Source organism: Nocardia sp. NPDC051911 (assembly GCF_040681035.1).
Taxonomy (GTDB): Bacteria; Actinomycetota; Actinomycetes; order Mycobacteriales; family Mycobacteriaceae; genus Nocardia; species Nocardia sichangensis.
Genome location: NZ_JBFAXY010000036.1, coordinates 1 through 57671 on the forward strand (window position 1 = coordinate 1; position 57671 = coordinate 57671).

The window sequence follows — 57671 nt, forward strand, 5'->3', positions numbered from 1 at the left end:
CTCCACTTCTACAATCACCACCGAGCCCACTCCGCCATCGGCGGTCGCCCACCGGTCACCCGACTGACCAACCTCCCCGGACATCACAGCTAGTCGAGTAGTATGGCACTAATAACATGTCAGCCGGGGCCAGGTGAGCGACCTCCTCCCTGCGGAGTCCGGGCACCCGCCGCACGGTCTGCTGTTGGGGTAGGTGTGCCTGGGCCGGGATCAGTTCCGCGCGGCGCGCTTTGAGGAAGGCGCCCAGCTCGCTCAATCGTGGGGCGGCGTGGCAGGTACAGGCGTCGACCGGCGGTCGGGCGGCGGGAGATGACTCGGCCCGGTTTCGGAGGCGGTCATGGGCGTGTTCCTTCCTCGGGCTCGGAGCTCGGTGTCCCGGACCCCGAGCCCGGTCGGCGCTCAGGACAGGACGACTGCGCGGGCGCCGTTCTCGTCTGCGCAGTATTCGACCGCTTTGCCGATGTCGCCGAAGTCGAAGGTCTCGGTGACCAACTGGTCCAGTAAGAGCGCGCCCCGCTGGTAGAGCTCGACGAGCTGGGGGATGTCGCGTTTGACGTGCGCCGAGCCGTACAGGCAGCCCTTGACGGTCTTGCCGGACATGACGACGTTGTTGAAGACCTCGCTGACAGCGACGCCCGGTCCGGCGCCGACGAGGACGGCGGTGCCGCCGCGGCGGGCCAGGGCGACGGCTTGATCGACGGTTTCCTGCCGGCCCGCTACTTCGATCACGACGTCGGCGCCGCGGCGCCCGGTGAGCTGCTGCACCTTCTTGACCACGTCGGGTCCTGCGGTGAGGGTGTGGGTGGCGCCGAGTTCGGTGGCCAGTGCGAGCCGGTCGGTGTGGACGTCGATGGCGATGATGGTGGTGGCGCCGGCGATCCGGGCGCCTTGGACGGCGTTGAGTCCGACGCCGCCGCAGCCGATGACCGCGACCGCGTCGCCCACCCGGACGCCGCCGGTCTTCACCGCGGCACCGAATCCGGTGAGCACACCGCAGCCGAGCAGTGCCGCCGAAGCGATGGGTACCCGGTCGGAGATCCGGATGGCCGCCCCGGCGGGGACGACGGTGCGCTGGGAGAAGGTGCCCAGTCCACAGAACTGGCGCACCGGTGTGCCGTCGAGGCTCATCCTGGTGCTGCCGTCGGGCAGGATGTGGGCGCCGAGCATGGTGCGCGGCCGACCGCACAGGTGCTGTTCGGCACGCTGGCAGTAGTAGCAGGTGCCGCAGCTCGCCAGCCACGACAGCACCACATGGTCGCCGACCGAGAGCTCATCGACACCGTCACCGACGGCGGTGACGACGCCTGCGCCCTCGTGCCCGAGCACCAGCGGCAGCGGGGCGGGGAGTTTGCCGGAGAAGACTCCCACATCGGAATGACAGACGCCGGTCGCCTTCACATCGACGGCGACCTCACCGGGACCGGGGTCGGCGATGTCGAGGTCGGCGAGCCGTAGTGGCGCGCCTGCCTGTTCGAACAGTGCTGCTCGTGTCATGGGTTCGTCTCCGTGGTTGTGGTCTGTCCGTAGGTGTCGCGCAGAACGTTCTTGAGGACCTTGCCGTTGGCGTTGCGGGGCAACTCGTCGACGAAGTAGAAGTGTTTGGGGACTTTGTATTTGGCCAGGTGTTCGCCCAGCCAGGACCGGAGCTCCGCCACGTCGATGGCGCTGCCCTGCGCTGCGACGATCAGCGCCGCGCCGACCTCGACGTAGCGTTCGTCCGCGACCCCGATGACCGCGGCGTCGGCGATGTCGGCATGTCCGGTGAGCACCATCTCGATCTCGGCGGGGTAGACGTTCTCCCCACCGCTGCGGTACATGTCCTTGGCTCGTCCGGCGATGGTGAGGAAGCCGTCGGCGTCGACGCGGCCGAGGTCGCCGGAGTGGCACCAGCCGTCGACGAAGGTGGCGCGGTTGTCCTCGGGGCGGTTCCAATAGCCGATGCTCACCCCGCCGCTGCGGACGCAGATCTCGCCGACCTCGTCGAGGTCGGTGGGTGAGCCGTCGGGGCGGATGACCTTGATCTCGGTCATCGCCTGGGGCGTGCCGATGCTGCTCTCGTGGCCGCGGGCGACATCGAATTCCAGGCTGGTGCTCACCGCGCCGCCTTCGGTGAGGCTATAGGACTGGACGAGTTCGACGCCGGGTAGCCGGTTGTCGAGTTCGTCGTAGACCCAGGGCATGACGATGTCACCGCCGGTGACGATGCGCCGTAGGGTCTGCGGCACCAGGTGGGTGATGTCTTCGCCGCTGCGTAGCAGGTCGAACAGCATGAACGGGTAGAGCAACATGTCGGTGGCGTTGTGCCGGTCGCCGACGCGGAGGAAGTTCTCGAGGGTGAAACTGCCCGACGGGAAGGCGATGGCGGTGCCGTGGGTGAGCAGGGCGGGAAGCAACAGGACCTCGAATCCGCCGGCGTGGAACAGCGGTCCGCTGGTCTGAGACACGGTGGAGCTGTCGATCCGCCAGCGCTGGGCCTGGATCGAGCCGATCCACAGGGCGTTGCCGTGCGAGAACAGGGCGCCCTTGGGGCGTCCGGTGGTCCCCGACGAATACATCAGCGACACCGGGTCTTCGGGGGAGACGACGGGAAAGCCGGTCGCGTCCGATTCCTCGGCGGTGAAGACCGACAGTGACGTTGCTCCGTCGAGTGCTCCGGGCTCGCCGCGCACGACGTAGGTACCGACGGTGACGCCGTCGCGGATGGCCGCCACGAGGGCGGCGAACTCGGCGTCGAGCACGAGCACCCCGGGGTCGGAGTCGTTGAGCGCGAACTGCAGTTCCGGTGCGGTGAGCCGCCAGTTGAGGCGTACCGCGATCGCGCCGACGCGCCCGATCGCCAGGTAGAGCGCGACGTAGTCGGTGGAGTTGCGCAGCAGCAGTCCGACCCGGTCGCCCTTGCGCACTCCGGCCTGCTGCAGGGCCCGTGCGTAGCGTAGTTCGGTGGCGCGCAGGTCGAGCCAGCTCAGTGCGGCTTCTCCGCCGAGTGCGACAGCGGGGCGGTGGGGGTCGACCGCGGGCATCTGGGCGGCGATCGCGTCGGTGATGAAGTTCAGGCTCAGCGCCATGGGGTGCTCCGGTGAGTGAGGCGGCAGTGACTCATTCGGTGTGTTCCTTGTCTGTCAGAGGATCGCTCCAGTGGCGCGAAGAGCATCGATGTCCGGTGGGTCGAAGCCCCAGTCGATGAGTGCGCGTGAGGTATTCGCTCCGGCGGGGACCGCGGGGCCCTGCACGGCACCGGGTGTCCGGCTGAATCGCGGTGCGGGGGCAGGCTGGAGGACCCCGTCCACCGGGACGAAACTGTTTCGTGCCCTGGCGTGTTCGTGTCGCAGGGCTTCGTCCAGGTCGAGGACCGGGGTGGTGCAGGCTTCGCGTCCGGCGAAGGCGGCTTCCCACTCCATGCGGGTTCGGGTGCCGAAGACGGCCGCGAGCCTGATACGCAACCGTGGCCATTGCGTGCGGTCCCATTGGATGTCGGCGAGTTCTGGTTCGAGCCCGAGCACATCGAGGAGTTCGGCGAAGAAGGCGGCCTCGATCGCGCCGACTGCCATCCAGCCGCCGTCTGCGGTCTCGTACACGGTGTAGAACGGGGCGCCACCGTCGAGCATGTTGGTTCCGCGCTCGAGTCCGTGCATCCCCACTTGTCGCTGTCCGTAGAAGACACCGCCCAGCAGGGCGATCCCGTCCACCATGGCGGCGTCGACCACCTGACCGCGGCCGCTGCCGCGCGCTTCCCACAGCGCCGACAGCAAACCCATCGCCAGCATGAGTCCACCACCGGCGTAGTCGCCGAGCAGATTCAGCGGGATCGCCGGGGGGCCGCCCGCCGGACCCATGGCCGCCAGCAGACCGGACAGCGACAGGTAGTTCAGATCGTGGCCGGCGGTTCGGCTCAGTGGTCCGTCCTGTCCCCAACCCGTCGCTCGGCCATAGACCAAGCGAGGGTTGCGGGCCAGGCAGTCCTCGGGTCCGACGCCGAGGCGCTCGGTGACCCGGGCCGGTTGCCCTCCAGGAGCGCATCTGCCCGTTCGACCAGACGCAGCATGGTGTCCACGCCGTCGGGATGTTTGAGATCCACGGCGACCGAGCGCCGCCCGCGATCGTTGACGAAGGCCGGTTGCCGTCCGTTGCTCGCGCCGAGGTCGGTGCGCAGAGCGCCCACGGCGCTGGGCCGGTCGATCCGCAGGACTTCGGCGCCGAGGTCGCTGAGCAGCATTCCGCACCACGGCCCCGGGCCGAGCCCGGCCAATTCGATGATCTTGAGGCCGTGTAGGGGGCCCTGCCGGGCTGCGGGCTCGGCATCGGTGGACGGTGTCATCGGGTCGCGGGTCACGGGTTCACGCCCCGATGAGGATCTGCTTGAGTTCGGTGAATCCCAGAATTCCCTCTGGTCCCGATTCGCGGCCCCAGCCGGAGGCGCCGACGCCGCCGAACGGCGCGCTCATCACGGGGCCGAAGGAGTTGACCGCGACGGCGCCGGAGCGGATGCGACCCGCCACCTCGACACCGAGGGCGGTGTCGGCGGTGAACACCGCGCCCGACAGGCCGAAGGTTGTCGCGTTGGCCAGACGCACTGCATCGTCGAGATCGCGGTAGACCTGCACGGCCGTGACCGGCCCGAACACTTCTCGCTGCACGAGGTCGGAGTGTTCGCCGACACCGGTGAACAAGGTCGGTTCGTGGAACCATCCGCAGCTCAGATGGTCGGGCCGGCGACCGCCGGTGACCAGCCGCGCGCCATCGGCTTCGGCCGCGGCGACGAAATTCTCGGTGCGCCGCAGCGCCGCCTCGTTGATCAGCGGACCCAGATGGGTCTTCGGGTCGAGCGGGTCGCCGATGGTCAACCGCTCCCAGCCGGAGCGGAGACTATCGATCACCTCGTCGTGGCGGCGCTCGGAGACGAGGATCCGCGACAGCGAGGCGCAGACCTGACCGGTGCCGTTGGTGGCGCCGGGCACGAGGGCCCGCAGTGTCCGGTCGAGGGGAGCGTCGTCGAGAATCAGCGCCGGCGACTTGCCGCCGAGTTCGAGCTGGGTTCGCGCGTAGCGTCCGTGGGTCGCGGCAAGGACGTCCTGCGCGGCGACGTGCCCGCCGGTGAGCGAGACCAGATCGACCCGAGGATCACGTGTCAGGGCCTGACCGACCTCGACCGGGCCGCACACGATGTTGACCACACCGGCGGGAAAGCCCGCCCGCAGTGCGCAGTCGGCGACCAGGGCCATCGTGAGATGGGATTCCGGCGCTGCCTTGATCACCACCGGACAGCCCGCCAGCAGCGCGGGAACGACCTTGGACGCGATCGTGACGACGGGGCCGTTGTAGGGCAGGATCGCCACCACCACCCCGACCGGTTCCCGCCGTAGCAGCACATCGCCCAGTTCGGACGAACGGCGGTCCTCGCGCAATATCGCCTCGGCATTGCCGACTGCCGAGCGCCACGCGGCGGTCGTGCCGAACCGGTGTAAAGCGCGGCCGTGCCGCAGCGGCATTCCTGCCTCGACTGCCCACACCACCTCCAGTTGCGGGGCGCGGGCGTCGAGGAGATCGAACCAGCGCGCGGTCGCCGCGATCCGCTCGGCGAGGTCGGTGCGTGCCCAGGTCTCGCGGGCCGCGTCGGCGGCATCGATGGCCGCGATACCGTCAGCAACCGACGGGTGCCGCACGACGGTGACCGGCAGGCCGGTGGAGGGCGACACGATGGTGTAGCGATCCCCGGTGGCGGGCCGCAAGGTTCCTCCGATCAGCACGTCGTCGGGGTGCGCGACGTCCGCGCTGGAAATTTCCACGATTCCACCTTCTGCCGGTGTGACGGTCGGCGGAGAGCCGCGAACAGCTCTCTTCGACTAACCAGAAATTCTATAGGGCAGTAGATTATATATTATGCTGGACGGTGGCAAGCTGCCGCAGTGTAAGGTTCGGTGGAATCGCCGCAGTGTGGGGATCGCCTCGACAGCGTGGGCGTACCCGGTCGGACAGGGAGGTTTGCTGTTGAGCGCGCCGCACGTAGGTACCGAGCGCATCGGTGCTGGCGAGCCCCGGACCAGGGCCATGCGCAAACGTGCCGAACGCGTCCGGCTGATCGAGCACACCGCGGCGCGGCTGTTCGCCGAAGGCGGCTATGAGGCAACCAACTTCGAGGCCATCGGTGCCGTCCTCGACATGCGTGGCTCCAGCCTCTACTACTACTTCCCCTCCAAAGAGGAACTCTTCCTCCGCTGCATGGAGCACGCGGCCGCCGAAGTGTTTCCCCGCTTGCGGGTCATCGCGGAATCGGCAGGCCCACCGCTCGACCGGCTCCGGCGGATGTTCCGCGAAGAAGCCGTCATCACCCTGGCCGAGTATCCGGAATTCGTTCCGCTCTTCCTCAAGGTCCAGGTGCCGATCCAGGCGCTCGAGCAGCGGCGCGACGAACTCCGACGAGAGCAGACGTCGATCTTTCGTGCCGTGGTCGACGAACTCGCCACCGCGCCGGAGGTCATCTCCGCCGACCGCTTGCACATCACCCTGAACCTCGCCCTGGGTGGGTTGGCCCTCATCGGCGAATGGTTCGACGCCAGTAGCGGTCTCGGTGTCGAGGAATTCGCCGAGGAGGTGTCCGGGGCCCTGGTCGGTATGTTCACCGCCGGATCCTGAGCGAGGTCGCGAGGGCGGCGGCGATTCAGGAATCCGCCGCAGCCGGGGAAGCTCCCGGCACCGGCACCCCCACCGCGGCGTCGCCGACGCGGCGGACGCGCGACAGTGCCACCGCCGTGACCGCCGCGATGATCAACGGGACGATGACCGCGAGGTACATCGTGCGCGGGGTCAGCACACTCAGCGCATACCCCGCGACGATCGGCGATAGAATCGCCCCGGCGCGTCCGACGCCCATCATCGCCCCGTATCCCTTGGCTCGTGCGAGTACGGGGTAGACCGCTGTGGAGGTCGCGGTGTAGCCGGTCAGCGCGGCGTAGATCGCCGCGCCGAGCACGGTCGCCGTCGTCAGCGCGAGCGGCCCGCGCAGGGTCACCGCGAACACCGCGATCGCGACGGCCGCCACCAGCGAGGTCACCGCAGCTATGCGAGCGCCGGCGAACCTCAGTCCGACCGCGCCGAAAGCCGTACCGCCGATCACCGCACCGAGTCCGATCATGATGCCGGCCAGCGCGCCGCTGCCCGCGTCACCGCTGGCGTTCTTGATCAGCTGCGGTGTCCAGGTCCCCACGAAGTAGTAGGCGGCGGTCAGCATCGAATATCCTCCGGCCAGCAGCACCGTGCGTGTGCGCAGCGCGTGCCCGAGAAGCGAATTCGCGCGCGGGAGTACGATTTCGCGCTCTCGCGGCGCGGCAGCCCGGCGAGCGAGGAAGTCGGGGGACTCACGCAGGAAGACGGCAGTCACTACCAGCGACAACGCGCCGAGCACGGCGCCGACCCAGAACATGCCCTGCCAGGCGCCACCGACCCAGGTGATGAGTCCCGCGCCGGCGAAGCCCGCCAGCATCGTGCCGACCGGATAGCCGATCATCACGATGCCGAGTGCGATGCTGCGGCGGTTTTCTGGGGCGCTCTCCTGGCCGAGCACGACGATCACGACACTGATCATGCCGATGGCGATGCCGGTGACGAACCGTGTCACCAGCAAGGACTCGAAGTTCGTGGACAGCGCCGAGGCCGCGAGCCCGACGGTGTTGACCGCGAGGCCGACCAGCAGGACCCGTCGACGGCCGTAGATGTCGGCGAACCGGGCAAGCCCTATCGCGCCGACCGCCATCCCTGCGAGCGCGGCGCTGACGAGGTAACCCTTCTGCGCGTTCGAGGCGAAACCGTCCGGCAGGTGGGGCATCGCGAAGCCCATCACCAGCACGTCGTATCCGTCCAGCATGTTCAGGAACGCGCAGAACAGCACGACCGCGAATTGGCTACGTCGGTCGCGACCGGCGGTGACGGGGGTTGGGTGTGAACTCATCGGGTCTTCCTTGCTTTGCGGAGAATGCCGCGCGCTCCAGGTGAAGGCGGCGGGGCTGCCATGGGGAGGGGAGTGGCGGTTCGGAACGGGATGCCGGATCGACGAGAGTTCGGACCAGAGGCTGTGCCCGACAGCAGCTTAGGAGATTGTGCACGAAATATTATCAATTTCGGCGAGAAGCTAGCGGCGACCCTCTCGACTGGGTCCGGCGTGGGGCTCTCGGCAGTGAGTGTCTGCGCCGGTCGGCAGAGCGTGCTAGTCGCCCATATTCTTGCAGGTAGAGGCAAAATCAACTCATCTGTTGAAAATCGATGAGCGCGAAGATAGTATGCGTGTCAGCCTGTGACCCAGGACACAAGCGTGGTGGCATGCTGTGAATCGGTGCGATCGAAAATGCACAATACATAATGCCTAGCGGTCCTTTCGGGTCGCCCGGGCACCCTCGGCAAGACATTGGAGTCCCCATGGCAACACCGAAGCCCGTCCGCCGCGTGTGGGCACTGGACGCACCGCAACTCACTGTCGACTGCGGCATTCTGATGCTCGGGTCCGGCGGTGTGCAGGAAACCATCCCGGCTCCGACGTTTCTCATAGAACACGACGAGGGACTGCTGATCTTCGACGCCGGTCTGGCCACCGTGGGCGCCGGTGACCCGGCCGTCGCTTACGGCGAGCTCGCCGCGGCGTTCCGGATCGACTTTCCCGAGGAGTACCGGCTCGACCGCCAGATCGAAGCCATCGGCTACACCACCCGCGATGTCCGCCGGGTCGTGTTGTCGCATATGCACTTCGACCACACCGGCGGACTCGATCTCTTCCCGCACGCGCAGGGCTTCATCGGCGCCGGTGAACTGCGTTACGCCAAGACGCCCTCGAACCTCGACGCGGCCTTCTTCCGGGAGGACGACATCGCGGCGGCGCAGAAGATTGCCTGGAACGAGGTTCCCGCAGGCTACGACCACGACCTCTTCGGTGACGGCAGCATCACCCTGCTCTCGCTGCACGGGCACACCCCCGGCACGCTCGGTCTGAAACTGCGCATGCCCGACGACAGCACGCTCGTGCTCACCAGCGACGCGGCGCACAAGTGGGACAACGTCGACCTGACCATCGGCATGCCGTTCGATGTCGACCGGCCGAACAAGCACAGCTCCTTGCAGAAGATCAAACTACTGGCCACCCAGCCCGGAACAACCGTCTGGATCAGCCACGATCCGACCGACTGGGCCGAGCTGCGCGCGGGCGGTGCGGAGATCACCAGCGCCACTTCGCTGCGCGGTCCCGCCGAACACGTGGTGACGGCGTGAAAACGCCGGCAGCAGTGATCGATGCGGGAAGCACCGAGCTCGAGCTGCGCGAGCTGGAGGTCGAGTTGGTCGCCGGTGACTCAGCTGCGGTAAAGGGCCCGCCGCCAGAAACCAAGATCCCTCATCCGATGCCTCACATCCACGAGCACCCGTGACCGTACCGAACAAGGTGGCATGGGCATGGGGCGGTCCAAGGCAGCTGCTCATCGATGGTGCGTGGGTTTCTGCTGTCGAGCACGGTGACTTCGAGGTCATTGATCCCGGCACCGAGCAGGTGATCACTCGGGTAGCCGAGGCCGCGGCGACAGACGTGGACGACGCCGTGCGAGCCGCACGGCGGGCATTCGACGACGAGCGTTGGATCCGCCTTTCCGGTGCCGAACGCGGCATGATCCTCTGGCGGACAGCGGATCTGATGGCTGAGCGCGCTAACGAACTGGCAGCTGTCGAAAGTCGCGACGTCGGGATGCCAATGTCACAAGCACTGCTGATGGTCACCGAGGCCGCCAACCAGTTCCGCTATTACGCGGGCTGGGCCGACAAGATCTACGGCAGCACGACCGACATCGGCCCGTCCGACCGCCGAATGCACGGCGCCACCTACAAAGAACCGGTCGGTGTGGTCGCGATGATCGTGCCGTGGAACGCGCCCCTGATCGCGATGTCGATGAAACTGGCACCCGCTCTGGCGGCTGGGTGCACATGCGTGCTGAAGCCATCGGAAGAAGCACCGCTGTCCGCACTCGTGCTGGGAGGGATACTGCTCGACGCCGGGGTCCCGCCCGGAGTGGTCAACGTTGTCACCGGCTTCGCGGCAACTGGTGCGGCGCTGGCCGAACACCGAGACGTCGACAAGATCAGCTTCACCGGCTCGACCGCGGTCGGCCGCAAGATCGTTGTTGCGGCCACCGGCAACCTCAAAAAGGTCTCGCTTGAACTCGGCGGCAAATCACCAGTGATCGTCGCGCCTGACGCCGACATCGCTGCGGCGGCAGCAGGCATTGCGCTGGGGGCCTTCTGGAACTCCGGACAAATATGTACATCCGGCACACGGCTCCTCGTCCACAGGTCGATCTACTCGGAACTCACCGACGTGATCGCCGAGCTGGCTGCGGACATGAAGGTCGGCTACGGCAACGACCCCGACACGGTGCTCGGGCCCCTGGTGTCCCGCCGACACCTCGACCGTGTCGCCGGGTTCGTCGACCGCAGCGCCGCTGACGGCGCCCGTGTCGTCACTGGCGGCAAACGGATCGGAGATCGAGGCTTCTACTACGAACCCACCCTGGTCGCCGATGCGACCCCTTCCATGGAGATCGTCCGCGACGAAGTTTTCGGACCGGTACTCGCGGCGATGCCCTACACCGACCTCGAAACCGCCATAGCTGTCGCCAACGACACCCAGTACGGACTCGCCGGCAGTGTCTGGACCCGTGATGTCGCCCTCGCCCATCGAGTCGCCCGTCGGCTCCGCGCCGGACGCATCGGCATCAACGTCCATCGGGCCGGCGGAGTGCAGATGCCGATCGGTGGCTACAAGCAGTCCGGATGGGGACGTGAAAACGGGCCGAACGCAATCGAGGAGTATCTCGAAACCAAGTCTGTGGTTACCCTCCTCGACCGGTAATTGTGGTCGGCATCAGGGAAGGCCAAGTGCCACAACCCCATCATTCCTTGGAGGATCTCGCGGCGTCCGGGAATTGTGTCCGGCCAGCTGGCAGTCGAGGCGGATTTCCCGCCGGGTCGAGGCGAGATACGTCGTTCGGTGAATCGGCCGGTTCAAGACCGTGATCGAGGTCGAGTTCGCCCTCATGGAATGGTGCGACTGGTACAACAACGCACGCCTACATTCCCGGCTGGACTACCTGACCCCGGCCGAGTACGAAGCCGCGTACTACGCTCAAAACCTGCCACGCCGACCGGCGCTGGTCTGAAACCGAAGCCGGCTCTTTACCCGTCGACGGTTCACGCGGTATCGGGCGTGCCAGGTGCCGGTGAGCCGCCAAATGGGATCACAGAGTCCGTGAGATCAGTTCTTTCATGATTTCGTTGGTGCCACCGTAGATCTTCTGGACGCGCGCAGCGGCATACATCTGGGCGATCGGGTATTCCGTGATGTAGCCGTAGCCGCCGAAGACTTGCAGGCAGCGGTCGACGATCTCGCACTGCTTGTCGGTACCCCACAGCTTCGCCATCGACGCGGTGGTCGCATCGAGTGTGCCGTCGATGTGGCGCTGGATGCAGTGGTCCATCAGTGTTTTGCCGGCCAGCACTTCTGTCTTGCACTCGGCCAGAAGGAATTTCGTGTTCTGAAAGTTGAAGACCGACTGTCCGAAGGCATGGCGTTCCTTGGCGTATCGGATCGTCTCGGCGACGGCGGCCTCGGCCATCGCGACACCGGCGATGCCGATGATCAGCCGTTCGCGTTGCAGTTGATTCATCAGTTGGACGAAACCCTGCCCTTCGACTTCGCCGAGGAGGTTGGCCGCGGGTACACGCATATCGACGAAAGACAGTTCGCGCGTGTCCTGTCCATGCTGGCCTATCTTGTGCAACACGCGGCCACGCTCGAACCCGGGCAGATCCTGTGTCTCCGCGACGAGCAGCGAAAGGCCCTTGGCGCCTTGGGACGGGTCGGTCTTGACGACGATGACCAGCAGGTCGCAATGCGAGGCGTTGGAGATGAACGTCTTCGACCCGTTGACCACGTAGTCGTCGCCGTCGCGCACCGCGGTGGTGCGCACCGACTGCAGGTCCGAGCCCGTGCCGGGCTCGGTCATGGCGATGGCGAGGACATTATCCCCGCTCGCGCACTTCGGCAGCCAGCGCTGCTTCTGTTCTTCGGTGGCGTAGGTCGCGATGTAGTGCGCGACGATCGTCGAGTGCACGGAGAACGCGAACGCGGTGTCGTGCGCGTAGACGAGTTCCTGCTGGACGATTGCTTCGTGCCCGAAGTTTCCGCCGCCTCCGCCGTACTCTTCGGGCAGGTCGAGGCACAGTAGACCCGCCGCGCCGGCTTTCGTCCAGAACTCGCGGTCGACCTGGTGTTGCGCTGCCCATCGCTCCTGGTTGGGTGTGGCTTCCTTGCGGAAGAACTCGGCGGCGTGTGCTCGCAGCAATGCCTGGTCGTCGGTCTCCCAGGGAGATCGGTACGTGGGAAACAGTTCACTCATGGCGGATCTACTTTCCGGTGAATTCAGGTGCGCGCTTGGCGAGAAATGCCGCTTGTCCTTCGCGGCTGTCAGCGGAATGGATGGCGACGTGGAAGTTGCGCTTCTCGTGTTCGAGACCTTGCGCCAACGAGGTTTCGAGGGCCTGCACCGCGGCGTCCTTGACCAGCGCCACAGCGAGCGGCGAATTCGCTGCGATCCGGGTGGCCATCGCTGTGGCGACGGCAAGCGCGTCGCCGTCGGGAACGATCTCGGCGATGATGCCCGCGTGGTATGCCCACTCGGCGGAGCGGAGCTCGCCCGTGAGCAGCATCGCCATCGCCTTGGGCTTGCCCGCGGCGTGGATGAGCCGCTGCGTGCCGCCACCTCCGGGTATCACGCCGAGCTTGACTTCCGGAACGCCGAACTTCGCGGACTCACCCGCTATGACGAAATCACAGGCCAGCGCCAACTCGCACCCACCGCCGAGAGCCAGCCCCTCGACCGCGGCGATCACCGGTTTCGGGAACCGGCCGAGCTCGGCCCAGATGGCGCCACCGGTGGCGGCGCGGTTCCCGAGCAGGCCATCATTTCTGATGGCGTCGAAGGCGGTGATGTCGGCACCCGCGCAGAACGTTCCCTGCGCACCTGTGAGGATGACGGCACGGACCGAGTCGTCGTGGCGTATCGCATGGAGTTCGGAATTCAGCGCGGTGAGCACGGCTTCGTTCAGGCTGTTGCGGGCAGCGGGCCGGTTGATCTCGAGAACGACGACGTGACCGTCGCGGCTCGAACGCAGGGGTGCCTGGGCGGTGGTCATCGCGACGCTCCGTAGAGGGAGCTGTGCGCGGCCCGCATGGTCTTCTTGTCCAGTTTTCCGACGCTGGTGCGGGGCAGGCTGTCTAGATAGAGGACTGTGTCGGGCAGTTGCCACCTCGCGAACGCGCTCGCGAGCAGGTCGTGGATCTCGGCGAGGGGGAGCTCCTGCCCGTCGGCGGTCACGACAAGGGCGACGGGGCGTTCTTGCCACTTCGGGTGTGGCACACCGATGACGGCAGCTTCGGCGATCTTCGGATGCGCCAGCAGGGCGTTTTCCATGTCGATGGAGGAGATCCATTCGCCGCCGCTTTTGATGACATCTTTGAGGCGGTCGGTGAGTTTGAGGTAGCCCCGTTCGTCGATGGTGCCGACGTCGCCGCTTCGCCACCACCCGTCGATGAACCGATCGGCATCGTCGTCGAGCTTGAAGTAGCGCTCGATGATCCACGGTCCGCGAAACAGAATCTCGCCCGCCGAGTGGCCGTCGTGCGGCAAGTCATTGCCTTCGTCGTCGACGATCCTGACGTCGATCCCGGTGACCGGCAAGCCCTGGCAGCGCTTGAGATCCCACTTCTGCTCGTCGGTGAGGGTGTCACCCAGCGTGGGTTTGGTCCCCGCGTTGACGGTAACAAGCGGGGTCGTCTCGGTAGCGCCGTAGGCGTGGATGATGTCGGCGCCGGTGAGATCGTGGAACCCACGCATCAGCGACAACGCAGGCTCGGTCGCCCCGGAAAGCAGCCGGGCGCGGCGGAAGTCGGGCTTGGTGTCGAGAGTCTTGATGTAGTCGAGCATGGGCTGGAAGATCGCTGGAGCGCCGTTGGCCACCGTGACCTGCTCAGCGATCATCGCGTCGACGAGGACTGAGGTGTCTTCGGCGACATACCGGCCGGGGAGCACGACCTTGGCAGCGGCATAGACCGCGCCTTGCGGTAGACCCCAGGACTGCCCATGAAACATCGGCGTGATCAGCATCGCCGCGTCGTCGGCGCTCAATGCCAGCCTGGCGGCCATCGCCATGCTGTGCAAGTAGATCCCGCGATGCGAGTAGTACACCCCTTTGGGACGACCCGTCGTGCCGGTCGTGTAACACGCGCTGTAGGCCGAGTTCTCGTCGACCATCGGCCACTCGATGTCGAATTCCGCGGTGGCCATCAAGCTTTCGAAATGGCGGACATTCGGCAGCGACGTCGAGATCTCGTCGAGCGGGCGATCTGACATCACCACCCAGGTGCGGACATCGGATGCGTGCTCCGCGATCGCTTCGGCGACGTGGAGCAAGCTCTCGTCGACCAGGACGACCGACGCGTTGCTGTGCGCGGTGACATAGCCGAGGTCGTCGGCTCCCAGTCGCAGGTTCATCTGCAGCATCACGGCCGCGAGGCCAGGAATTGCCCAGTACAGCTCGAAGTGCCGCTTGCTGTTCCAATCGAGAATTCCGACCACGTCCGCGGGCCCGACACCGAGCTTGCGCAAGACGTTTGCGGCCTGCCCGATGCGGCGGTACGCGTCGAGGTAGCTGTATCGGTCCCACCCTCCGGCTGAGGTACGGAACACGATCTCCTGTTCGGGATAGGTGCGCGCCGCGTGCCGGATGAGGGTTGTGGTGTTGAGCTGGTAATGGTCACCGTGCGTGGATGGCAGTCCGCTGACGATCTCGTAGGTCATGGCTTCCTCAGATGCGTTCGATGATGGTGGTATTCGCGGTTCCGGTGGCTTCGCAGATCGTCTGAAGGCCGAGCCGCTTGCCTGTTCGTTCGAGTTCGGTCAGCAAGTCGGTGAGCATTCGGGCGCCGGTCGAACCCAGCGGGTGGCCGATGGCGATCGAGCCGCCGTTGACGTTGAGCTTGTGGTCGGGAACTCCGAACTCCCGCTGGAACATCAGTGGCACACCGGCGAAGGCCTCGTTGACTTCGAACAGGTCGATGTCCGCCACGGCCAGACCGCTGCGGTGCAGCGCTCGGTGGGTGGCGTCGAGGACGGCGCTGAACTGCAGGACGGGGTCTGCCGCGGCCACCGAGAGCGCGCGGAATCGGGCGCGCGGGGTGAGACCGTGGCGCTCGGCGTACTCGCGGTCGGCGATCAGCAGGGCTGCGGCTCCATCGCTCAGCTGTGACGAGTTCGCGGCGGTGGTCCGTCCGTCGGCGCAGAACACCGGCGGCAACCCCGCCATCTTGTCGAGGTCGACGTGTGCCCGAATACCTTCGTCCGCCTCGATGGTCGGACCGTTCGGGTCGGTGGGGTCGGCAGCGATCGAAATCATCTGGTCCCGAAACTTCCCGGCTGCCGTCGCGGCCAGCGCTCGGGTGTGGCTTCGGGCACTGTACGCGTCCAGCGCTTCACGGCTGAGATCGAACTTCTCGTTCATCAGTTCCGACGACGGTCCCTGCGCCATCAGGCGGCCCTCGTAGCGGTCGAGTTCCCGCGGGCTGTACTGCGGGCCCAACGGGGCGCCGGGTTGGAACGATGCGGGCATCGGCACCCGCGACATGGACTCGACACCGCATGCGATCACCAGGTCGTGCGAACCCGCCATCACCGCCTGGGCGGCGAAGCTCACGGCCTGTTGTCCAGAACCGCATTGCCGGTCGATCGTCACGGCGGGCACGGACTCGGGAAACCCCGCCGCGAGTACTGCGTGCCGTCCGAGATTGCCCGACTGTGCGTCGTGTTGAAAAACGCAGCCGGTGATGACGTCCTCGATTGCCGACGGATCGACGCCGGACCTGGCGACCAACTCTCGCAGCGTGTGCCCCAGGAGATCCACGGGGTGCCACCGGCTGAGCTTGCCGCCGCGGCGGCCGACCGGTGTGCGTACCGCGCCGACGATGACGGCTTCCCTACTGCTCATTTCTGTCTCCTTGCGCTTGATGGCGGATTCCGGCCAGGGGGATGTCGAGGTGAGCCGCGAGCTGTTCCCACTCGCGGGTGGGGCGGGTCAGAAAGACCTCGGCCAGTTCGTGTTCGGTTCCGCCCACGCCGAACGCCGCGCGAGCGCGCGACCAGAAATGCGGTTCCAGCGCGGCCAGGGCGACGTGTCCGTCGGAGCTGGCGTAGATCCCGTAGCCGGGGTGTGCCCCGCCGAGCGGCGCGCCCGCGCCCATGAGCCCATGTCGCACCGCCGCGCCCGCATCGGCGGCAGCCCTTTCCAGGACCACGTGCTCGTGGTGTCCCGCACCCGACTCGGCAGCCAGTCGCAGCGCGATCAACGCCGCCGAAACGGCACGCTCGGCCCCGAGCAGGTCGACAACGGGAACGGTCGGCATCGCCGGCGGCTGGAGAGTGCCGAATGCGGCCTGGTAAGTCAGGTCGTGGCCGGGCCGCTCTGCGTCGGTCCCGATGTGACCGACGATCTCCACATGGGAGAGGTGGGGGTGTCTGGCGGTCGAGTCATCGAGTTCGAGTGTGGCCAGCGCGGACGGGCGCATCGCGGTGAGTAGGAGATCGGAGTCCGCGAAGACGCGCTCCGCCGCCGCTCGGTCCTCGGGGTCTTTGAGGTCGAGCGGCAGTACTTCCTGTCCGGCGCTGAGCTCGTCGTACCAGCGGGGGGCGACCGTGCGTAGTGGGTCGCCGGCCGGGGGCTCGATCTTGGTGACCGTCGCGCCCATGGCCTGCAATCGCGCTGCGGCGATCGGCCCCGGCAGGTTGACGGCGAGGGACACCAGACGCACCCCGTGCAGCGCCTTGTGCTGTGGCATACACAACTCCTCTCTCGCTATACGACTGTATGGCATCCGGTGTGAATGTAAAGTCTTTTGGGTGAAGTGTATGCTTCCTGGCGACAGGAGGAGATAACCGTGATCGACCCCCGCGCCAGTGACGAGGACCTCACCGCGAAGGCCCGAATCCGCAACGCCGCGCTCGACCTGTATGCCGAACACGGTGAGGACCGGGTCTCGATGCGCGGCGTCGCCACAGCGGCCGGGGTGACGGTGGGGCTGGTGCAACACCACTTCAAAACCAAGGACGGGCTGCGCGCGGCCGTGGAGCAACTGGTTGTCGACTATTACGCTCTGGCGATCGCGGCAGTTCCCGACGTGGGTACACCTGCCGAGGTCGCCGCGCGCCGTGACGAATCGGTGCGGCGGATGCTCGAGACGCACCCGTCGGTGGTGAACTACATCCGGCGGACGGTGCTGGATCCACGAGGCTCGGGCCGGTTGCTCGAGCGGCTCACCGAGCTGAGCCGCAGCGAGGTGGTCAAATTGCGCGAGTCGGGTCTCGCGTCGACGAACCGCCCGGAATCGACCCAGATCATCGGACTGATGGTGCGCCAGTTCGGAACGCTGTTGCTACAGCCGATGATCGACGAAATGTGGGGATACCTCACCCGAGAGGACGCCTCGCCGCATGGTAAACCGACACTGTCGGTCACTGTAGGTTAGAGATCGCTCTGTGCGCGCGGGCATGATTGCGCTGCCCCTCTCACTCGCCCGAATCGTGGCGGGCGCGTATGGACGCAGGTTCAATGCCTCGGCGGGGCACATCGAAGATGGGAACGCACGCGAACTGGGGATTTGCTCACCTGGGGTTTTCTTCGTTCCTCAGCGTCTCGTTGTGATGTAAAGACCCTGACCTGCGCAAATAAGGCGCAGGCTGGCGTCCCCGGGGAGAGCGCCACCTTCGTCGCTGTCATGCCCGGCCTGGCGGCGAATTCTCCCGGAATGTACTCAGCATCATATATTGTGCGTTATTGTGAGCCGGATCGCACGACCGCCTGAGAGGTATCAGGAGTTTCCGGTCGCTGCGCGGTTGCGGTGTGGTCCCGAACCAACGTCGCGCATTTCCCCGAGGAGGACGGCATGAGCCGTACTGTCCGGCACCCACGCAGTGGTCTGATCGTGGTGTTGCTCTGTTTCCTGACCATCGTGGCCGACGGCTACGATCTGATCGTCTACGGCGCGACCGTGCCCAGTCTGCTCGAGGAGCCCGGCTGGGGGATGACGACCGCGACCGCCGGCCTGATCGGCAGCTGGACGCTGTTCGGCCTCATGGTCGGCTTCCTGGTCGCCGGTCCGCTCACCGACCGAATCGGGCGGCGGCGGATCATGATGATCGGCGTGGCGTGGTTCTCGCTGGGCTGTGCGATCTGCGCGCTGGCCACCTCACCCGAATTCCTCGGCGCCGCACGGTTCATCACCGGCATCGGGCTCGGCGGCGTCGTCCCCTCGGCGGTCGCGCTGACCATGGAGTACGCACCGCGCGACCGCAGGCAGATCTACAACGGCCTGACCTTGACCGGCTACTCGGTCGGCGGCATCGTCGCCGCTCTGGTCGCCATCGCGCTGCTGCCCGACCACGGCTGGCGCGTTCTCTACGGCGTCGGCGCGCTGTGCGTGATCGTGCTGCCGGTCATGTACTTCTGGCTGCCGGAGTCGGTCAACTATCTGCTTGCCCGCGGCCGCGACGACGAGGCTCGCGAGCTGGCCGGCGCCTACGGCCTCGATCTGGGGGCGGCGCGGGCCGACCTGGGCGCCCGCGCGGCCGGACCCGCCGAGCGGCCGGCCGCGGGGTTCCGGGAACTGCTCACCGCCCGCTACCTGCCCGCTCTCGCGCTGTTCGTCCTGGTCTGCTTCTGCGCCCAGCTCATCGGCTACGGCCTCAACACCTGGCTGCCGCATCTGATGCGACAGGCAGGCTACGCGCTGGGCTCCTCGCTGCAGTTCCTGCTGGTGCTGCAGGTCGGCGCGGTGGCGGGCATGCTCGGTGGTTCGCTGCTTGCCGACCGCTTCGGATCCAAGCGAATCCTGGTGCCGTTCTTCCTGATCGGAGCGGTCTCGCTGCTGGTACTGAGCCGCAAGGCCGACACGGCCGTGCTCATGGCGGCCGTGGCCGGTGCGGGCCTCGGCTCCATCGGCAGCAGCTCCCTCACCTACGGATACATCGCCGCCTACTTCCCGGCCACATGCCGCGGCTCAGCCGTCGGCGCGGCGATGGGGCTCGGGCGCACCGGATCCATCCTGGGGCCGATGATGGGCGGCTGGATACTCGGTTCGGCGCTGAGCACCCAGTGGAACTACTACGCCTTCGCGGTCCCGGCGATCCTCGCCGCCGTCATCGTCCTGCTGGTGCCGCAGGCCGGAACCCGGGATTCCGGTGCAACAGCCGCGCCGGCGGTTCCGGCTCCGGGGCAGGCCGGAATCGCGCCGCGAGACGGAGCGACGGAACCGGCGCGCTGATATCCACCAGCTCCTGAACGGATCGCGATCATCGCGACACCGTAATGAGCCCGACCGTACGGCAATCCGAGCCGGTGGATCCCGACAACAGAGGATGCACCGGCCGGGTCCGCACACCGTGCCCGGCCGCGATGTCGCCGCAGCGTGCCCCGCGGAAAAGACGGGACGAGCGCCCGGGGTGCGGTTCAGTTCGGCGATCGGGTCCGGCGGGTTCGTCGAGCGGGAGCCGTACCAGACCGGATCGCTTGCAGCGCCGGAGGATCGACGCCTCCAGTCGGTTGGCCTCGGCAGCGCGACCCGTGTGGCGCAGTGCGGTGAACAGCAGCAGCTCCGCTCGCGGTGAGGCCAGCGGACGCAGCCGGGCATCGAACCGGCGGCCGATGCCCGGGGGACGGCCCACCGCTACCGCACGGGCGGCCTCGTCATCTCCGGCGAGCGCGCGCGGGTCGCGCTGTCGCCGTCGAGCTCGGCGACGAACGCTCGAACAGGGTCGCGTCGCGACCGTAAAAGTCGGCGGCGGGTGTGGCGGGTGACCCGCGCAGCGAGGGTCAGGCGTCGGGCGTTGCGCTGACCGGGAGGTCCGGTCGGCGGGGCCGATAGTTGAGCCAGCGGTAGCGGTTGCGTTCCCGTGGGGTCATCCCGCCCCAGATGCCGTGTGGCTCGTTGGCTTCGACCGCGTAGTCGCGGCAATGGGTCAGAACCGGGCAGCCCTGGCAGATCTGCTTGGCCAGCAGGACTTTGCGTGGTTCGTTGCCGTTGTCGTAGAAGACGTCGACATCGTAGGCGCGGCAGGTGGCGTGGCGCTGCCACGCCCAGGACTCGGCCAGCGGCGGGGGCAGGATCAGGGGGAACTCGCGCACTGTCGTCTCCTGGGGCGCTCTGCAGGGTGTCAGGTACCCGCCAGCTGCCGGGCTCGCCGGCGGGCGGAGTCGGCGAGCTGCCGTTCCAGGGCGCTGTCGGGCCCGCCCGATCCGGCGAGATGGTCGTGCAGACGGGCCTTGGCCGCGTACCACGCGGCCGCGGCCTCCGCACCGGCGTCGCGCGCGGGTCTGGTCAGGCACAGGGCCGTCATCTCGATCAGCACGTTCATGTCCGCGAACCCTTCGCGAGGTCGGCGAGAGAGCGATTGGGCGGCCACCAACTCCATTGTTCGTGGCCATATCAAGCATAATATATCATTTGCGGTCGTGGGTGGCGCCGACCGCTCCGGGAACGGCCTCGTTGCGGCCGCCGCCGCTTCCGGGGTGCGGTGTGGTCATCGGTTCGCCGGTGCCATCTGCTCGGTAATACGTGAGGCATAATGCATAGATCGGCCGAACGGAAAGGATCGAATCCCCATGGAATCGACTGCGCAGGGGCTGCCTCGCCGCATGAACTCCCAGCGTCAGCAGCTTTCCGAGGACGTGGCGACCTACGTGCGCGAACTCATCATCTCCGGTCGGGTCCGCACCGGCGAATTCCTGCGCACCGAACCGATCGCCGAGGCGGTGGGTGTCTCCAACACCCCGGTTCGCGAAGGGTTGTTGCTCCTCAGCGGTGAGGGATTCGTCGAACTGGTGCCCCGGCGCGGATTCATGGTCGCGGCGTTCAGCAGGCAGGACGTGCGCGATCTGTTCTGGGCCCAGGCCACCCTCGCTGGCGAATTGGCCGGGCGCGCGGCCAAATCCATCACCCAGCGTCAGCTCGACCACCTCGCCGAGGTCGTGGCCGAGCAGCAACGCGTCATGGCCGGGGACAACGATCCCGAGCGGATCGTCGCGCTGGGCCACGAATTCCACCGCACCATCAATCTGGCCGCCGATTCGCGCAGGCTGGCCATGTTGCTCGGCTCGATCGTCAAGCAGCTGCCGAACCGCTTCTACGGCAATATCGAGGGCCACGCCAACGAGACCCTGCATTTCCATCCGGCCATCCTCGAGGCGCTGCAGAAGCGGCGCGTGAAGACGGCCGCCACACTCATGCGCGACCACATCATGTCCGGCGCGGACGAACTCATCGCCATGCTGGAGCGGCAGGGCATGTGGTCGGAGGAGCAGAAGAACACCGCCTAGACCGACGGCATGCGGCAGCGGCGGCGCCCACCGGCCCGGTGCGCGCCGCCGTTCGTCGTCGGTGCGGGTCAGCGGGTCAGGACGGCGACCGGTCCGTCCGACATGAACACACCGGTGTCGACCGGGTCGCGACCGGTGTGGGTGAGGGCGCCGTCGGGGCCGATCGTGTACGTGTGCACCCGGGTGGTGATCTGGGCGGTGAGCACGTCCACCAGGTAGAGGTGCCGCCCGTCGGGATCGAGGGCGACCTGACCCGGCATCGTGCCCGCGGGCGCCGGGTACGGCGAGCCTGGCAGCGGGGTCAAGGCGCCGTCGGCGCCGACGGCGAAACCGGCGATCGATGAGCCCACCGCGTTGGGCACGTACATGCGGCTACCGTCCGCGCTCGCCACGGCGCCGTGCGGCACGCCGCCGGTCGGGTACGGGGAGCCAGGGGTCGGGGTGAGGCGGCCGTCGTCGGCGATCGCGTATCCGGACACGTCGAAACCGAATTCGTTGCTGACATACAGGAACCGGCCGTCGGGGGTGTAGCCCGGCGCGACCGGGCCGAACCGCACCGTCTGTGTGCCGAGTGGGGTCAGGGTGGCGCCCGCGCCGACGGCGTAGCTGGACACGGTGTCGCCGATGTAGGTGGCCACGCGCAGGAATCGGCCGCTGGGGTCGACGCCGGCCATGCCCACCGCGCTGAGTCCCTCGACAGCGACCCGCGACGCGCCGGTCGGGGTGAGCGCGCCGGACGGCGCGACTGTGAACGATTCGACATGCCCCGGCGCGCCGCCTACGACGACGAACAGGACCGTGCCGTCGGGGGAGAGGCGGGCCGAAGTGGGCGGCCCGCCGACGGTGACCGCCGCGCCCGGAATGGGGGTCAGGGCGCCGTTGTCGTCGAGCCGGTAGCCCGAGACGCCGAAATCGCCGGCATGCGGTACGTACACCGTGCGACCGTCGGCCGAGGCGACCAGCGACAGCACGCCGAAACCGGTCGGGAACGGACTGCCCGGCACCGGGGTGAGCGTGGTGTCGCGCTCGACCCGCAGCACGCTGATCCCCAGCGACGCGGTGCCCGCGGTGATCAGAAACCGCGGCCGCGCGGGTGCTGCCGAGGCGGGGGCGGCGGGTCCCACTGCGCCTATGGCGCACAGCAGGACGGTGAGCAGAGTTGTCATGGCGCCGCGGTTCCCGCGGAACGGCCTGGGCATCGGCGGATCTCCTCGTCGAGCTCTGGTGTGCCGAGTGCACACCAGGAGGGAGAATCCCATATTAAATATGGCTAATGCTCTGAGCTGTGATCGATCATGATGAACCACACCGAGAATTGGGGCAGTTCAGAGGCTTTTATACTTCTGGGTCCAATTCGGTCCGGAAGCTACCCGCGATGTGACGCATACTATATTGTGCATGTGCCGAGCGATGTTCGTCCGCTCGAAGTACATGGAGGTACTGCCCGAAGATGTTCGTCGACACTGTCACCCCTTCGCGCCGCGTCGTCCTGGCGCTCTCGGCCGCCCTGGCGCTGAGCTGGCTGCCGACTCTCGCCCACGCGGATCCCGCCTCGGAGATGCCGAGGTACCTCCTCGTCGCAGGCACCGGATCATCGAACATCGGCGTTCTGCGTGTGGCGGCCGACGGTGGTCTGAGCCAGGTCCCGGGGGCGCCGTTCGCCAGTGACACCGGATCGCTCACCCTCGAGATCACCCCCGACGGTCGCCGGGTCTACACCGGACACGTGGTGTCGGGCTCGATCATCGGCTACGACCTGGGGGCCGACGGATCGCTGCGCGAGATCGCGGGCAGTCGTAAGGCGTTCGGTGAACCGGTGATCGGTGTGACGATCACGCCCGACGGCAGGCGGCTGTTCGCCACCATCGGCGGCGTCGCCAACGAGGTGCGCTCCTTCGACATCACCGCCGACGGACTGCTGGTACCCACGGGCGCGCCGCCCACCCGGGTGGAAGGGATGAGCGCGCTGAGCCTGCCGGTCCTGACTCCCGACGCGCGCACGCTGTTCGTCAGCAGTTTCGTCGCGGGCACCGTCGCCGCCTTCTCGATCGGGCCCGATGCCTCGCTGTCCCCGCTGGGTGCCCCGCTGGCCACCGGTGAACGTCCCGCGTTGCCCACCGTCACCCCGGATGGGCGCTTTCTCTACATCAGCAACGAAGGCACCGACAATGTCTCCGGCTATGTGATAGCCCGCGACGGCAGGCTTTCACCCGCGCCCGGTTCGCCGTACCCGACCGGCGGCACCCCGCACGGCACCGCGATCACCGCCGACTCGCGACGCATGTATCTGCCCGCCTCCGGTGGGGGAGAGATCGACGGCTTCGGCATCGGCGCCGACGGAGCGCTGCGTGCGCTGCCCGGCTCGCCCTACCCCGCTCCGGCAGGCGCCTTGCCCGGCCGCGTGGTGCTCGGACCGGGCGAACGACAGCTGTACGTGATCGACACGCTCACCGTGCAAGGCAGTGCGCGCGTGCACACCTACGACATCGACGCCGTCGGCGGCGTCACCGCCTCCGGCAGGCCTTCTGCCGACACCGGCGTGATCTTCCACGACGGCCCGTCGGCTTACCTCACTCCCCGATAACCAACGACCGGGGCGGGCCGGGCCTGCTACCGGGTATCTACACCGACCGGCTCTGCGAGCCGCCCTGCACCGAGGAGAACCGCAAGTGCCAACGGCGACACCGGATCCGAGCGCGGACGACCACCGGCCAGAACGCCCCCGTGGTCTGCGTGCGCGCTTCGGTGCCAGTGTGCGGACCCGCGTGCTGGCCATCGCGCTCATCCCGTCCATGGTGCTGTTCGGCACCGGTGTGGTCGCGGTGAGCCTGGTCGCGATCCGTGCCCAGGAGGTCAAGGAGTGGGCGGACTATCGCAGCGGGGTGATCGACCCGCTGCTGCGGTTCGTCACCGCGGTGCAGTCCGAGCGCCTGGCCAGCCTGACCGCCGTCGACCGGTCTCCCGCGAGCGCGGCCGGGTTGCGCGCCGGACGCGACGACACCGATCGCGCCATCCAGGAGACCACTCGCATCGCCGCCACCGCCAAGAACATGGATGCGGACGCAGGCGCGGAATCTGTGCAGGCGCTGGCGGAACTGATCGGGCGGATCACCACGATTCGGGAGTCGGTGGACAGCGGCCGCGCCGCCACCGGCGATATCGACCGCTACTACAGCGATCTCGTCGCCGCGTTGCTCGGCGCGGGCCGCGACGGCGCCCGGAAAAAGTCCTCGGACATGACCACGATGGACGCCGAACTGAACTCGCTGGCGTTGTTGCAGGTGGCCGAGAGTCATGCCCGTGTGGTCGGCCTGGTGTCCGCCGGATTGGCGCGCGGCATGCGAGCGCCGGCCGAGCGGCGCACTCTCGGAGAGGCGATCGGCGTCTACCGTGACCAGTTGACGGCGGTGGATGCGCTGCTCCCGGCGGGAGTGCGGGCGAGCCTGCGCGCCATGACCACCGGGCCCGACTGGCGGGTGGCCGAAGTCGCGGAGAACGAGACGGCCGAACGCGGCGAGATGTCGACACCGGAGGAGGAGTGGTCCGCCGCGGAGAAGGCGGTCGCGACGCGCATGATGGCTGTGGTCCGCGATCAGTTCCGGGTCACCGTCGATCTGACTGCCGCTGCCGCCGACACCATGCTCTGGCGGCTCGGCATCGCCACCGCGATCATGCTGGTCGTCACCCTGGCCGCGCTGAGTGTCTCGCTGGTCCTGGCCCGGCGCCTGGTCCGCCGGTTGCAGGCCCTGCGTTCCGCCGGGCTGGTCCTGGCCCGGGACCGGCTGCCCGCGATCATCGCCCGCATCCACGACGGCGAACAGGTCGACGTCGAGGCCGAGACCGCGGTCGCCGACCGGGGTCACGACGAGATCGGTCAACTGGCCGAGGCGTTCTCGTTGGCCCAGCGCACCGCCATGGCCACTGCCGCCGAGGAGGCGCGGACCCGCGACGGCTTCAACAAGGTCTTCCTCGACATCGCCTTCCGCAGCCAGGCCCTGGTGCGTCGTCAGCTCGACATCCTCGATGTCGCCGAGGCCCGCCAGGACGATCCGGAGAATCTCGAACTGCTCTTCCAGCTCGACCACCTGGCCACCCGCGCGCGTCGCAACGCCGAGAACCTGCTCATCCTGGGCGGCCGCAGGCCGGGCAGGCGCTGGCGCAATCCGGTCGCGCTCGAGGACATCGTGCGCAGTGCGGTCTCGGAGACCGAGGGCTATGCCCGGGTCAACGCGGTGCGGCTGCCCGCGGTGAGCGTCACCGGCACGGCTGTGGCCGACGTCATCCATCTGCTGGCTGAACTGGTCGACAACGCCACCGCCTTCTCCCCGCCGGATTCCGCGGTGTCGGTGCACGGCGCCGCCGTCGGCAAGGGCGTGGTCGTCGAGATCGACGATCAGGGTATCGGCATCGATCTCGAGGAACGGGCGCGGTTCAACGCCCTGCTCGAGCAGCCGCCGCAGTTCCACGAGATGGCGCTGGCCGGACACCGGCACCTGGGCCTGTTCGTGGTCAGTCGGCTGGCCGACCGGCACCGGATCACGGTGACACTGCAGGAGTCGGCTTACGGTGGGGTGCGGGCGATCGTGTTGCTGCCGTGGGCGATGCTCGAACGCGGCGACGAGAACATCACGGCCGCAATGGAACCCGTGGCCGCGCGGCGTCCCGTCCAGCGAGTGCCCGGGGTGTTCGGGGTATCGCGCCCCGACGGCATCGCCGGGGTCGCGCTGCCGGAACCGATCGAATCCGCCCGGGCAATGGCCGAACTCGCGGAGCCACACGCAGTGCACACCGGTCGCAACGGCCATCGGCCGGTATCGGTGGCCGGTCATCCGATCGCCGCCGACACTCGTCCCGCGCTGCCGCGGCGCGACCGGCTCAGTCACCTCTCACCCGAACTACGCGTCGACGCGGACGAATCCGCGATCGATCAGGTCGCGCCCCCGCCGCCGATCCGTGGCCGGGCGCCCGACGCGGTGCGCTCGGCCATGTCCGCACTGCAACGCGGGACCCGCCGCGCCCGCTCCACCCATCCGCACCAGTGAAGAACGGTCCGCACATGAACGACGACATGATGGTTCGCCACGCGCCCGCGGGGGCCCTCGACTGGCTGCTCACCAACCTGGTGAACAGCACCTCCGGCGCGGAATGCGCGGTGGTGCTGTCCGCGGACGGACTGGCGCTGGCCGGCTCGGACGGGATCGATCGCGAGGACGTCGAGCACCTGGCCGCCATGGCGTCGGCGCTGCACAGCCTCGCACGCGGGGTGGGCACGCGATTCGCCAAGGGCGGCCTGCACCAGACCGTCATCGAACTCGAACTCGGCTACCTGCTCGTCACCGAGGCCGGTCACGGCGCCTGTCTGGCGTTGCTTGCCGATATCGACGCCGATCTGGGACTGATCGCCTACGAGATGAATGTGATCGTCGGCCAGGTCCGCGACCAGCTGTCCGCCGCCCCGCGAACGTCGAGAACGCCGCTGCTGTGAACGGCGAACCCGAGGAGGAATGGGGCTACGAGGACGATCCCGGCCCCTTGGTCCGTCCCTTCGCGCTCACCCGCGGCCGAGCCGGCCGAGACGTGGCCGATCTCGACATCCTCACGCTCGTCATCTCGGTGGGCTACGAAGGCGAGGTGAACAGCCTCGACCGCGAGTACGCCGAGATCTTCCGGTTGTGCCGCAACCGGCCGTTGTCGATCGCCGAGATCGCGGCCCATATGAATCTGTTGCTGATCACGGTGAAGGTGCTCGTCGGCGATCTCATCTCGGCCGGATATGTGATCTTCCGGTCGCCACCGAAGGCCGACGTCGGCCCCGATCCCGAACTTCTGCAGGCGGTACTGGATGGCATTCGTAGACTCTGACGGCAACGGCGCCGTCGCCCACACTCAAGAACTGGCGGTGAAGGTACTCGTCGCAGGCGGTTTCGGGGTGGGCAAGACCACGCTGGTCGGCGCGATCAGCGAGATCACGCCGCTGCGCACCGAGGAACAGCTCACCGAGCTGAGCACCTCGGTCGACGACCTGCGCGGGATCGAGGGCAAGCGCACCACCACGGTCGCGCTGGACTTCGGCCGCATCACCATCGATCCCCGGGTGATCCTGTACCTGTTCGGCACGCCCGGCCAGGACCGGTTCTGGTTCCTGTGGCCCGAACTCTCCCGCGGTGCGCTGGGCGCGGTGGTCCTCGTCGACACGCGGCGGCTGGCCGACTGTTTCGCCGCCGTGGACTATTTCGAGTCCCGCCGCATCCCGTTCGTGGTGGCGGTGAACTGCTTCGACGGGGCCGACCGGTACGCGTCCGCGGAGATCGGCGCTGCGTTGTCGTTGCCGCCGCACGTGCCGGTGCTGTTCTGCGACGCCCGCGACCGGCAGTCGTGCAAGGACGTGCTGGTGTGCCTGTTCGAGTACATCGTCGCCGCCCGGCGTGGCAGGCCGAGCCCGGTCGGCTGAGGCGAGAGAAACCGGGCCGTCGCAGCCCACTCATCGGGTCGGGCGGGCTCGCGAAGCTGGCGTGAGAATATTTTATATAGTACACATTGTCGTGGCGTAGCTTGCGTCACAGTGTGAGAGGAACTTTCCATGACGAAGTCGGTCGAGATCGGGGTACTGCCCGCGCACCCGGAGGCGTCCTACATCGGCGGCCGCTGGGTGCCGGTGTCGTCACCGCAGACCTTCGACGTGCTCAACTGCGGTACCGAAGAGCTCGTGACCACCGTCGGCGCCGCGAGCACCGACGACGTCGACGCTGCGGTCGCGGCGGCCCGCCGGGCTTTCGACAACGGGCCGTGGCCGCGGCTCTCGCCCGCCGAACGCGCGGGCTACCTGCGTGCGATCGCCGCCGAGCTGACCCGTCGTGGCGACGACTTCGCCCGGTTGTGGTCGATCGAGTCGGGCATCGTCTACTCGCTGGCCAAGACCCGGCTCCCGCTGTTCCTGTCCGGGGCGTTCAACGCCTACGCCGATCTGGCCGAGACCTTCGCCTTCCGTGAGGAGCACACCCCCATGTCCGGCGGGGCGGGTCTGCTGATCCGCGAACCGGTGGGTGTCGTCGCGGCGATCGTGCCGTGGAACGGTCCCGCCGGGCTCATGGCCTACAAGTGCGCGCCCGCCCTGCTCGCCGGATGCACGGTAGTGCTCAAGCCCCCGCAGGAGGCACCCACCTCGGCCTACCTGTTCGCCGAGATCTGCGACGCGGTCGGGTTGCCGCCGGGGGTGCTCAATGTGGTGACCGCCGATCGCCGGGTGTCGGAGTCGCTGGTGCGCAACCCGGGCGTGGACAAGGTGACCTTCACCGGTTCGACGGCAGCCGGACGGACCATCGGCGCGATCTGCGCCGACCGGATGGCCCGCTGCACTCTCGAACTGGGTGGCAAGTCGCCCGCGCTGGTGCTCGACGACTACGACATCGGCACCGCGGCCAAGGTCCTCGCGGGCGGGATCAGCTATCTCGCCGGGCAGGTCTGTCACAGCCTGACCCGCGTCATCGTCAGCGAGCATCGGCACGACGAACTCGCCGAGGCGCTCGGCGCCGCCATGTCCGCGGTGAAGGTCGGCGACCCGTTCGACGAAACCGTGCAGATGGGCCCACTCGCCTCGGCCCGTCAGCGCGAACGCGTGGAGGACTACATCGCCGCCGGAACCGCGGGCGGCGCCCGGCTCGTCACCGGCGGCGGCCGCCCCGCCGGGCTGGACCGCGGCTTCTTCGTCGAGCCCACCGTCTTCGCGAACGTCGACAACTCCTCGGTGATCGCGACAGAGGAGATCTTCGGCCCGGTGCTGGTCGTCGTCCCGGCCGAGAACGAGGACCACGCGGTGGCCCTGGCCGACGACAGCCCCTACGGGCTCAACGCCGCGGTCTTCACCACAGAGGCCGATCGCGCCTACCGCGTGGCCCGGTCCCTGCGCACCGGCACGGTGGGGCACAACGGCCCGCGCACCGACTTCTCCATCGCCTTCGGCGGTTTCAAGATGTCGGGTATCGGCAGGGAGGGCGGCTCCGAGGGCCTGCGGTCGTTCCTGGAGACCAAGACGCTGGTGCTCGACAGCGCGCCCAGCGACACCGCGGGATTCGGTAACTGATTCCCGCACAGAACTTTTCCATCGCCGAGCAAGACAACAGGAGATAGATCCATGGCTGGAATCGACGGACGCTCGATCATTGTGACGGGCGGCGCGAGCGGTATCGGTGAGGCGGCCGCGCGCCTCTTCGCCGAGAACGGCGCAAAGGTCACCATCGCCGACGTCGCCACCGAAGCGGGGGAGGCGCTGGCGGAGAAGCTGACGGCCGAAGGCTACGCCGCGCAGTTCGTGACCGTCGACATCACCGACGAGGACCAGGTGAAGGCGATGGTCGATGCCGCGGTGTCGGCGTACGGCCGGCTCGACGGCGCCTTCAACAACGCCGGGGTGCCCAACAACGGCAAGAAACTGGTCGACATCAGCCGCGAGGAATTCGAGCGGGTGTTCCGGATCAATGTCACCGGTGCGTTCCTGTGCATGAAGCACGAGATTCCGGCCATGATCGAGACCGGTGGCGGTTCGATCGTCAACACCGCCTCGGTCGGCTCGTTCATCTACATTCCGATGGCCGCCGAATACAGCGCCTCCAAGCACGCACTGGCCGGCCTGACCAAGGCCGCGGCCGCGGAATACGGCGAGGTGGGTATTCGGGTCAACGGCATCGGCCCCTCGACCGCCAAGACCCCGATGTACCTCGAGTACCTCGAGAAGAACCCCTCCTACGCCGACACCGTCGCGGCCACACACGCCCTGCGCCGTGCCAGCGAGCCGGTCGAGCACGCCGAAGCGGCCATGTGGCTGCTGTCGGACGCGGCCTCGTTCGTCACCGGCACGACCATTCCGATCGACGGCGGGTACACGCTGTACTGATCGAATTCCGAAAAGGCTCTTCCGATTTCCGGCCGGGAGGGCCTTTTCTGCTGTCCGGATCCGCTCGCGAACACGGTGCAGCCGAGACTTTTCGGCTGTCCAGATTTCTGGACAGGGAAAGCGCTGAGAGCTGCCTACCGTCACATCTGGAAATAGCGCTGAGGCATTCACGCCCATTTCCGTTCCTGCGCATACCGCGCGCGTTTTATCCGGTCGGGGGCAGCGGTGCTCGCCGGTCAGTTGGAGGTAGTACAGATGTTCCGGACCACACGTCGTTCACGCCGGGCCGCCGCCGGGCTCGCAGCCGCGTTTCTCCTCGCCTCGGCGGGCTGGCTGAATACGCCCGTCTCGGCCGCCGACCCGGGTGTCAGGTTCTTGGTGATCGGCGGCGCAGGCTCGTCGAACATCAGTGTGCTCGGTCTCGATCGGGCGGGCGCCCTGGCGCGGGTGGCCGGGTCCCCGTTCCCCGCCGGGACCGGCGGTTTGTCGCTGTCGGTCACCTCCGACGGGCGGAAAGTGTATGCGATCAACACGGTTTCGGGCACCGTCGAGGGATACGCGCTCGCCGCGAACGGCACGCTCAGCCCGGTTCCCGGCGCGCACCTCGACCTCGGCGGGCCGGGCGTCGGAGTGCTGCCGTCGCCCGACGGCCGGACGCTGTTCGTCACCACCGGCGCCGTGACCAACGAGATCCGTTCCTATCGCATCGCCGCATCGGGCGCCCTGGAACCGACCGGCGCCGCTCCGGCGCGGATTCCGGGAGTGAGCGGCCTCAGCATGCCCGCCATCACCCCCGACGGGCGATTCCTGTTCGCGGTCGGCTGGCTCGAGGCGACAGTGTTCAGTTTCGCGATCGGCCCGGACGGTGCGTTGACGCTGGTGGATTCGGCAGCCGCGGGTCTCATGTCGACCATTCCCGGCGTCACCCCGGACGGCCGTTTCCTCTACACCAGCAATGAGGCCCAGGGCGACATCTCGGCCTTCGCGATCGGGGCCGACGGCCACCTGAATCCGGTTCCCGGGTCACCGTTCCGCACAGGCCTGATGCCGCTGCCGCACGGCGCGATGTTCACCTCGGACGGCAGGCGCATGTACCTGGCCGAATCCATGGCAGGTGGCATCGCGGGCTTCTCGGTCGCCGGCGACGGCGCGCTGACACCGCTGCCCGGCTCGCCTTACCCGGCCCCGATGGGGACCATGCCCGGCCGTGTCCTGGTGGACTCGGTGTCGCAGCGGGTCTTCCTCGTCGACGCGCTCACGGTCGCGGGAACGTCTCGCGTGCACGCCTATGCGATGGCAGCCGACGGACGGTTGACCTCCGCCGGAGAGCCCGTGGACACGGGCCTTATCTTCTCGGACGGTCCGTCCGCAGGCATCGCTACGCAGGGTTGATACTTCATATATTATATTTTGTCGTACCGACAGGGCTGCTGCCAAGGGAGAACCACGATGAAACCGTACCGTTCGATGCTCTTCATTCCCGGCCACAAGGCCGCCTGGGCCGACAAGGGTGTCGCCTCCGGTGCCGACGCGCTGATCCTCGACCTCGAGGACTCGGTGCCCGCCGCCGACAAGGCCGAGGCCCGCGGCATCGTCGCCGCCACCATCGACCGCCTCACGGCCGAAGGGGTGCGCCCGGATCTGTGGGTCCGAGCCAACCCGGAGGTCAGCGGACTGCTCGGCGCCGATCTTGAAGCGATCGTGCGTCCGGGTCTGACCGGCTTGTTCCTGGCCAAGGTGTTCACCGCCGCCGAGATCGTGCGCCTGGACGCGGTGCTCGGGCACATCGAGCAACGCGAGGGCATCGACGTCGGCACCGTCCGGCTGATCGTGTCCTACGAGACGGCGGTCTCGATGGCGCACTGCGAGGAGATCGCCGCGGCAAGTCCGCGGGTTGCGTCGCTGCTGGGCGCCACCGGGCCGAATGCCGACGTGGGTCGTGAACTCGGCTTCGAGTTCACCCCGGCCGGGCTCGAGACCCTGTATCTGCGCAGCCGGATCGTCCTGGCCGCGCGGTCCAACGGGTTGCACCACCCGCTGGCGGGCGTGTGGCAGGACATCAAGGATCTCGACGGCGCCCGCCGGTTCTGCCTCGACAACCGGCAGCTGGGCTACCGCGGGCTGGTCGCCATCCATCCGTCCCACGTGGCGATCGCCAACGAGGTGTTCTCCCCGTCGCCCGACACCGTCGACTTCTACCGGCGCATGATCGAGGCTTTCCGGACGGCCGAAGCGGCCGGTAGCGCGGCCGTCGACTTCGAGGGCCAGCACATCGATCTCGCGCACGTCAAGACGGCGGAGGGCGTCATCGCCCTGGCCGATGCGCTGGCCGCCCATCGCTGAGCGGGCTCGGGTGGGTGTCCAGAAATCTGGACATCCGCCCGGCGGATATCCGCGCAGCATGGGTGGCGCAGGACGCCTGCATACGTCAGGACAGAAAGGCAACGTTCACCGATGAGCAGCACACCGGACCAGGCCACCAGGGATCTCGCCGAGAACTGGGTCAAGGCCCTCACCGACATCGATCTCTTCATCGAGATCAGCCACGACGACTGCCTCGTCTGGCACAGCGCCGACGACAAGTGGGTCACCGTCCGCGAAGCCGTCGCCGCGGTGTACGAGCGCTCCGGTGACGGTGCGGTGCCGACCTTCGTGCCCGGCGGTATCACCTTCACCGAGCACGGCTTCTTCAACGAGTGCACGACGGAGGTCACCATCGGCGGTCAGGAGATGAAGCTGCACCTGCTGCAGATCGTCGACGTCCGCGACGGCAAGGCCGCCCGGGTGCGGGAGTACATCGGCCCTGAGATGGGCGTCCAGCCCTGATCCCGGCTCTGCCGGTCCATCGCTGTACCGCCCGGGAGCCGGGCCCACAACCATCCGAAAGGTTCACCATGAGCGACCTGCTCGCCCTCGTCGAGACGCACTACGAGGGACTGGAGGCCGGCGATCTCGAGCGCGCCGCGAGCCCGTTCACCGACGATGTCGCGGCCGAGTTCCCGTCCGGCCCCATGTCCGGCATCGAAGCGCTGCGCGGCCTCATCGGCGCCTTCATCACCGCTTTCCCCGGGATGAAGATCGAGCGTCGCAACATCTGGACCGATGGCGACACCGCCATCGCCGAACTCGTGTTCACCGGTGTCCAGACCGGGCCGCTCGCGACCGCCGAGGGCGAGGTCCCGCCGTCGGGCCGCACGGTCACCTTCCCGCTCATCGACACCTTCACCGTGCGCGACGGCAAGGTCGCCGAGCACCGGGTGTACTGGGACAACGTCAGCTTTCTGACCCAGCTGGGCCTGATGCCCGCCCAAGCCGACGCCTGAGCGCCGCGCCGAGACCCGAACCCCTCCGGCCCGTGGCCGGAGGGGTTCGTGCTGTGTGCCGAGTTGCAGAGGGGCTGCCCGGTGTGCAAATTGCTGGACATCCGCGCAGAGCGGGAAACCATAGCCTCCCAGACATGACCTTTGATTCGACGTCGACAGGTGGTCGGGGAGTGTGGCGCAGGCGGGTTCTGATTCCCGCACTCGCCGCGATCGTGCTGCCCGGCTTCACAGCGACAGCGCCGCCCGCCGCAGCTGACACCGCCGGCTATCACCTCTACGCTCACGGTTTCCTCAGCGCCGGCCTCGCGGGCTACAACGCGACCGACTCCGGGCAGCTGACACCCATCGCGGGCCGCCCGACACCCGGCGCGCTGAACTGGCCGCAGGCGGCCACCCCGGACGGTCGCTTCCTGTTCGCCGCTCCGGGCAGCGATCCGCGCCTGATCCCGTACGCGATCGGCGCCGACGGTGAGCTCACACCGGGGACGGCGCTGCCGCTGCCGGACGTGCCCGTCGACATCGCCTTCGCCCCGAACGGCCGGGACGGTTACGTCCTGGTCGGCCTGCACAACGCGCGGGTCGTCCCCGTGCGAATCGGCGCCGACGGCACACCGGTCGCCAACGGTGCCCCCGTCCCGTTCGGTGACGCCGCCGACGGCGTCGCCTCGGGCGCCGTCTCTCCGGACGGCCGCCAGCTCTACGTCGCCAGCCTGCTGTTGCGCCAGGTGCTGGTGTTCGACATCGGCGCAGACGGTTCCGTGTCGCCGGTGAAGCAGCGGGTCGGCACCGGCCTGAACCCGATCTTCCCGCGGGTGTCCCCGGACGGCAGGCACGTCTACGTGGTCAACGAGATCAGTGGTTCGGTCTCCGGCTACGCGCGCGCCGAGGACGGTACCCTCACCGAGATCGCCGGGTCGCCGTTCCCCACGGGTCTGCTGCCGCATGTCAGCAGCATGACCTCCGACGGCCGGTTCCTGTACGTGCCGAACATGGGCTCGGGACACATCAGTTCGTTCGCGGTACAGCCCGACGGGGTCCTGATTCCCCTGCCCGATGTCGACTTCGCGCCCGGCAAGCCGGGGACGTGCGCCGAGGCCACGGTGCTCTCGCCCAGCGGCACGACGCTGTGGGCGCTGGGCACCGACCCCCTGCGCGGTGGTGAGGAGATCCTGCACCGCTTCCGGATCGGTCCCGACGGCGTCCTCCACCTGGACGAGTCGGTGGACAGCTACACCGGCACCTATGTCGCCGACGGCCGCACGCTGTCGCTGGCAGCTACTCGCTGACCGACGCGCACCGGCCCGCCGGGATCGATCGATCCCGGCGGGCCGGTGGTTGTCCGGTCATCGACGAGACGCGCGGCGGCCTTTCCACGTTCGTCCTGGCTGCCGGCCGATGACACGTACGCCCCATGCTCGGTGAAGGTCGGCGACTTCGCCGGTCGGCAGGTTCACAGCGGCCACTGCAGGTGCTTGACTTCGAAGAACTCGCGGAACCCTTCTTCGCCGCCTTCTCTGCCGATGCCGCTGTGGCCGGGACCGCCCCACGGGGCGTCGGCCCGCATGCCGCCGCCACCGTTGATGGTGACGGTGCCCGACCGCAGTCGCCGGGCGAACTCGATGGCCTCGGGGATCGGCCCCCAGACATTGGCGTTGAGTGCGTATTTGACATCGTTGGCGATGCGGACGGCGTCATCGAGGTCCGTGTAGGGCATGATCACACCCACCGGTGCGAACAGTTCCTCCTGGGCGATCTCGGCTTCGTTGGGCACACCGGTCACCAGGGTCGCCTCGAGGAAGAATCCGTTGTCGAGGCCCGCAGGCCGGCCACCACCGACCGGTATGTCGGCGCCGGCATCGCGGGCTCGGGCGAGGAAGCCCTCGACGTCGGCGCGGTGTTCGCCGGTGATGAGTGGCCCCAGGACGGTGTCCGGCGCGAGCGGGTCACCGACGGTGAGGCTGCGCAGGAACGCGCCCGAACGTTCGACATATTCGTCGAAGTCTCTCTGCGGCACCAAGCTTCGCGTCGTGGCGCCGCACGCCTGGCCGCTGTTGCGAGTGAATCGCAACGCCGAGGCGGGAACGGCGCGTTCCAGATCGGTACCGGGCAGCAGGATGTTGGGTGACTTGCCGCCGAGTTCGAGGACCACCTTCTTCAACGACGGCGCGGCCAGAGTGAGGATTCTGCTGCCGACCGCGGGGGAGCCGGTGAAGGTGACCATGTCGACTTCGCCTGCGGTGACGACCTGTTCGGTGACCGCGGGCGGGCCGAACACGAAATTGACCGCGCCCGCGGGGAATCCGGCTTCCTCGACCAGCTCGACGAACGCGGCGGTGAGCAGCACGGCCTTGGGCGAGGTGACCAGTATCGCCGAACAGCCTGCGGCGAGTGCCGCGCCGAGTTTGTAGGCGCTCATCATGATCGGCACGTTGTAGGCGACGATCGCCGCGACCACGCCCGCGGGTTGGCGCAGCAGCAGGCTGCTGGTGGTGATCGGATCGTGGTCGAGCGGCATCGGCTGTTCGTAGCCGTCGCGTGGTCCGCGAACGGCGGCGTCGGCGAACCAGCGGAAGAATTTGGCGGGCAGGTCGGCGTGGAGGGTGGCGCCGCTGCCGACCGGGGTGCCGATCTCGGTGGCGGCGAGCCGGACCAGCGCTTCCCGGTTCGCCTGGAGGAGGTCGGCGAGGCGGTGCAGCAGAGCACCGCGTTCGGCGGGGCGGAGCCGGCTCCATGCCCCGTCGTCGAACGCGCGTCGAGCCGCCGACAGCGCCGCAGCCACCTGGACGGGACCGGTGGCGGGAGTGAGCGCCACCTGGAGGCCGGTCGCGGGGTTGATCGTGGCGATCGGGTCGCCGTCGCCGCCGGTCCAGCGACCGTCGATGTAGCTGGACGCCGCACGGATCGGAGTAGTCATGCGCGAATCCTTCGCGGGTAGAGATCGGATGGTGGGAGAGCGCTCAACCGACGCGGGAAGCGGGCCAGTCCCTGGCGGGAGAGCGCCAGGCGGGCCAATGGTCCTCGGGCTCCGGGCGGGTCACCGACACGTGGTGGAAGCACTGCTGGCACTTCACGACCATGCGCGGGCCGAGGAAGTTGGCGACGGGATAGCGTGCCAGCTTCGCCGCACCGCAGGCCGGGCACGCGCCGTCGACGGGCACCCGTTCGACATATACGCGCTCGGTCTCGGGGCGGGGGAACAGGAGTCGATCTACTGACATGGAATTGGTCCTCGTCTTCAGAGTGTCCAGGTGCGGGGAGTGGCGACCGGCACCTGCCAGCGCCCTTCGGCGCGCTCGCTCGCCAGACGCGCGCGCTGTGCCGTCGTGGCCGCTTCGTCCACCACTCCGTCGCTGAGCACGACGCCGTAACCGGCGGTGGCGAATTCGGTGCTCACCAGTCCGGACCGCACGTCGGACGCGACCCGGTCCACCTCGCGTTCGAGCGGATCACCCCAGCCGCCGCCACCACCGATGACGAACCGCAGGGCGTCGCCGGCTCTCAGGATCAGACCGGAGAACTTGCCTGTCCGATAGCGCGCGCCCCGCCCGAATTCACCGTGGTTCGGGTCGGGCCTGCCGTCGGCGTCGAACATGCCGAACAACGGCTCGATGCCGCGCAGGTCGAGCGGGTCGCAGTGCCGGGCGAGATCGAAACCCTCGATGTACCAACCGAATGCGGGAGCGCCCGCGCCACCGCCGTTGGAGCCCGGTGCGCCGACGCGGATTCGGTCGGCGGTGACCGTGACCATCGTGTCGGACTCGGCGTAGATCGAATACACCGAGCCGGCGCCACCGCGATACCGACCGGCACCTGCGGTATCGACCACCATCTCGTGCTGGACGACGACCAGCGGGCTCTCGATCTCGAGGTGCTCCTGCACGGAGGTGCGGCAGTTGCCGATCGGGATCACGCAGAACGAGACACCGTCTTCCTTCCACGTGCCGCCCCAGCCCCCGCCCGCGAGCGCGAACGCGCCCCACGGTGTTCCCTCGCGCCCGGCCCGGGTGTCGATGCCGCCGAGGCTGACGACCACCGCGGTGCCGGTGTCGCAGGCGAAGGCCTCGTCGGTGGCCCGGCTGAGCGCCTGGGTCACCACATTGATGCCGCGTGCGCCGATATCGGCGTGGTTGGAGCAGCTCGACGGTGGCAGTACCTGCACCACACTGCCGGACGGCAGGATCGTCTCGACCGGGCGCAAGGTGCCGCTGTTGACCGGCGTGGAGGGGTCGACCATCAGCTTGACCGCCTCGATGCATCGGGTGGCCTCGCACCAGGCGGTGCCGCAGTTGCCCAGCGGCTGACGACCGGAACCGGAGAAGTCGATCTCCATCGAATCCCCGCGGACCTTCACCGTGACGTGCACGGGGATCGCTTCACCGCTCACGCCGTCCTCGTCGAGGAAGTCCTCGGCGGTGTAATCGCCGTCTGGAATGCTCGCGATACCGCGGCGCATGCTCGCCTCGGTCGACTCGATGGCGTATCGCCCAGCGGCCCGGATCTTGTCCAACCCGCTACGGGCGACGAGTTCCTGCAACTGCCGTTCGCCGACGACCAGGCAGCCGTGTAGTGCGCGCAGATCGCCGAGCACGAGCTGCGGCACCCGGTTGTTCTCCAGGAGGAAGTTGAAGGTCGGCCGCACCGGAACGTCGTTGGCGTACAACAATGTCGGCGGCAGTTTGAGCTGTTCCTCGAAGTGCGTCTGCGTGCCGTTGGAGAAGCCGCCGGGGATCGCCCCGCCGAGGTCGACCAGGTGCGAGGTCGAGTGCAGCAGGAACTCCACCCGGCCGTCCACGAACACCGGACGCAGCAGGTTCACGTCGGACTGGTGGATGGTGCCACGCCACGGGTCGTTGACGAAGATGACGTCGCCGGGCTGCATCGTGTCGATGTCCCAGTCGTCCATCACGAAATTCGCGATATGCGGCGCGGTGAAGGCGTGCTGCATGCAGCCCTCCCACAGCGCGACCGTCTCCCAGCCGTCGTCGGTGCGCATGTGGATGGCGCTGGTGCAGTCGAGGATGTCGCGGCAGACCGGCGAGAAGGCGCTGCGCATCAGGGAATCCAGCATCTCGCGGGCGACTTCGATGAGGCCGTAGCGCAGGATGTCGAGCTCGACGTCGACCGCGAGGCCTGGGGTATGGGTGGTGCTGGTCATGGTTGCTCCTCAGGCCTGCGGCTCGATGATGAGATTGGTGTCGTCGTCCACGTGGGCGGCGCGGCCGGGCAGCACCAGGGTGGTCGCGAACTTCTCGGCGATCAGGGCGGGCCCCGGCACCGGGCGATGCGGTGCGAGACGTTCACGGACGTGGATCGGCGCCTCGACGGGTTCGGTGGTGCCCGGCACGGTCAACCGGGTGGTACGCAGGAACGACCCGCCCTCGTCCGGCGTGTGGTCGGCGGCGCGGAGTTCGCGCGGGATCACCGCGGTCACCTCGACGGTGGACACGACCACGGGGATCTCGGGGGCCGCGAAACCGTAGGAGTCCTGGTAGGACTCGTGGAATCGAGGGATCAGCTCGCCGACCCGCTCGGGTGTGAGCGCGGCCGCCTCGATCGGCAGCCGGTTGTCCCAGGTCTGGCCGCGGTACATCGCGAACACGGCGCGTTCGAAGCGAAGGCGCGACACGTCGATGCCCTGATCCCGCAGATCGGTTCTGATGCTGTCCTGCAATCCCGTGAACGCGGCTTCCACCGCCTCGGCGTGGTCGGGCGCCAGCGGAGTCATGATGGATCGCGCGCGCGTCACCATGAGGTCGCTGCGCAGCAGACCGAGAGCGGAGAACTGGCCGGGACTGCGCGGCACGATCACCTTGTCCACGCCGAGGATCTGACCGACCCGGTCGGCGAGCATCGGCCCCGCCGACCCGGACGGTTGCAGAGCGAACTCACGGATATCGAGTCCGCGGTACACCGAGATGCTGCGCACCTTCGCCGCGATGTCCTGGCAGGCGATCTCGTAAGCGGCCGAGGCGAGTTCGAGTGCCGACATGCCCCACTGCTTGCCGGTTGCGCGCAGCGCCTCGACCGCGGCGTCCACGTCGAGCCGGATGGCGCCGTTGGCGAACAGGTCGGGCGCCAGGATGCCGAGCGCGGCGCAGGCGTCGGTCAGTGTGGGCTCCACGCCGCCACGCTGGTAGCAGACCGGGCCGGGATTCGATCCGGCCGAGGCCGGGCCGACGGCGACGGTGCCGAGCGCGCTGGGGCGGATCAAGCTGCCCGCGCCGGAACCGATGCTTTCGACGTCGACCAGCGGCATGGTCAGCGTCAGCCCGGTCTCCAGGGTCCAGGTGTCGGTGAGTGGAGTCCTGCCGCCGCGGATCGCGGCCACGTCGGTGCTGGTGCCGCCCACATCGATGGTGAGCAGGTTCGGCACGCCGCTCTCGCCGGCGAGCTTGACGCTGCCGCTGACCCCGCCGACCGGGCCGGAGACGAGCTGGAACACCGGCGCCCGCCCGGCGTCGGCGAAGGTCGCCACCCCGCCGTTCATCATCATGATCCACAAGGTGCCCCGGTAGTCCTGTTCGGCGAGCCGGGCCATCAAGCGCTGGAGATAACCGACGACGGCCGGACCCACATAGGCGTCCAGGGCCACGGTGGTGGTGCGCTCGTGCTCGCGCGTCACCGGATACAACGCCGAGGTCTGGATATAGGCGCCGGGCAGTTCCTCGGCGACGATCTCGGCGGTGCGCTGCTCATGGGCGGGGTCGATGTAGGAATTCATCAGGCAGACCGCCACCGAGCGGGCGCCCTGCGCACCGAGTTCTCTGGCAGCGCGGCGCACGGCGTCCTCGTCGAGGGCGAGTATTTCGCTGCCGTCGTAGCGCAGCCGGCCGGGTACCCCGAAGCGCGACTCGCGCCGCACGATCGGACGTTCCTGGTGGGGCCGCAGCCACGTCGGATCGTAGAAGCGGTCACCGAATTCGCGGTGCATGCGCCCGATGTCGAGCAGATCGCGATGGCCGCCGGTGGCGATCAGCCCGGTGTGCGCGCCCGTCCGGCTCAGCAGCGCGTTGATCCCCACGGTGTGTCCGTGCACGATCTCGGCGACCTCGGGTACGGCGACATCGATCGCCGCCAGCGACCGGAGGACGCCGATCTCCTGTTGCATGGTGGACAGGACCTTGCCGTCGCGGACCTCGCCGGTGGCTTGATTCAGGCCGATGATGTCGGTGAACGTGCCACCGACGTCGATGCCGACGATCCAGTCGGCCTTCCGTTCACTCTGTGTCATACCGCGCCTCCGGGCCCGTGTGCAGCGGCGATGGTGCCGCTCTATGTCGCAGGTCACTTTTCCGCTCGACGGGCGCGAGGACATCCACCGCGGGTGAGAGATTCGTACGACCTTCGGCCGGTCCGATCGGATCAGGCGCGGATCGTCGTCGGGTCCGCGTTGCGCAACCAGATCGAAACCGCTTCGGCGCGATTGGCGGCGCCGAGTTTGCGCAGCACGCGGGTGATGTGGGTTTTGACGGTGCCCTCGGAGATGGTGAGCTTGCGGGCGATGCGCGCGTTGGAGTCGCCCGCGGCGAGCAGCCGGACGATCTGCACTTCACGGCGGGTGAGAATCGCGTCGTCGTACCGGCTCGCCGCGATCGATGCGGTGACAGCCGGTCGCGGCGCGGACCAGCGGCCCAACCCGTCGAGCTGAGCGCGCATCGCCGAGACGCCCTCGAGCACGGACACTTTCGCCAGCTGCTGGCTCAACCCCTGAGCGAAGGCGGACAGAAGCAGCTGATCGACCTCGTCGAGCGCCCGCTGCTGGTGGTAGCAATCGCCGTGCACGAGGCCGACCACGGCGCCGTCGACCACGAGGGGTGCGATCCCGTAGGAGGAGGATTTGGTGATCGCCGCCAGCGGGCGGTTGACCCGGGGGTTGTCCTGCACCTCGTGCACCAGCACGGCGCGCGCGTCGACCACCGTGTCATTTTCGACCAAGCCGTTGTCGAGGATCGGTGGGTTCTCCCGTCCGACCGCGACGATGTCGGCCGCCCACCGGGGATCGCGGACGACGAACATCGTGTGCAGACGCCACGCCCCGTCGACGGTGGAGACCAGGGCCCGATCGAAACCGAGACCGCACGCCGCTTCCGGGACCCGGGTCAGCAGCGAGTCCACGGTGGTCTCGCCACTCACCTCGGCGAGTGCCGCGTGCACCCTGCTCAGCCGCCGCGTCCGGTTCGCGAGCCGGATCTGCGCCTGCATGGATTCCGCCGCCCTGATCCGGTCGAGCACACCGATCAATGCGGCCAGCCGGGTGGGAGAGGGCGCGCCCGCGTCCGCTTCGCGCAAGGCGTGGGAGGTGACCATGTCCCAGAGTTCGCCCAGGTTCCATTCGTCGGTGGCGGCTCGATGTTCGGCCGGATCGCGATCGATCGCGGCGTGCGCCTGCGCGGCGATCTCGGCGATGGTGGCGTTCAGCTCAGCGACACTGCGCTGTCTCGATGAACTGGACATGCGCGACCCCTGTATCCGCTGTCTTCGACACGATCTGGTGGGCCACGAGCCGAGGGCCGGACCACCGATGGATTCCCGGCTGTCGCCGGGAGCCGTGCGGGCCGGTCGACGCTGCCTCATGGTGCGGAGGTGACATCGCCGCCGGCGCGACCGGCGGTCTCCGAGGGCAGTTCGCCGAACCGTTCGCGGTACTGATGCGCGAAGCGGCCGAGGTGGAAGAAGCCCCATTTCATCGCCGTGTCACTCACCGAAGTGGCTCGGCCGGAGGCCAATTCGGCACGTACCCGGTCGAGTCGCACCGAGCGGACGTAGGCGCTCGGTGACATGCCCACAGCGTCGCGGAAGCCCAGTTGCAGCGCCCGGGCGGTGACTCCTGCACGGGCGGCGAGTTCGGCGGTCGAGACGTCGGCGTCGGGGTTGGCGTGGATATAGGCGACGGCGTCCCGTACCCGAGCGTGGCCGATGTCCGGTGCCGAGCCGGTCAGCCTCGGGGTGAGCTGGCTCGGCGCGGTGAGCAGGATCTGTGTCATCAGTGTCGACTCGAGTTCGCGGCAGGCCAGCGGCATCGTCGACACCCCGCCTTCGCGGGCCAATTCGTCGTAGACGAATCGGGTCGAGGCCAAAAGGGCACGGCCGGTGGGGGAATCGATGGGGAAGGTGAGGTCGAACAGGACCGGTTCGGTCTCCCGGTGGCCGAGCAGCCTGGCCGCGTGACGTTCGAAGGCACCTCGGCGCAGATTGATGTGATAGTGCGCCGCGTCGGCGCTCCAGCGGATCGATACAGGAGCGTCGTGGACGAACGCCACTCCGGCCTCACCCGCGCCGAACGAGCGGCGCGTGCCGTGCTGCGCCACCGTGCTCTGTCCCGCGACGGCCAGATTCACGTGATAGCACGTCTGCATCGCCGGCCCGTCGATGCGCGCGGCGGTGCCGTAGGCCATCCGGCCGACGGTCAGGCTCTCCGACCGCACCGTCTCCAGGGTGAAGTCGACGCCGCCACGCTCGTCGAGGGCGAGTTCGTGGTGGGCGAAGGTGGCGGCCACGTGGTCGTGGGCCGCGGCCGGATCTTCCGTGCGAAAGGCGCTCACGCACGCCGCGGGTGCTGACGGCAACGGCAGACCCTCCTTCCAGGCGTGAGGGGTGTCACATAGTCAATATAATATATCGTCCACCGGCGACATGACGGTTCGTTCGAAGGACAACGCGCCTTCGTCAGGCGGATTGTGACCCAGATCTCTCGATCCTACGGTCGTCCTCACGGCGCTCGCCGAACAAAACCATTGCCGTAGGAGGACCCGTCATGCCCGACGCACCGACACCCCTCGAGGTGACCCGCGAACCCCGCGACGGCACCTGCCCACGATGCGGCGCCGCCGAACTGCGCGCGTATCCCGTGGTCGCCGAGCGGGGCTGGGTGCGGGTGGTCAAGTGCCAGCACTGCCTGCATTCCGTGACGCGGGAGGCCTGGCACCGCCTCGGTCCCATCCAGCTGCTCGCCGACCTCGTCTGAGCATCGAATCACTACAGGAGACACCATGATCGCAGTCGATGTGGGCGGCACGTTCACCGACGTCGTCGCCTGGCGCGACGGGCGGATCCACACCGCCAAGATCTCCACCGATTACGCCGAGGTCGCGGGGCCCGTATTGCGTGGTGCCGAGATCCTCGGCGTAGTGGACGCGGCGGTGTTCAACCACGCCAGCACGCACGGTCTCAACGCCGTGATCACCCGCCAGCTGCCCAAGATCGGCTTCCTGACCACCGAGGGGCACCGCGACATCCTCGACATGGGCCGCGTCTGGCGTCCGGCCGAGGCCATCCTCGACCCGCACTGGCGGCGCAGCTTCGGTGACGCGTCCAGGCCGTTGGTGCAGCGTTACCTGCGGCGCGGCATCCGCGAACGGATCACCGCCGACGGCGCGGTGCTCTTCGGGCTCGACGAGGATCAGGCCAGGACCGAGCTCGAGGTGCTGCGCCGGTGCGAGGTCGCCGGTGTCGCGATCTGCTTGCTCAACGCCTATGTCGAACCCGCGCACGAGCTGCGGCTGCGCGAGCTGGTCGGCGAGGTGCTCGGCGACGTGCCGTGCTCCATCTCGAGCGAGGTGTCCCCGCTGGCGAAGGAATACGCGCGTGCCTCCACCACCGTGATCGACACGCTGATGAAGATCATCTACACCGACTACACGGCGAGCCTCGAGAAAGGGTTGAGCGAACTGGGTTTCGCCGGTCAGCTCAACTTCGCCGATTGCGCTGCGACCCTGGTGCCGTCGGCGCAGGCGATGGAGCAGCCGTTCCGGATCGTGTTCTCCGGTCCCGCCGCCGGAACCGTCGCCTGCGCCCACTTCGGCGCGCTGATCGACGAGAACGACCTGCTGTGTGCCGACGTGGGCGGCACGTCCTGTGACATCAGCGTGGTCAGCGCCGGGGAACCTTTCGTCGACACCACCTTCGAACTCGAGCACGACCTCGTGGTCAACGCCCTCGCCAACGACATCTCCAGCATCGGCGCGGGCGGCGGCAGCATCGTATCCCTCGGTGCCGCCGGAGAAATCCAGGTCGGGCCCGACAGCGCCAAGGCGCAGCCAGGCCCGGCGTGTTACGGCCGCGGTGGCACCCAACCGACGACGACCGACACCTGCCTGCTGATCGGGATCCTGGGCACCGGCGACTTCGCCGGTGGGGAACTGCGGCTCGACGCCGACGCGGCACGGCGGGCGTTCGAGTCTCTCGACACCGAACTCGACCTGGCCCATCGAGTCCGCTATGCCTACGAGATGGCGGTGAACAACATGGCCGAAGGTGTGTTCAACGTCGCCATCAAGAACGGCGTCGATCCCCGCGACTACAGCCTGGTCGCCTTCGGCGCCGCGGGCCCGATGCTGCTGCCCGCGGTCCTCGATACGGTGCAGTGCAAGCAGGTCATCGTGCCACCGAACCCGGGCCTGTTCTCCGCCGTCGGCCTGCTGTCCACCGACCAGGTGTTCACGGCCGACCGCAGTGCGTATCTCATGCTCACCGGCGAGGCCGCTCCCGCGATCGATGCGTTGTTCGCCGACATGGAGGAAAGGCTGCGGGCGCGGACCGGCGGTGGATCGGTGCGGATGCTGCGCAGCATGGACGCGCACCTGGCCGGACAGAGCTGGGAGACCCCGTTCGTGCCCGTGCCGAGCGGCACGATCGACGAAGCGGCGGTGGCCACCATGGTGTCCGCTTTCCACGACACCTACGAAGCACGCTCGGGCAACCGGTTCGAGACCATGCCTGTCGAGGGTGTGACGTTCCGGGTCCGCGCCGTGCTCGACACCCCCAAGGTCGAATACGCCGAACTCGCCGTCCGTTCCGAGGCGGACGGGCCGCTCACTCCGATCCGCACGGTCACTCTGCGCTATCTAGGTGACCTGGACGCGGATGGCGTCGGCGCCCAGCAGGCCCACGTCTACGACCGCGTGAGCTTGCGAGCCGGTGACGTGCTCGACGGCCCGGCGGTGGTCGAGGAAGAACTGTCCACCACCCATGTCGGCGCGGGGCAGCAGGCCACCGTCGGCCGGTACGGCGAAATCGTGATCCAGAGGAAGTGACATGTCCAGTCCCCCCATCCCCGCCGCCCCTCGGCTCCGAGACCTCTCCGAGGCGCAGTTCCACGATCGATACGGGTGCGACCGGTTCAGCGCGACCGTGATCGCCAACCGGCTGCGCTACGCGGTCGAGCACATGTCCACCGGTTTCATGCGTGAAGCGTTCTCGCCCATCATCCGCGACTGGTACGACTTCGCCTGCACTATCAGCGGTCCCGCCGGCAAAGGCTATCCGATGGCCGTGGTCAGCAACAGCCTGGTCGTCTTCCTCGGCACCATGGGCGACGCCGTCCGAAACGCCGTGGAGGAGTACGGGTCCGAGAACCTGCGTCCCGGTGACGTGCTGATCTGCAACGACCCCTATCGCGGTGGCAGGCATGTCAACGATGTGGCGTTCACCCGTCCGGTGTTCGTCGACGGTGAGATCGTTTCCTTCGTCACCATGTGCGCGCATCAGCTCGACATGGGCGGCACGGTGCCCGGTGGTTTCTCGGCAACCAAGAGCAACGTCTTCGAGAACGGGCTGGTGATCCCGCCCATGCTGCTGTGGTCGCAGGACGAACCGGTGCGCTCCACGTTCAGCCTGATCTTCGACAACACCCGGTGGGGCGGCATGTTGCTGCCCGACTTCAAGAGCATCTTCCAGCAGCTGAAGCTGGGGGAGCGGCTGGTGCTCGAGAACATCGATCGGTACGGCCTCGCCGCGTACCTCGGCACGCTCGACTATGCCTGTGACACCTCCGCCGAACGGATGCGCGATGCGATCGCGCTGATACCCGACGGCGACTACGAGGGTTCGGCGCTGATCGACGCCGACGGTCTCGACGACACGATCGACTACACCGTGCGGGTGCTCGTGCGCAAACGCGGCGAGAACTTGGAGATCGACCTGTCCGGCACCTCGCCCCAGGCGCGGACCTGCATCAACTGTGGTGTGCTCGACGCCAAAACCGCTGTGGGAGTGGCTCTCACGATGCTGCTGGATCCGAAGGTGCCGTTCACCTCGGGCACCTGGCGCAACGTCGACATCGCGGTGCCGCCGGGCACTATCGTCTCCTCTCTGCCGCCGGACGGCGGGATCATGATGTTCTGGGAGGCTTCCGGCGCCGTCGCGTCGGCGATCTTCGACGCGCTCAATCCCGTACTGGGCCGGTACGGCGTGGGTGGCGACTACGGCTCGACCAATACGCACAACGCGTCGGGACTGCGGGCCGACGGCACCGCGTGGACATCGGCCACCCAATGCGGCGGCGAGCACGGCCCCTGGGGCGCCACTCACGTCGGCGACGGCGACAGCTACACGGTTCTGTTCACGCTCAACAACCTCGATCCCGCGACCGAGACGATCGAACGCGATTCGCCCGTGGTGCTGTTGCGCAAGGAACACGCCATAGACACCGGCGGTGCGGGAACGTTCCGCGGCGGCGCGGCCAATCTCAAGGACGCGCTGTGGCTCACCGCCGGAGCGCACTACCTGTCGCCGTTCCGCACCAAACAGCCGTCCGGTGTGGGCGCGAACGGCGGACAGGCCGGGCCCACCGGAGCGATGTGGCTGTTCCCGCCGCGTGACGACAGCGCGACCCCGGGAATTCTGGGCACCGGCACGCAGGTCTACGCCGACAGCGTTCCCGTCGCCGGCGTGCTCGATCCCGAGACCAAGGCGCTGGACCCGATCGACGGCCGGTACCACTACTTCGCCGCCGAACAGGTGTGGGCCACCGAGCCGAACACCATCCTGCGTTGCCTCACCAATGGCGGTGGGGGCTGGGGCGATCCGTTGCGTCGCGATCCCGAGCGGGTGCTCGCCGACGTTCGCAACGAGTACGTGAGCATCGCGGGCGCAGCGCGCGACTACGGCGTGGTCGTTCATGGCGACCCGCGTCTGGATCCCGAGGGACTGCGCATCGATCGCGAGGCGACGGCGCGTCTGCGCGACGCCCGTCGGTCCGATCGCCCGCAAGAGACAGGAGACAACTGATGAAGGGGATCGTGTTCCCGGGAGACGGGACGACGGTGCTGAAGGACTTCCCCGAGCCCGAACCGGGATCCGGCGAGGTCGTGGTGAAGGTCCGCGCCTCGGGGATGTGTGGCTCGGATCTGCACTTCTACCACGGCGCTTTCGATTTCGACCACTCGGTGATCCAGGGTCACGAACCGTGTGGCGAGGTGTACGCGCTCGGCGACGGCGTCGACCCGGCCCGGTTCGCCGTCGGCGACCGCGTGATGATCCACCACTACTTCGGCTGCGGCACCTGCCGCCGCTGTCGCGCGGGCTGGCCGCAGATGTGTGAGACCGCGCCGGGTAAGACCATGGCGGTTCATGTCGACGGTGGTCACGCGCCGTTCGCCCTGGTGCCGGCCTCGGCGCTGCTGCCGATGCCGGAGGGACTGTCGTTCGAGGCAGGCGCGGCCATCGGGTGCGGCACCGGGACGGCGTGGGGCGCGATCAAGCGGCTCGGCGGTGTCTCGGATACGACCACGGTGGTGATCGGACAGGGCCCCGTGGGGCTTTCGGCGACGATGTTCGCGGCATCGATGGGCGCCCGGGTGATCGCGGTCGATGTCGATGACCGCAGGCTGGCCGAGAGTCGCCGGTTCGGTGCCGATCTGGTGGTGAACTCTCGCCAGCGGGACGTCGCGGAGGCGGTCGCCGAGTACACCGGCGGGCGGATGGCCGATGTCGTCATGGAGACCTCGGGGCGCGCCGGTGACGACGCGCTCGCTGTCCTCGGCACCTTCGGCCGGGCCGTGTTCATCGGCCTGCCCGGTCACGTCCAGTTCACGACCCAGGCGGTCTACAAGAAGCAGTGGACGCTGATGACGTCCTGGACCATGTCGTCGATCGAGCAGGCGCGATGCGCAGATTACGTTGTCGCGCACAACCTCCCGGTCGATGACCTGTACTCGCACACCTGGACCATCGAGCAGGCCGACGAGGCGTACCGATGGTTCGACAAGCAGGACGCGGGCAAGGGCGTCTTTCTGTTCGGCTGACCGACGCCCCTTTGCTGATCCGGAGAGAACCATGACCACTACTGCAACCCATCCCGTGCCCGAGTTCGTCGGCAACGCCCAGCGCAACCTGATCGGTGGGCGCTGGGTGCCCGCCGCGTCCGGCGAGACCATCGACGTCGTGAATCCGGCCACCGGCGGCACCCTCGGCGTCATCGCCGCGAGCGGCACCGCCGACGTGGACGCCGCCGTCGCGGCCGCCCGCGCGGCCTTCGAAGGCCCATGGAGCCGCTGGACTCCGCACCAGCGTCGCTCGCTGATCCTGCGCGTCCACGATCTGGTCCTCGACAATTTCGAGGAACTCGCCACCATCGAGACCCTCGACATGGGCGCCCCGCTGGCCCGGACCCGAGGACTGCGGGAGTGGACCTCGCAGGTGCTGCAATTCTTCGCCTCGCAGGTCGACGCGGGCACGGCCAGCACGCCGCCGAACTCGCTGCCCGGCGACTTCGTGACCCTGCGCTATCGCGAGCCCGTCGGCGTGGTCGGCGGGATCATCCCCTGGAACGGCCCGCTCATCGGCCTGTGGTGGATCTTCGGCCCGGCGCTCGCGACCGGTTGCACTGCCGTCCTCAAACCAGCCGAAGACGCATCGCTGTCGGTGCTGCGAGTGGCCGAGTTGCTCACCGAAGCCGGGGTGCCCGACGGCGTCGTCAACGTGGTCACCGGGTTCGGCAGAGATGCCGGCGCCGCGCTCGCCGAGCACCCCGGCGTCGACCGGATCGCGTTCACCGGCTCGGTCGGTACCGCGCGGACGATCGTGCGCGCCTCGGCCGGAAACATCAAACGGCTCCAGCTCGAACTCGGCGGCAAATCACCCGACATCGTCTTCGCCGACGCCGACTTGGACAAGGCAGTCCCCGGCGCGGCGATGGGCGTGTACACCAACAGCGGTCAGGTCTGTGTGGCCGGCACGCGGATCTTCGTCCAGCGCTCGATCCACGACGAATTCGTCTCGCGCATGGCGGAATTCACCAAGACGATTCGTGTGGGCGACGGTCTCGACCCGAACAGCCAGCTCGGCCCGCTGATCTCGCAACGTCAACTCGAACGGGTGCTGAACTACATCGACATCGGGAACAAGGAGGCCGAACTGGTCAGTGGCGGCAGGAGGCTGGACGGCGACCGGGCTTCGGGATTCTTCGTCGAACCCACGGTGTTCGCCTCCGCCACCAACGAGATGACCATCGCACAGGAGGAGATCTTCGGCCCCGTGGCGACGGTGATCCCGTTCGACGACGCGGACGAGGCACTGCGCCTGGCCAACGCGACCCCCTACGGCTTGGCGGGTGGTGTCTGGACCAGAGATCTCGGTACCGCGCACAGGGTGTCGCGGGGTCTCACCGCGGGCACCGTCTGGGTCAACTGCTACGGCGTACTCGACCCGTCGGTGGGCTTCGGCGGAACGAAGATGAGCGGCTACGGCTGGAAGGGCGGCCGCGAGCACGTGGAGAGCTACCTCTACCCGAAGGCGGTCTATATGAATCTGGGCTGAGGCGCAGAGCGGCTATCTTGTCTTCACCATGACCGGGCCGTCGGAGACGATGGTTCCGGTGTCGACCGTGGGCAGTGCGGAGGGGACCAGGCTGCCGTCGTCACGGACGTCATAGATGTGCACCTTGGTGGTGATTCCGGTGGTGAGGACATCGGCGGCATAGAGATGCTTCTGATCGTCGCTGAGCACGACCCAGCCGGGGCCCGAACCGAGCGGAGTGCTGTACGGGGAGCCGGGTAGGGGCGACAACGCACCGTCGGCACCGATGGCGAAACCGTTGACCTTGCCCGCGGCGACCGACGGGATGTAGACGCGGCGCCCGTCGGCGCTGACCTCGGCATTGTGCGGCATCGCCGGGACCGCGTAGGGCGAGCCAGGAGTGGGTGTGAGCCGGCCGTCTGCGCCGATCGCGTATCCCGAGACCGCGCCGCCCTGTTCGTGGCTGATGTAGACGAATCGTCCGTCCGGTGTGTACCCGGGATTGACCGGCAGCAGGCCGACCTGTGTCGAATCGCCGAGTGCGGCCAGGGACCCGTCGGCGTGAATGGCGAAACCGGCGACGTTGCCGTCGATCGCGCTCGCGAATCGCAGGAAGCGCCCGTCGGGGTCGATGGTCACCATGGGCAGCACGCCCGCGCCCGCGCCGGGCACGGGGATCGAGCCGGCCGGTGTCAACGCACCGGCGGCCGATACCGCGAACGCGTCGATGCGACCGGGGAACCCGCCGACCCCGACGAACAACCACTTGCCGTCCGGGGTGATCGCCGAGGTGATGGGCAGTCCGCCGTCGATCACCGCCTCGCCGCCCGCCACCGGCCGTAGCGCGCCCTGGTCGTCGACGTGATAGCCGGTGACCTTCTGGGAGGCCGCCTGCGTGGCATAGACGGTCCGGCCCTCGGGCGCGAGCGCCACCGAGAACAGGCCGAGATCCACATCGAACGGAGTGCCGGCGACCTTGGTCAGCGAACCGTCGGCGTTCATCCGCAGTACCGCGATACTGCCACTCGCGGTGCCGCCGACCAGCATGAACTGCGGCGACAGGGCGGCGGCGGCCTGCGGTGCGGGGGAGAGTGTCCAGCTCGCCGAGCTGAGCAGGACCGTGGCGACCGCGACGGCCGCCTTGTGGAATCCACGGCGGCTGAAACCGGATCGGCGGGAGGGAGATGTCGTCATCGACGTACCTTTCGCAAACAGAGCACCGGCGCTCCTTGTTCTTCCGCCCCTGGCCGCTCCGTATTCGGCAGCCGCTGCGATGCGGGGCGAAGTGAGCTAGACGGTAGGCAATCTCCGGTTCCGGAACTGTCCAGATATTCGGACACGATCACGGGATGTCCGGTCTGAAAGGGCAATGGTGCCAATCGATTCGACACGCAGCTTGTCGGCGCCACCGCGCCGCTTCTTCGACTGATCCGGAAAGTGTCCGAGTCACGGGCAGTCGTGCCGTGGACCGCGCCTAATGATCCCTTCATGGCCTCTGATTCCAAGACGACAGGTGGGGCGTTGGGCACCGACCACACCCGAGGTGGCGAGGAGGTTCTGCGCCGATTCGCGATCGGCTCCGACGGAGCGCTCGACCTCGACGAGTCGACGATCATCTACCTCGCCGCTGATTTACGCGCGCGGGCCGCGTGGATTCGGAAAGATCAGGCTGACAGAAAGGCCGCCGCGAGATCGGCGGATACGGCGGAACCGAGCGTGAAGGTGTCCTCAGGAATCGGTGGGAAGACCGAGGGCGTCGGTGGTCTCCGCAGCGGACGTTGCGAGCAGGTGTTCGACGAGAAGCTCGGTGGAGGGACCGAGTTCGCGGCCTCGCGGCGTGACCAGGTGGATCCGGCGCTCGGCCCATGGCTCATCGAGATCGAGGACGGCCACCCGGCCGGACCACTCGTGCCCGACCAGGCATTCGGGCTGCACGGTGACGCCGAGGCCGGCGTGCACGAGACTGATCGCCGTGCCGCCGCTGCGCAGGACGTGCGTGGGCTTGTACTCCTTGCCGGCCCGCTGGGCGGCGGCACGCAGCGCGGCGACGAGCGCCTGCGGCGCGATGAGGTTCTCCGGCAGCAGGTCCAGGATGGTGACCGCGCCCCGCTCGGCGAGGTGGTGGCCGCGCGGGGTGACCACGACCAGCCGGTCACGGCGGTACGGGGTGACATCGACACCGTCGAGGTCGAGGCCGTAGGCGGAGGCGAAGACGCCGAGATCGGCTTCGCCGCGGGCGATCTCTTTCACGATGTCGGAGTTCTCCACCTCGTGCACGATCAGGTCCACCAGCGGGAACTCCCGGTTGAACTCGCCGAGCTCGTGGGCGAGGAACGGCACGATCACCGAGCGGGCCGACACGACCCGTAGCTCGCCCCGCACGCCCTCTGTGAGCGAGGCGAACTCCGATCGCATGTCGTCGAGGCTGTCGAAGATCCTGCGGGCGTGGCGGGCCAGGATCGTGCCGGCGGGGCTGGGTATAACGCCCTTCGGGGTCCGGACGAGCAGTTCGACCTCGGCGATGTTCTCCAGCACTTGGATTCGTTTGGTGGCGGTGGACGCGGCGATGTTCTCGCGGATCGCGGCCAGCCCGATCTGCCGCTCTTCGATGGCCGAGAGGAACAGGCGCAGCGTGAACAGGTCGATCTGGCGGATCAGGTGCAGGCGGTTGAAAGTGGTCATCTCACCTTCGTGATCATGCAGCGGGCAGTGACCCTATCATACCGTAGTATATATTGTATATAACTAGGGCGCGTGTCTTCGCTGGTCAGGATCAGGCGCGTTCGATCAATGCCACCTTCACGTGGTCGGGGCGCTTCAGCGTTCCGTCGGGAACCAGGTCGACGATCGTTTTGACGTTGAGCGCCGAGCGCACCCGCTGTTCGATCGTGGTGCGCAGCTCGTCGCGTTGTTGCTCGCTCAGTTGCCGTCCGTACTCGACCACGAGCGGCAGCGGCTTCTGTGTGGAGTGACCCTCGAAGTTCGGCCGGATCCGCATCTCACCGGTCGTCGCGGGCGCGAGTTCCAGGACGAGTTCCTTGACCGCCGAGGGGAACAGGTTGATCCCGCGCACGATGAGCATGTCGTCGGTGCGGCCCACGCAGCGCACCTTGTAACCGGTTCGGCCGCAGGCGCAGTCGGTGCCGGTGACCACCACGTGGTCGCGGGTGCGGAAACGCAGCAGGGGGGAGGCCTGCCTGCGCAGCGCGGTGTAGACGAGTTCGCCCTGCGCGCCGGCGACCGGATCGACCTGCTCGCCGGTCTCCGGGTCGATCAGCTCGGCGATCATCAGGTCGGGAGAGAGGAAGTGCATGCCTTCACCCGCCTCGCACTCGCCCCAATAGGTGCAGGCGATATCGGTGCCGCCCAGCATCTCCCGTGACGTAGCGCCCCACAGTGCTTCGAGCTTCCCGCGGACGGCGGGCAGGCCGCCGCCGGGCTCGCCGCCGACGCTGATCGAGCGCACACCCAGCTCGTCGGCGGCGCGGCCGACGATGCGCGGTGCCTGCTCGGCCAGGTGGGTCAAGAAGTACGGCGTGCCGATGAGCCCCTCGGGCCGCTGATCGGCCTGCACCCGCAGCAGCCGCTCTGCGCCGGCCTCGGCGCCGATGGGGATGTCGACCACACCCATGTACTGCAGGATCTGGATGATCGGCAGTCCGCCCACGAAACCCTTGCTCATGCCGAAGCCGTGCAGCACGCGATCGCCGGGCCGGAAACCATTGGCATAGAGGGCGCGTGCGCCCAGCTCGCACCAGGTGCGGATGTCGGGCTCGGTCAGTCCGACATATGACGGCGAGCCGGTCGTTCCCGAGGACGCCTGCACCTGGACGATATCGGCCCCGTCGGCCGCGACGTGTGCGCCCAGCGGCGGATGGGCGGCGAGACTGTCGCGCAGTTCCTGCTTCTCGGTGAACGGCAGCCCCGCAAGGTCGGCGGTCGTGGCGACCCGGCTCACGTCGACCCCCTGCTCGGCGAACTTGGCCTGGTAGAACGCGCTGTTCCCGGCCAGGTAGGCGAGCTGCTCGCGCAGTCGTTCGTCCTGCACGCGACGGGCGTCCTCGGCGGGCAGGGACTCGACCGCGCTCCAGTGCCGCGCCGAGAACGGAATATTCCTCATCATCACTCCTGAATGGCCGATTCGCCGTCGCCGGGATAAATTGACGGTCCGGCGGAATTCTGTTCCGACCATAGATCGGTGATTCCGGCGGTTCAATTCGCAATCGGTGAAACGGCACTTCACGATTCATCACTTGCTATCGGCCGCACCGTCGTGCAGCCTCGGAATATCGCCGGTAATCCCGTCTCGGGAATCCGGAATCGTGCGAGGTCACCGCAGTGTTCCTTGCGCACCGCGCCCGACATCGACATGCGGTGGTCGGGCCGACCGCCCCAGGCTCGGTACCTGCCATCCGCCGAATCGCGCGAAAAACAATCGCATCGCACAACGGAGTAAGAGAATGAATTCCAATTTTCTGGACGAGTCGCAGGCGGCCTGGCTCGACGTCGTGAACAAATTCATGGACGAGGAGATCACCGTCGAATACGTCCGGCACTGCGATGTGAACCGGGAGTACCCCTACGAGGCGTACGAGAAGATCGCCGCGCAGGGCTGGCTGGGCATCCTCATCGACGAAGCCGACGGCGGCTCGGGTGGCGACATCTTCGACTACTCGCTGATGGCCGAGGGCCTGGGCAAGTTCGGCTTCGACTTCGCCTGCTCCGTGCTGGTGCCCACCTTCACCGCGATGAACATCCTGAAGTACGGCACCGCCGAGCAGAAGGCGCGCTACGTCAAGCCGTTCATCGACGGTTCCCTCCGCTTCTCGGTGTCGATCTCCGAGCCCGACGCCGGTTCGGACGCGTCCAACACCAAGACCCGTGCCCGCCGCGACGAGAACGGCGACTGGGTCGTCTCCGGCCAGAAACTGTGGTGCTCGGGCGCCGCCGCCAAGGACACCGTCATCGCCATGCTCGTGCGCACCGACACCGAGGACAAGCACGGTGGCCTGTCGGTCCTGCTGATCCCCAACGACACTCCGGGCGTGGACATCCGCAAGCTGCCGACCCTGTCGCGGCACGCCACCGGCACCACCGAGATCTTCCTCGACGAGGTGCGGGTCCCCGCCGACGCGCTGCTCGGCGAGGTCGGCCAGGGCTGGAAGATCATCACCGACCACCTCGAGCTGGAGCGCTGCGCGGTGGCCGCCGCCTACGTCGGCAACGCCCAGCAAGCGGTGCACGCGGCCAACAAGTACGCCCACGAGCGCATCCAGTTCGGCAAGCCGATCTACGAGTTCCAGGTGCTCAAGCACATGCTGGCCGAGAACCAGACGCGCGTGGACGCCGCCCGCCTGCTCTGCTACCGCGCCGCGAAGATGAAGGCCGCCGGCCTGCCCGCTCCGCGGGAGACCTCCATGGCCAAGCTGTACGGCTCGGAGACCCTCAAGCAGTGTGCCCTCGACGGCATGCAGATCCTCGGTGGCTACGCCAACCTGCCCGAGGCCGACATGGAGCGCTACCTGCGCGAGAGCGTGCAGTCCACCATCGGCGGCGGCACCTCGCAGATCCAGCGCACCATCATCGCCAAGTCGATGCGCCTGCCGTCCGGCGCGTAAGCCGCAGTCCCGCAGAACTTCCAGGAGGAACACCGATGGCCACCATCAACAATCGCATCGATATGCCGCTCGACGAGATCGAGGTCGGCACCGTGTTCCGCTCCGGCGGGCGCACCATCACCGAAGCCGATGTGGTGAACTACTGCGCGCTGACCGGCAACTGGATCGAGATCCACTCCAACATCCACTACGCCGCGCGGACCCGCTTCGGCGAGCGCTTGGTGCAGGGCTCGCTGACCTACTCGCTGATGACCGGTCTGATCCAGTTCGGCCCGTCCATCCAGGCCAACTACGGCATCGACAACCTGCGCTATCTGAAGCCGGTGCTCATCAACGACACCATCTACGTCACCGCCGAGGTGACCGGCAAGAAGGACAAGGACGACAAGTTCGGCGTCGTCACCTTCCTGATGAAGGCGCTCAACCAGCACGGTGACGTGGTCCAGCGCAGCGAGTGGAGCCTGCTCATGCTGCGTAAGCGCTCCGATCTCGACGCCCTCGTCGGCGCATCGCTGCCGACCGAAAACGTGCGGGGCTGAGTCCATGACCGCCCGACCTGTCGCCGCGATCGTGGGCATGGGCGATGCCTATGCCACCCGCGCCGACCGCAAGGACCCGCTGCAACTGGCGGCCGAGGCCACCGTCGCCGCGCTGGCCGACGCGGGCATCACCAAGCACCAGGTGGACGCCCTATTCACCGGTCGCTCGCCGTGGGCCGACAAGCGGTCGCAGTGGAGCAACATCTTCGCCTCCCACATGCAGATGCCCCTGACATTCACCAGTGAGCTGACCCTGCACGGCGCCGGCCTCACCGCCACGCTCGCGCAGGCCTCGCAGATGATCGCCGCGGGCAAAGCCGAGTACGTGCTCTGCCTGCAGAGCGACGCGACGGAGTTGTTCGTCGACGCCGTGGCAATGGGCGCCGAGGCCGACGCGGATCCGCAGTACGAAGTGATCTACGGACCCACGATCCCGTCCCTCTACGCCCAGGCCGCGCGCCGGTACTTCCATGAATTCGGCATCACCGAAACCGATCTCGCCGAAGTCGCCGTCGCCAACCAGCGCTGGGGCACGCACCACCCGCACGCGGCCAAGGCCCGCCACGGCGAGATCGATGTCGCCACGGTGCTCGCCTCCCCGTATGTGGCCACCCCGCTGCGCCGGTGGATGTGTTCCACCTGGGGCGGCGGCACCGGTGGCGCCCTCGTCGTCACCGCGCCCGACAACGTGCGCCCGCACCAGAGTCCGGTCTACTTGCACGGCTACGGCTCGGCCACCACACACGAGTACCTGACCGACCGGATGAACATGCGCCAGTGCAAGTTCCCCGGCTTCGGCACCCTGCCCAACCTGACCCACACCGCGACCATCGAGGCCGCACGCCAGGCCTACGCCATGGCCGACCTCGGCCCGTCCGACATCGACATGGTGCAACTGTCGGTCAACTTCGCCCACATGGGCCCGATCCTCTTGGAGGACCTGGGCTTCGCGAAGAAGGGCCACGGCATCGACGTCTACCGCGAAGGCCGCACCGGCATCGACGGTGACCTGCCCACCGATACCAATGGTGGCTGGCTGTCCTTCGGCCAGCCCGGCATCTCCTGCAACATGGACACCCTCGTCGAGGCCGTGCGCCAGCTGCGGGGCACGGCACACGGACTGGCGCCTGCCGTGCGGCCGGAAACCGCGCTGGTCCAGGGCGCGGGCGGCATGCTCGCGGCGGGCAGCGTCCTCGTACTGGCCGCGACGGCCTGAGCGGATCGGAGACATCATGAGCGAGACCACCGCACCCAACGAGTGGCCGCAGCCGTACGAGCTGCTCGACGCCGCACCCTACTGGGCGGCACTCGACGATCAGCGCCTGACCTTCCAGCGTTGCAC

At 67.9% G+C, this 57671-nt stretch carries 50 protein-coding genes and 1 pseudogene (1 of these 51 running past the window's edge); 29 read left to right on the plus strand and 22 right to left on the minus strand.

Annotation, left to right across the window (positions count from 1 at the left end):
* Window positions 1–399: 399 nt before the first annotated feature.
* The 4 genes and pseudogenes from AB0L97_RS31970 to AB0L97_RS31985 form a co-directional block, all read right to left on the minus strand.
* Window positions 400–1494: a Zn-dependent alcohol dehydrogenase gene (locus AB0L97_RS31970; RefSeq protein ID WP_364436910.1), complete on the minus strand. Its 1095-nt coding sequence runs from the start codon at window positions 1492–1494 to the stop codon at window positions 400–402.
* Window positions 1491–3065, minus strand: coding sequence for a class I adenylate-forming enzyme family protein (locus AB0L97_RS31975; RefSeq protein ID WP_364436913.1), 1575 nt, complete (start codon window positions 3063–3065; stop codon window positions 1491–1493). The genes AB0L97_RS31970 and AB0L97_RS31975 overlap by 4 nt, the downstream gene beginning before the upstream one ends.
* Window positions 3066–3119: 54 nt before the next feature.
* Window positions 3120–4315: pseudogene (locus AB0L97_RS31980) on the minus strand (CaiB/BaiF CoA-transferase family protein).
* A gap of 19 nt (window positions 4316–4334) precedes the next feature.
* On the minus strand, window positions 4335–5783 hold the full coding sequence (locus tag AB0L97_RS31985) for an aldehyde dehydrogenase family protein (RefSeq protein ID WP_364436916.1): 1449 nt from the start codon (window positions 5781–5783) through the stop codon (window positions 4335–4337).
* Window positions 5784–5985: 202 nt separating this feature from the next.
* Between AB0L97_RS31985 and AB0L97_RS31990 the strand changes: the two genes are divergently transcribed.
* Window positions 5986–6630 carry a TetR/AcrR family transcriptional regulator gene (locus tag AB0L97_RS31990; protein WP_364436919.1) on the plus strand — a complete coding sequence of 215 codons (645 nt, stop codon included), beginning with the start codon at window positions 5986–5988 and terminating at the stop codon, window positions 6628–6630.
* A gap of 25 nt (window positions 6631–6655) precedes the next feature.
* Here the strand turns inward: AB0L97_RS31990 and AB0L97_RS31995 are convergent, their stop codons facing one another.
* Entirely contained in the window at window positions 6656–7942 is a 1287-nt protein-coding gene (locus AB0L97_RS31995; protein WP_364436922.1) for an MFS transporter, read from the minus strand.
* 464 nt (window positions 7943–8406) lie between these two features.
* Here AB0L97_RS31995 and AB0L97_RS32000 point away from each other — a divergent pair, with 464 nt between their 5' ends.
* From AB0L97_RS32000 to AB0L97_RS32015, 4 genes are all read left to right on the plus strand, one after another.
* Window positions 8407–9249 (plus strand): N-acyl homoserine lactonase family protein, encoded by an 843-nt coding sequence (locus tag AB0L97_RS32000; RefSeq protein ID WP_358214337.1) that lies wholly within the window; start codon window positions 8407–8409, stop codon window positions 9247–9249.
* A complete protein-coding gene (locus AB0L97_RS32005) occupies window positions 9246–9404 on the plus strand; it encodes a hypothetical protein (RefSeq protein WP_364436926.1) in 159 nt (52 codons plus the stop codon). Before AB0L97_RS32000 ends, AB0L97_RS32005 begins: the two co-directional genes overlap by 4 nt.
* On the plus strand, window positions 9401–10876 hold the full coding sequence (locus tag AB0L97_RS32010) for an aldehyde dehydrogenase family protein (protein ID WP_364436929.1): 1476 nt from the start codon (window positions 9401–9403) through the stop codon (window positions 10874–10876). Before AB0L97_RS32005 ends, AB0L97_RS32010 begins: the two co-directional genes overlap by 4 nt.
* A gap of 142 nt (window positions 10877–11018) precedes the next feature.
* Complete coding sequence (locus tag AB0L97_RS32015) at window positions 11019–11183, plus strand: IS3 family transposase (RefSeq protein WP_364437092.1); 165 nt, start codon at window positions 11019–11021, stop codon at window positions 11181–11183.
* 78 nt (window positions 11184–11261) lie between these two features.
* On the opposite strand, the gene AB0L97_RS32020 is transcribed toward AB0L97_RS32015, so the two are convergent.
* From AB0L97_RS32020 to AB0L97_RS32040, 5 genes are read right to left on the minus strand one after another with little or no spacing between them, the layout of a single operon-like run.
* A complete protein-coding gene (locus AB0L97_RS32020) occupies window positions 11262–12422 on the minus strand; it encodes an acyl-CoA dehydrogenase family protein (RefSeq protein ID WP_364436932.1) in 1161 nt (386 codons plus the stop codon).
* A 7-nt stretch (window positions 12423–12429) separates the two neighbouring features.
* Window positions 12430–13218 (minus strand): enoyl-CoA hydratase-related protein, encoded by a 789-nt coding sequence (locus tag AB0L97_RS32025; protein WP_364436935.1) that lies wholly within the window; start codon window positions 13216–13218, stop codon window positions 12430–12432.
* The gene (locus tag AB0L97_RS32030) at window positions 13215–14882 is read right to left on the minus strand and encodes a long-chain-fatty-acid--CoA ligase (RefSeq protein ID WP_364436938.1); all 1668 of its coding nucleotides are present in this window, start codon (window positions 14880–14882) and stop codon (window positions 13215–13217) included. The genes AB0L97_RS32025 and AB0L97_RS32030 overlap by 4 nt, the downstream gene beginning before the upstream one ends.
* Before the next feature lie 7 nt (window positions 14883–14889).
* A complete protein-coding gene (locus AB0L97_RS32035) occupies window positions 14890–16065 on the minus strand; it encodes a thiolase family protein (protein ID WP_364436941.1) in 1176 nt (391 codons plus the stop codon).
* A complete protein-coding gene (locus tag AB0L97_RS32040) occupies window positions 16055–16912 on the minus strand; it encodes a CoA transferase (RefSeq protein ID WP_364436944.1) in 858 nt (285 codons plus the stop codon). Before AB0L97_RS32040 ends, AB0L97_RS32035 begins: the two co-directional genes overlap by 11 nt.
* A gap of 93 nt (window positions 16913–17005) precedes the next feature.
* Between AB0L97_RS32040 and AB0L97_RS32045 the strand changes: the two genes are divergently transcribed.
* Both AB0L97_RS32045 and AB0L97_RS32050 read left to right on the plus strand, forming a co-directional pair.
* Complete coding sequence (locus tag AB0L97_RS32045; protein ID WP_364437095.1) at window positions 17006–17599, plus strand: helix-turn-helix domain-containing protein; 594 nt, start codon at window positions 17006–17008, stop codon at window positions 17597–17599.
* Window positions 17600–18016: 417 nt separating this feature from the next.
* The gene (locus AB0L97_RS32050; RefSeq protein WP_364436947.1) at window positions 18017–19393 is read left to right on the plus strand and encodes an aromatic acid/H+ symport family MFS transporter; all 1377 of its coding nucleotides are present in this window, start codon (window positions 18017–18019) and stop codon (window positions 19391–19393) included.
* A gap of 548 nt (window positions 19394–19941) precedes the next feature.
* Here the strand turns inward: AB0L97_RS32050 and AB0L97_RS32055 are convergent.
* Both AB0L97_RS32055 and AB0L97_RS32060 read right to left on the minus strand, forming a co-directional pair.
* The gene (locus AB0L97_RS32055) at window positions 19942–20253 is read right to left on the minus strand and encodes a WhiB family transcriptional regulator (RefSeq protein ID WP_244892134.1); all 312 of its coding nucleotides are present in this window, start codon (window positions 20251–20253) and stop codon (window positions 19942–19944) included.
* Window positions 20254–20282: 29 nt separating this feature from the next.
* A complete protein-coding gene (locus AB0L97_RS32060) occupies window positions 20283–20483 on the minus strand; it encodes a hypothetical protein (protein ID WP_067809778.1) in 201 nt (66 codons plus the stop codon).
* Window positions 20484–20730: 247 nt separating this feature from the next.
* On the opposite strand from AB0L97_RS32060, the gene AB0L97_RS32065 reads away from it, so the two are divergent.
* Window positions 20731–21444: a GntR family transcriptional regulator gene (locus AB0L97_RS32065; protein ID WP_067809775.1), complete on the plus strand. Its 714-nt coding sequence runs from the start codon at window positions 20731–20733 to the stop codon at window positions 21442–21444.
* Between the two features lie 68 nt (window positions 21445–21512).
* On the opposite strand, the gene AB0L97_RS32070 is transcribed toward AB0L97_RS32065, so the two are convergent.
* Window positions 21513–22643 carry a beta-propeller fold lactonase family protein gene (locus AB0L97_RS32070; RefSeq protein ID WP_364436952.1) on the minus strand — a complete coding sequence of 377 codons (1131 nt, stop codon included), beginning with the start codon at window positions 22641–22643 and terminating at the stop codon, window positions 21513–21515.
* 251 nt (window positions 22644–22894) lie between these two features.
* Between AB0L97_RS32070 and AB0L97_RS32075 the strand changes: the two genes are divergently transcribed.
* The 12 genes from AB0L97_RS32075 (at window position 22895) to AB0L97_RS32130 (ending at window position 34943) form a co-directional block, all read left to right on the plus strand.
* The gene (locus AB0L97_RS32075; RefSeq protein WP_364436955.1) at window positions 22895–24028 is read left to right on the plus strand and encodes a beta-propeller fold lactonase family protein; all 1134 of its coding nucleotides are present in this window, start codon (window positions 22895–22897) and stop codon (window positions 24026–24028) included.
* A gap of 85 nt (window positions 24029–24113) precedes the next feature.
* Window positions 24114–26486 carry a nitrate- and nitrite sensing domain-containing protein gene (locus tag AB0L97_RS32080; RefSeq protein ID WP_364436958.1) on the plus strand — a complete coding sequence of 791 codons (2373 nt, stop codon included), beginning with the start codon at window positions 24114–24116 and terminating at the stop codon, window positions 26484–26486.
* A 14-nt stretch (window positions 26487–26500) separates the two neighbouring features.
* Entirely contained in the window at window positions 26501–26929 is a 429-nt protein-coding gene (locus AB0L97_RS32085) for a roadblock/LC7 domain-containing protein (RefSeq protein WP_364436961.1), read from the plus strand.
* Complete coding sequence (locus AB0L97_RS32090; RefSeq protein ID WP_067809767.1) at window positions 26926–27306, plus strand: DUF742 domain-containing protein; 381 nt, start codon at window positions 26926–26928, stop codon at window positions 27304–27306. The genes AB0L97_RS32085 and AB0L97_RS32090 overlap by 4 nt, the downstream gene beginning before the upstream one ends.
* The gene (locus tag AB0L97_RS32095) at window positions 27287–27895 is read left to right on the plus strand and encodes an ATP/GTP-binding protein (protein ID WP_364436965.1); all 609 of its coding nucleotides are present in this window, start codon (window positions 27287–27289) and stop codon (window positions 27893–27895) included. Before AB0L97_RS32090 ends, AB0L97_RS32095 begins: the two co-directional genes overlap by 20 nt.
* 129 nt (window positions 27896–28024) lie before the next feature.
* Window positions 28025–29524: an aldehyde dehydrogenase gene (locus tag AB0L97_RS32100; protein ID WP_364436968.1), complete on the plus strand. Its 1500-nt coding sequence runs from the start codon at window positions 28025–28027 to the stop codon at window positions 29522–29524.
* A 51-nt stretch (window positions 29525–29575) separates the two neighbouring features.
* Window positions 29576–30334, plus strand: a complete 759-nt coding sequence (locus tag AB0L97_RS32105; RefSeq protein WP_364436971.1) for a glucose 1-dehydrogenase — start codon at window positions 29576–29578, stop codon at window positions 30332–30334.
* Window positions 30335–30589: 255 nt separating this feature from the next.
* Window positions 30590–31726 (plus strand): beta-propeller fold lactonase family protein, encoded by a 1137-nt coding sequence (locus AB0L97_RS32110; RefSeq protein WP_364436974.1) that lies wholly within the window; start codon window positions 30590–30592, stop codon window positions 31724–31726.
* Between the two features lie 57 nt (window positions 31727–31783).
* Window positions 31784–32677, plus strand: a complete 894-nt coding sequence (locus tag AB0L97_RS32115) for a CoA ester lyase (protein WP_364436977.1) — start codon at window positions 31784–31786, stop codon at window positions 32675–32677.
* A 111-nt stretch (window positions 32678–32788) separates the two neighbouring features.
* Entirely contained in the window at window positions 32789–33160 is a 372-nt protein-coding gene (locus tag AB0L97_RS32120; protein WP_364436980.1) for a hypothetical protein, read from the plus strand.
* A 68-nt stretch (window positions 33161–33228) separates the two neighbouring features.
* The gene (locus AB0L97_RS32125) at window positions 33229–33657 is read left to right on the plus strand and encodes a nuclear transport factor 2 family protein (RefSeq protein WP_364436983.1); all 429 of its coding nucleotides are present in this window, start codon (window positions 33229–33231) and stop codon (window positions 33655–33657) included.
* Window positions 33658–33791: 134 nt separating this feature from the next.
* Window positions 33792–34943 (plus strand): beta-propeller fold lactonase family protein, encoded by a 1152-nt coding sequence (locus tag AB0L97_RS32130; RefSeq protein ID WP_364436986.1) that lies wholly within the window; start codon window positions 33792–33794, stop codon window positions 34941–34943.
* Window positions 34944–35107: 164 nt separating this feature from the next.
* Here AB0L97_RS32130 and AB0L97_RS32135 read toward each other — a convergent pair whose 3' ends face one another.
* The 6 genes from AB0L97_RS32135 to AB0L97_RS32160 form a co-directional block, all read right to left on the minus strand.
* Entirely contained in the window at window positions 35108–36571 is a 1464-nt protein-coding gene (locus tag AB0L97_RS32135; RefSeq protein ID WP_364436989.1) for an aldehyde dehydrogenase family protein, read from the minus strand.
* A gap of 43 nt (window positions 36572–36614) precedes the next feature.
* Entirely contained in the window at window positions 36615–36875 is a 261-nt protein-coding gene (locus tag AB0L97_RS32140) for a hypothetical protein (RefSeq protein ID WP_364436992.1), read from the minus strand.
* A 17-nt stretch (window positions 36876–36892) separates the two neighbouring features.
* On the minus strand, window positions 36893–38812 hold the full coding sequence (locus AB0L97_RS32145; RefSeq protein ID WP_364436995.1) for a hydantoinase B/oxoprolinase family protein: 1920 nt from the start codon (window positions 38810–38812) through the stop codon (window positions 36893–36895).
* A 9-nt stretch (window positions 38813–38821) separates the two neighbouring features.
* Window positions 38822–40888: a hydantoinase/oxoprolinase family protein gene (locus AB0L97_RS32150; protein ID WP_364436998.1), complete on the minus strand. Its 2067-nt coding sequence runs from the start codon at window positions 40886–40888 to the stop codon at window positions 38822–38824.
* A gap of 131 nt (window positions 40889–41019) precedes the next feature.
* Window positions 41020–42111 (minus strand): LuxR C-terminal-related transcriptional regulator, encoded by a 1092-nt coding sequence (locus tag AB0L97_RS32155; protein ID WP_364437001.1) that lies wholly within the window; start codon window positions 42109–42111, stop codon window positions 41020–41022.
* Between the two features lie 116 nt (window positions 42112–42227).
* A complete protein-coding gene (locus tag AB0L97_RS32160) occupies window positions 42228–43223 on the minus strand; it encodes an AraC family transcriptional regulator (RefSeq protein WP_228827021.1) in 996 nt (331 codons plus the stop codon).
* A gap of 188 nt (window positions 43224–43411) precedes the next feature.
* Between AB0L97_RS32160 and AB0L97_RS32165 the strand changes: the two genes are divergently transcribed.
* Genes AB0L97_RS32165 through AB0L97_RS32185 form a run of 5 tightly spaced genes read left to right on the plus strand, consistent with a single transcriptional unit; the run spans window position 43412 to window position 50193 of the window.
* Complete coding sequence (locus AB0L97_RS32165) at window positions 43412–43621, plus strand: hypothetical protein (RefSeq protein ID WP_364437005.1); 210 nt, start codon at window positions 43412–43414, stop codon at window positions 43619–43621.
* A gap of 25 nt (window positions 43622–43646) precedes the next feature.
* The gene (locus AB0L97_RS32170; protein WP_364437008.1) at window positions 43647–45689 is read left to right on the plus strand and encodes a hydantoinase/oxoprolinase family protein; all 2043 of its coding nucleotides are present in this window, start codon (window positions 43647–43649) and stop codon (window positions 45687–45689) included.
* 1 nt (window position 45690) lies between these two features.
* Window positions 45691–47664 (plus strand): hydantoinase B/oxoprolinase family protein, encoded by a 1974-nt coding sequence (locus tag AB0L97_RS32175; protein WP_364437011.1) that lies wholly within the window; start codon window positions 45691–45693, stop codon window positions 47662–47664.
* Window positions 47664–48680 (plus strand): alcohol dehydrogenase catalytic domain-containing protein, encoded by a 1017-nt coding sequence (locus AB0L97_RS32180; RefSeq protein ID WP_364437013.1) that lies wholly within the window; start codon window positions 47664–47666, stop codon window positions 48678–48680. The genes AB0L97_RS32175 and AB0L97_RS32180 overlap by 1 nt, the downstream gene beginning before the upstream one ends.
* Window positions 48681–48711: 31 nt before the next feature.
* The gene (locus AB0L97_RS32185) at window positions 48712–50193 is read left to right on the plus strand and encodes an aldehyde dehydrogenase family protein (protein WP_364437016.1); all 1482 of its coding nucleotides are present in this window, start codon (window positions 48712–48714) and stop codon (window positions 50191–50193) included.
* 12 nt (window positions 50194–50205) lie between these two features.
* On the opposite strand, the gene AB0L97_RS32190 is transcribed toward AB0L97_RS32185, so the two are convergent.
* The 3 genes from AB0L97_RS32190 to AB0L97_RS32200 all read right to left on the minus strand — a co-directional run bounded on the left by AB0L97_RS32190 (window position 50206) and on the right by AB0L97_RS32200 (window position 54292).
* Window positions 50206–51366, minus strand: a complete 1161-nt coding sequence (locus tag AB0L97_RS32190; protein WP_067809735.1) for a beta-propeller fold lactonase family protein — start codon at window positions 51364–51366, stop codon at window positions 50206–50208.
* Window positions 51367–51900: 534 nt separating this feature from the next.
* A complete protein-coding gene (locus tag AB0L97_RS32195) occupies window positions 51901–52854 on the minus strand; it encodes a LysR family transcriptional regulator (protein ID WP_364437020.1) in 954 nt (317 codons plus the stop codon).
* A gap of 91 nt (window positions 52855–52945) precedes the next feature.
* Window positions 52946–54292 carry a phenylacetate--CoA ligase family protein gene (locus AB0L97_RS32200; RefSeq protein ID WP_364437023.1) on the minus strand — a complete coding sequence of 449 codons (1347 nt, stop codon included), beginning with the start codon at window positions 54290–54292 and terminating at the stop codon, window positions 52946–52948.
* A gap of 340 nt (window positions 54293–54632) precedes the next feature.
* Between AB0L97_RS32200 and AB0L97_RS32205 the strand changes: the two genes are divergently transcribed.
* The 4 genes in view from AB0L97_RS32205 to AB0L97_RS32220 are tightly spaced (at most 35 nt apart) and all read left to right on the plus strand, a layout consistent with a single transcriptional unit that may run on beyond the window.
* On the plus strand, window positions 54633–55790 hold the full coding sequence (locus AB0L97_RS32205) for an acyl-CoA dehydrogenase family protein (RefSeq protein ID WP_067809732.1): 1158 nt from the start codon (window positions 54633–54635) through the stop codon (window positions 55788–55790).
* 35 nt (window positions 55791–55825) lie between these two features.
* Window positions 55826–56329 (plus strand): MaoC/PaaZ C-terminal domain-containing protein, encoded by a 504-nt coding sequence (locus tag AB0L97_RS32210; protein WP_364437027.1) that lies wholly within the window; start codon window positions 55826–55828, stop codon window positions 56327–56329.
* 4 nt (window positions 56330–56333) lie between these two features.
* On the plus strand, window positions 56334–57545 hold the full coding sequence (locus AB0L97_RS32215; RefSeq protein WP_364437030.1) for a thiolase family protein: 1212 nt from the start codon (window positions 56334–56336) through the stop codon (window positions 57543–57545).
* Between the two features lie 16 nt (window positions 57546–57561).
* Window positions 57562–57671 carry the beginning of an OB-fold domain-containing protein gene (locus AB0L97_RS32220; protein WP_364437033.1) on the plus strand. The gene runs 313 nt beyond the window's last position, so 110 of the gene's 423 nt are visible here — the first part of the coding sequence; its start codon is at window positions 57562–57564; its stop codon lies beyond the right edge, outside the window.

Excerpts from the sequence above, each read along its gene's own strand:
- AB0L97_RS32170 (WP_364437008.1), top strand. The coding sequence starts at position 43,647 with ATGATCGCAGTCGATGTGGGCGGCACGTTCACCGACGTCGTCGCCTGG.
- AB0L97_RS31970 (WP_364436910.1), bottom strand. The coding sequence starts at position 1,494 with ATGACACGAGCAGCACTGTTCGAACAGGCAGGCGCGCCACTACGGCTC.
- AB0L97_RS32140 (WP_364436992.1), bottom strand. The coding sequence starts at position 36,875 with ATGTCAGTAGATCGACTCCTGTTCCCCCGCCCCGAGACCGAGCGCGTA.
- AB0L97_RS32095 (WP_364436965.1), top strand. The coding sequence starts at position 27,287 with ATGGCATTCGTAGACTCTGACGGCAACGGCGCCGTCGCCCACACTCAA.
- AB0L97_RS32185 (WP_364437016.1), top strand. The coding sequence starts at position 48,712 with ATGACCACTACTGCAACCCATCCCGTGCCCGAGTTCGTCGGCAACGCC.
- AB0L97_RS32040 (WP_364436944.1), bottom strand. The coding sequence starts at position 16,912 with ATGCCACAGCACAAGGCGCTGCACGGGGTGCGTCTGGTGTCCCTCGCC.
- AB0L97_RS31975 (WP_364436913.1), bottom strand. The coding sequence starts at position 3,065 with ATGGCGCTGAGCCTGAACTTCATCACCGACGCGATCGCCGCCCAGATG.
- AB0L97_RS32105 (WP_364436971.1), top strand. The coding sequence starts at position 29,576 with ATGGCTGGAATCGACGGACGCTCGATCATTGTGACGGGCGGCGCGAGC.
- AB0L97_RS32030 (WP_364436938.1), bottom strand. The coding sequence starts at position 14,882 with ATGACCTACGAGATCGTCAGCGGACTGCCATCCACGCACGGTGACCAT.
- AB0L97_RS32195 (WP_364437020.1), bottom strand. The coding sequence starts at position 52,854 with ATGACCACTTTCAACCGCCTGCACCTGATCCGCCAGATCGACCTGTTC.
- AB0L97_RS32130 (WP_364436986.1), top strand. The coding sequence starts at position 33,792 with ATGACCTTTGATTCGACGTCGACAGGTGGTCGGGGAGTGTGGCGCAGG.
- AB0L97_RS32050 (WP_364436947.1), top strand. The coding sequence starts at position 18,017 with ATGAGCCGTACTGTCCGGCACCCACGCAGTGGTCTGATCGTGGTGTTG.
- AB0L97_RS32100 (WP_364436968.1), top strand. The coding sequence starts at position 28,025 with ATGACGAAGTCGGTCGAGATCGGGGTACTGCCCGCGCACCCGGAGGCG.
- AB0L97_RS32215 (WP_364437030.1), top strand. The coding sequence starts at position 56,334 with ATGACCGCCCGACCTGTCGCCGCGATCGTGGGCATGGGCGATGCCTAT.
- AB0L97_RS32115 (WP_364436977.1), top strand. The coding sequence starts at position 31,784 with ATGAAACCGTACCGTTCGATGCTCTTCATTCCCGGCCACAAGGCCGCC.
- AB0L97_RS32070 (WP_364436952.1), bottom strand. The coding sequence starts at position 22,643 with ATGCCCAGGCCGTTCCGCGGGAACCGCGGCGCCATGACAACTCTGCTC.
- AB0L97_RS32180 (WP_364437013.1), top strand. The coding sequence starts at position 47,664 with ATGAAGGGGATCGTGTTCCCGGGAGACGGGACGACGGTGCTGAAGGAC.
- AB0L97_RS32150 (WP_364436998.1), bottom strand. The coding sequence starts at position 40,888 with ATGACACAGAGTGAACGGAAGGCCGACTGGATCGTCGGCATCGACGTC.
- AB0L97_RS32025 (WP_364436935.1), bottom strand. The coding sequence starts at position 13,218 with ATGACCACCGCCCAGGCACCCCTGCGTTCGAGCCGCGACGGTCACGTC.
- AB0L97_RS32205 (WP_067809732.1), top strand. The coding sequence starts at position 54,633 with ATGAATTCCAATTTTCTGGACGAGTCGCAGGCGGCCTGGCTCGACGTC.
- AB0L97_RS32035 (WP_364436941.1), bottom strand. The coding sequence starts at position 16,065 with ATGAGCAGTAGGGAAGCCGTCATCGTCGGCGCGGTACGCACACCGGTC.
- AB0L97_RS32075 (WP_364436955.1), top strand. The coding sequence starts at position 22,895 with ATGTTCGTCGACACTGTCACCCCTTCGCGCCGCGTCGTCCTGGCGCTC.
- AB0L97_RS32000 (WP_358214337.1), top strand. The coding sequence starts at position 8,407 with ATGGCAACACCGAAGCCCGTCCGCCGCGTGTGGGCACTGGACGCACCG.
- AB0L97_RS32145 (WP_364436995.1), bottom strand. The coding sequence starts at position 38,812 with ATGACCAGCACCACCCATACCCCAGGCCTCGCGGTCGACGTCGAGCTC.
- AB0L97_RS31995 (WP_364436922.1), bottom strand. The coding sequence starts at position 7,942 with ATGAGTTCACACCCAACCCCCGTCACCGCCGGTCGCGACCGACGTAGC.
- AB0L97_RS32085 (WP_364436961.1), top strand. The coding sequence starts at position 26,501 with ATGAACGACGACATGATGGTTCGCCACGCGCCCGCGGGGGCCCTCGAC.
- AB0L97_RS32200 (WP_364437023.1), bottom strand. The coding sequence starts at position 54,292 with ATGAGGAATATTCCGTTCTCGGCGCGGCACTGGAGCGCGGTCGAGTCC.
- AB0L97_RS32120 (WP_364436980.1), top strand. The coding sequence starts at position 32,789 with ATGAGCAGCACACCGGACCAGGCCACCAGGGATCTCGCCGAGAACTGG.
- AB0L97_RS32020 (WP_364436932.1), bottom strand. The coding sequence starts at position 12,422 with ATGAGTGAACTGTTTCCCACGTACCGATCTCCCTGGGAGACCGACGAC.
- AB0L97_RS32125 (WP_364436983.1), top strand. The coding sequence starts at position 33,229 with ATGAGCGACCTGCTCGCCCTCGTCGAGACGCACTACGAGGGACTGGAG.
- AB0L97_RS32060 (WP_067809778.1), bottom strand. The coding sequence starts at position 20,483 with ATGAACGTGCTGATCGAGATGACGGCCCTGTGCCTGACCAGACCCGCG.
- AB0L97_RS32210 (WP_364437027.1), top strand. The coding sequence starts at position 55,826 with ATGGCCACCATCAACAATCGCATCGATATGCCGCTCGACGAGATCGAG.
- AB0L97_RS32190 (WP_067809735.1), bottom strand. The coding sequence starts at position 51,366 with ATGACGACATCTCCCTCCCGCCGATCCGGTTTCAGCCGCCGTGGATTC.
- AB0L97_RS32135 (WP_364436989.1), bottom strand. The coding sequence starts at position 36,571 with ATGACTACTCCGATCCGTGCGGCGTCCAGCTACATCGACGGTCGCTGG.
- AB0L97_RS32175 (WP_364437011.1), top strand. The coding sequence starts at position 45,691 with ATGTCCAGTCCCCCCATCCCCGCCGCCCCTCGGCTCCGAGACCTCTCC.
- AB0L97_RS32155 (WP_364437001.1), bottom strand. The coding sequence starts at position 42,111 with ATGTCCAGTTCATCGAGACAGCGCAGTGTCGCTGAGCTGAACGCCACC.
- AB0L97_RS32110 (WP_364436974.1), top strand. The coding sequence starts at position 30,590 with ATGTTCCGGACCACACGTCGTTCACGCCGGGCCGCCGCCGGGCTCGCA.
- AB0L97_RS32165 (WP_364437005.1), top strand. The coding sequence starts at position 43,412 with ATGCCCGACGCACCGACACCCCTCGAGGTGACCCGCGAACCCCGCGAC.
- AB0L97_RS32065 (WP_067809775.1), top strand. The coding sequence starts at position 20,731 with ATGGAATCGACTGCGCAGGGGCTGCCTCGCCGCATGAACTCCCAGCGT.